46 protein-coding genes and 7 pseudogenes (2 of these 53 only partly in view) are annotated in these 57671 nt (G+C 67.7%); 36 read left to right on the top strand and 17 right to left on the bottom strand.

All coding sequences use genetic code 11. From position 1 onward, the window contains the following. The 5 genes in view from AB0N03_RS12880 to AB0N03_RS12900 are tightly spaced (at most 1 nt apart) and all read left to right on the top strand, a layout consistent with a single transcriptional unit that may run on beyond the window. Positions 1-6630, top strand: the 3' portion of a protein-coding gene (locus AB0N03_RS12880) for an amino acid adenylation domain-containing protein (protein ID WP_364369789.1). It extends 804 nt beyond the left edge of the window; only the last 6630 of its 7434 coding nucleotides appear in the window; its start codon lies beyond the left edge, outside the window; its stop codon occupies positions 6628-6630. Continuing rightward, positions 6614-7870, top strand: a complete 1257-nt coding sequence (locus tag AB0N03_RS12885; RefSeq protein WP_364369792.1) for an MFS transporter — start codon at positions 6614-6616, stop codon at positions 7868-7870. The genes AB0N03_RS12880 and AB0N03_RS12885 overlap by 17 nt, the downstream gene beginning before the upstream one ends. Further along, positions 7867-8823: a pyridoxal-phosphate dependent enzyme gene (locus tag AB0N03_RS12890; protein WP_364369795.1), complete on the top strand. Its 957-nt coding sequence runs from the start codon at positions 7867-7869 to the stop codon at positions 8821-8823. Before AB0N03_RS12885 ends, AB0N03_RS12890 begins: the two co-directional genes overlap by 4 nt. A 1-nt stretch (position 8824) precedes the next feature. After that, positions 8825-14989, top strand: coding sequence for an amino acid adenylation domain-containing protein (locus AB0N03_RS12895; protein WP_364369797.1), 6165 nt, complete (start codon positions 8825-8827; stop codon positions 14987-14989). After that, on the top strand, positions 14986-15231 hold the full coding sequence (locus AB0N03_RS12900) for an MbtH family NRPS accessory protein (protein ID WP_364369800.1): 246 nt from the start codon (positions 14986-14988) through the stop codon (positions 15229-15231). Before AB0N03_RS12895 ends, AB0N03_RS12900 begins: the two co-directional genes overlap by 4 nt. On the opposite strand, the gene AB0N03_RS12905 is transcribed toward AB0N03_RS12900, so the two are convergent. Continuing rightward, positions 15145-15822 (bottom strand): hypothetical protein, encoded by a 678-nt coding sequence (locus AB0N03_RS12905; RefSeq protein WP_364369803.1) that lies wholly within the window; start codon positions 15820-15822, stop codon positions 15145-15147. The genes AB0N03_RS12900 and AB0N03_RS12905 overlap by 87 nt on opposite strands. Positions 15823-16060: 238 nt before the next feature. On the opposite strand from AB0N03_RS12905, the gene AB0N03_RS12910 reads away from it, so the two are divergent. From AB0N03_RS12910 to AB0N03_RS12940, 7 genes and pseudogenes are all read left to right on the top strand, one after another. Then, a complete protein-coding gene (locus AB0N03_RS12910) occupies positions 16061-17815 on the top strand; it encodes a non-ribosomal peptide synthetase (RefSeq protein ID WP_364369806.1) in 1755 nt (584 codons plus the stop codon). Positions 17816-17832: 17 nt separating this feature from the next. Continuing rightward, complete coding sequence (locus tag AB0N03_RS12915) at positions 17833-18045, top strand: MbtH family protein (protein WP_364369809.1); 213 nt, start codon at positions 17833-17835, stop codon at positions 18043-18045. Then, a complete protein-coding gene (hppD, locus tag AB0N03_RS12920; protein ID WP_364369812.1) occupies positions 18045-19100 on the top strand; it encodes a 4-hydroxyphenylpyruvate dioxygenase in 1056 nt (351 codons plus the stop codon). Before AB0N03_RS12915 ends, hppD begins: the two co-directional genes overlap by 1 nt. 352 nt (positions 19101-19452) lie before the next feature. Further along, the gene (locus AB0N03_RS12925) at positions 19453-20859 is read left to right on the top strand and encodes a condensation domain-containing protein (RefSeq protein WP_364369815.1); all 1407 of its coding nucleotides are present in this window, start codon (positions 19453-19455) and stop codon (positions 20857-20859) included. Between the two features lie 56 nt (positions 20860-20915). After that, positions 20916-21095, top strand: a pseudogene (locus AB0N03_RS12930) (transposase); the annotation flags it as partial. Between the two features lie 580 nt (positions 21096-21675). Further along, positions 21676-22008 (top strand): hypothetical protein, encoded by a 333-nt coding sequence (locus AB0N03_RS12935; protein WP_364369818.1) that lies wholly within the window; start codon positions 21676-21678, stop codon positions 22006-22008. Next, the gene (locus AB0N03_RS12940; protein WP_364369821.1) at positions 21978-22640 is read left to right on the top strand and encodes a hypothetical protein; all 663 of its coding nucleotides are present in this window, start codon (positions 21978-21980) and stop codon (positions 22638-22640) included. The genes AB0N03_RS12935 and AB0N03_RS12940 overlap by 31 nt, the downstream gene beginning before the upstream one ends. 1001 nt (positions 22641-23641) lie before the next feature. Here AB0N03_RS12940 and AB0N03_RS12945 read toward each other — a convergent pair. Together AB0N03_RS12945 and AB0N03_RS12950 are read right to left on the bottom strand one after the other, a co-directional pair. Beyond that, complete coding sequence (locus AB0N03_RS12945) at positions 23642-25006, bottom strand: nucleotide disphospho-sugar-binding domain-containing protein (protein ID WP_364369824.1); 1365 nt, start codon at positions 25004-25006, stop codon at positions 23642-23644. Positions 25007-25017: 11 nt separating this feature from the next. After that, positions 25018-25842, bottom strand: coding sequence for an alpha/beta fold hydrolase (locus AB0N03_RS12950; protein WP_364369827.1), 825 nt, complete (start codon positions 25840-25842; stop codon positions 25018-25020). A 121-nt stretch (positions 25843-25963) separates the two neighbouring features. Here AB0N03_RS12950 and AB0N03_RS12955 point away from each other — a divergent pair, with 121 nt between their 5' ends. Next, positions 25964-26218 (top strand): hypothetical protein, encoded by a 255-nt coding sequence (locus AB0N03_RS12955; RefSeq protein ID WP_364369830.1) that lies wholly within the window; start codon positions 25964-25966, stop codon positions 26216-26218. A gap of 17 nt (positions 26219-26235) precedes the next feature. Here the strand turns inward: AB0N03_RS12955 and AB0N03_RS12960 are convergent, their stop codons facing one another. Together AB0N03_RS12960 and AB0N03_RS12965 are read right to left on the bottom strand one after the other, a co-directional pair. Further along, on the bottom strand, positions 26236-27045 hold the full coding sequence (locus tag AB0N03_RS12960) for a class I SAM-dependent methyltransferase (RefSeq protein WP_360677092.1): 810 nt from the start codon (positions 27043-27045) through the stop codon (positions 26236-26238). Continuing rightward, positions 27042-28700: an MFS transporter gene (locus tag AB0N03_RS12965; protein ID WP_364369833.1), complete on the bottom strand. Its 1659-nt coding sequence runs from the start codon at positions 28698-28700 to the stop codon at positions 27042-27044. Before AB0N03_RS12965 ends, AB0N03_RS12960 begins: the two co-directional genes overlap by 4 nt. A 317-nt stretch (positions 28701-29017) precedes the next feature. On the opposite strand from AB0N03_RS12965, the gene AB0N03_RS12970 reads away from it, so the two are divergent. The 12 genes from AB0N03_RS12970 (at position 29018) to AB0N03_RS13025 (ending at position 39641) form a co-directional block, all read left to right on the top strand. After that, on the top strand, positions 29018-30166 hold the full coding sequence (locus AB0N03_RS12970) for a DegT/DnrJ/EryC1/StrS family aminotransferase (RefSeq protein ID WP_364369836.1): 1149 nt from the start codon (positions 29018-29020) through the stop codon (positions 30164-30166). A 36-nt stretch (positions 30167-30202) separates the two neighbouring features. Further along, entirely contained in the window at positions 30203-31312 is a 1110-nt protein-coding gene (locus AB0N03_RS12975) for a DegT/DnrJ/EryC1/StrS family aminotransferase (RefSeq protein ID WP_364369839.1), read from the top strand. 28 nt (positions 31313-31340) lie between these two features. Then, positions 31341-31973, top strand: a complete 633-nt coding sequence (locus tag AB0N03_RS12980; protein ID WP_364369842.1) for a dTDP-4-dehydrorhamnose 3,5-epimerase family protein — start codon at positions 31341-31343, stop codon at positions 31971-31973. Positions 31974-32305: 332 nt separating this feature from the next. Further along, positions 32306-32461, top strand: a complete 156-nt coding sequence (locus AB0N03_RS12985) for a hypothetical protein (protein ID WP_364369845.1) — start codon at positions 32306-32308, stop codon at positions 32459-32461. A gap of 216 nt (positions 32462-32677) precedes the next feature. After that, positions 32678-33679, top strand: coding sequence for an alpha/beta hydrolase (locus tag AB0N03_RS12990; RefSeq protein ID WP_364369848.1), 1002 nt, complete (start codon positions 32678-32680; stop codon positions 33677-33679). A gap of 968 nt (positions 33680-34647) precedes the next feature. Then, on the top strand, positions 34648-35241 hold the full coding sequence (locus AB0N03_RS12995; RefSeq protein ID WP_364369851.1) for a PadR family transcriptional regulator: 594 nt from the start codon (positions 34648-34650) through the stop codon (positions 35239-35241). 98 nt (positions 35242-35339) lie between these two features. Beyond that, positions 35340-35759, top strand: a complete 420-nt coding sequence (locus AB0N03_RS13000) for a DoxX family protein (protein ID WP_364369853.1) — start codon at positions 35340-35342, stop codon at positions 35757-35759. A gap of 30 nt (positions 35760-35789) precedes the next feature. Further along, positions 35790-36407: a PadR family transcriptional regulator gene (locus AB0N03_RS13005; RefSeq protein ID WP_364369856.1), complete on the top strand. Its 618-nt coding sequence runs from the start codon at positions 35790-35792 to the stop codon at positions 36405-36407. Positions 36408-36546: 139 nt separating this feature from the next. Continuing rightward, the gene (locus AB0N03_RS13010; RefSeq protein WP_364369859.1) at positions 36547-37512 is read left to right on the top strand and encodes an ATP-binding cassette domain-containing protein; all 966 of its coding nucleotides are present in this window, start codon (positions 36547-36549) and stop codon (positions 37510-37512) included. Then, positions 37509-38354 carry an ABC transporter permease gene (locus tag AB0N03_RS13015; RefSeq protein WP_364369862.1) on the top strand — a complete coding sequence of 282 codons (846 nt, stop codon included), beginning with the start codon at positions 37509-37511 and terminating at the stop codon, positions 38352-38354. The genes AB0N03_RS13010 and AB0N03_RS13015 overlap by 4 nt, the downstream gene beginning before the upstream one ends. Positions 38355-38455: 101 nt before the next feature. After that, positions 38456-39223: a VOC family protein gene (locus tag AB0N03_RS13020; protein ID WP_364369865.1), complete on the top strand. Its 768-nt coding sequence runs from the start codon at positions 38456-38458 to the stop codon at positions 39221-39223. A 49-nt stretch (positions 39224-39272) separates the two neighbouring features. Next, the gene (locus tag AB0N03_RS13025) at positions 39273-39641 is read left to right on the top strand and encodes a DoxX family protein (protein WP_364369868.1); all 369 of its coding nucleotides are present in this window, start codon (positions 39273-39275) and stop codon (positions 39639-39641) included. A gap of 222 nt (positions 39642-39863) precedes the next feature. Here the strand turns inward: AB0N03_RS13025 and AB0N03_RS13030 are convergent. Next, positions 39864-40049 (bottom strand): annotated as a pseudogene (locus AB0N03_RS13030) (IS21 family transposase); the annotation flags it as partial. Between the two features lie 181 nt (positions 40050-40230). On the opposite strand from AB0N03_RS13030, the gene AB0N03_RS13035 reads away from it, so the two are divergent. Together AB0N03_RS13035 and AB0N03_RS13040 are read left to right on the top strand one after the other, a co-directional pair. Further along, positions 40231-41604 carry an extracellular solute-binding protein gene (locus tag AB0N03_RS13035; RefSeq protein WP_364369870.1) on the top strand — a complete coding sequence of 458 codons (1374 nt, stop codon included), beginning with the start codon at positions 40231-40233 and terminating at the stop codon, positions 41602-41604. A 334-nt stretch (positions 41605-41938) separates the two neighbouring features. Further along, on the top strand, positions 41939-42061 hold the full coding sequence (locus AB0N03_RS13040; RefSeq protein WP_364369873.1) for a hypothetical protein: 123 nt from the start codon (positions 41939-41941) through the stop codon (positions 42059-42061). Positions 42062-42110: 49 nt separating this feature from the next. Here AB0N03_RS13040 and AB0N03_RS13045 read toward each other — a convergent pair whose 3' ends face one another. The 6 genes and pseudogenes from AB0N03_RS13045 to AB0N03_RS13070 form a co-directional block, all read right to left on the bottom strand. Further along, positions 42111-42401, bottom strand: a complete 291-nt coding sequence (locus AB0N03_RS13045; RefSeq protein WP_364369876.1) for a hypothetical protein — start codon at positions 42399-42401, stop codon at positions 42111-42113. After that, a pseudogene (locus AB0N03_RS13050) lies at positions 42388-42714 on the bottom strand (alpha/beta hydrolase); the annotation flags it as partial. The pseudogene AB0N03_RS13050 and the gene AB0N03_RS13045, both read right to left, overlap by 14 nt. Before the next feature lie 157 nt (positions 42715-42871). Continuing rightward, complete coding sequence (locus AB0N03_RS13055; RefSeq protein ID WP_364369879.1) at positions 42872-43228, bottom strand: hypothetical protein; 357 nt, start codon at positions 43226-43228, stop codon at positions 42872-42874. Positions 43229-43230: 2 nt separating this feature from the next. Further along, a complete protein-coding gene (locus tag AB0N03_RS13060) occupies positions 43231-44835 on the bottom strand; it encodes a GMC family oxidoreductase N-terminal domain-containing protein (RefSeq protein ID WP_364369882.1) in 1605 nt (534 codons plus the stop codon). Between the two features lie 16 nt (positions 44836-44851). Then, positions 44852-46033: an acyl-CoA dehydrogenase family protein gene (locus AB0N03_RS13065; RefSeq protein WP_364369885.1), complete on the bottom strand. Its 1182-nt coding sequence runs from the start codon at positions 46031-46033 to the stop codon at positions 44852-44854. Positions 46034-46139: 106 nt separating this feature from the next. After that, positions 46140-46922, bottom strand: a complete 783-nt coding sequence (locus tag AB0N03_RS13070) for a tryptophan 2,3-dioxygenase family protein (protein ID WP_364369888.1) — start codon at positions 46920-46922, stop codon at positions 46140-46142. A gap of 169 nt (positions 46923-47091) precedes the next feature. On the opposite strand from AB0N03_RS13070, the gene AB0N03_RS13075 reads away from it, so the two are divergent. From AB0N03_RS13075 to AB0N03_RS13095, 5 genes are all read left to right on the top strand, one after another. Continuing rightward, positions 47092-47235: an SDR family NAD(P)-dependent oxidoreductase gene (locus AB0N03_RS13075; protein WP_364369891.1), complete on the top strand. Its 144-nt coding sequence runs from the start codon at positions 47092-47094 to the stop codon at positions 47233-47235. Between the two features lie 165 nt (positions 47236-47400). Continuing rightward, the gene (locus AB0N03_RS13080) at positions 47401-47826 is read left to right on the top strand and encodes an SDR family oxidoreductase (protein WP_364369894.1); all 426 of its coding nucleotides are present in this window, start codon (positions 47401-47403) and stop codon (positions 47824-47826) included. Positions 47827-48015: 189 nt separating this feature from the next. Beyond that, a complete protein-coding gene (locus tag AB0N03_RS13085) occupies positions 48016-48213 on the top strand; it encodes a hypothetical protein (RefSeq protein WP_364369897.1) in 198 nt (65 codons plus the stop codon). Positions 48214-48304: 91 nt separating this feature from the next. Next, on the top strand, positions 48305-48628 hold the full coding sequence (locus tag AB0N03_RS13090; RefSeq protein ID WP_364369900.1) for a hypothetical protein: 324 nt from the start codon (positions 48305-48307) through the stop codon (positions 48626-48628). Then, positions 48628-50010, top strand: coding sequence for an NDP-hexose 2,3-dehydratase family protein (locus tag AB0N03_RS13095; RefSeq protein ID WP_364369903.1), 1383 nt, complete (start codon positions 48628-48630; stop codon positions 50008-50010). Before AB0N03_RS13090 ends, AB0N03_RS13095 begins: the two co-directional genes overlap by 1 nt. A gap of 328 nt (positions 50011-50338) precedes the next feature. Here AB0N03_RS13095 and AB0N03_RS13100 read toward each other — a convergent pair. From AB0N03_RS13100 to AB0N03_RS13120, 5 genes and pseudogenes are all read right to left on the bottom strand, one after another. Next, positions 50339-50647: pseudogene (locus AB0N03_RS13100) on the bottom strand (transposase); the annotation flags it as partial. A 215-nt stretch (positions 50648-50862) separates the two neighbouring features. Continuing rightward, positions 50863-51084, bottom strand: a complete 222-nt coding sequence (locus AB0N03_RS13105) for an MbtH family protein (RefSeq protein WP_360677048.1) — start codon at positions 51082-51084, stop codon at positions 50863-50865. Positions 51085-51138: 54 nt separating this feature from the next. Next, positions 51139-51471 (bottom strand): hypothetical protein, encoded by a 333-nt coding sequence (locus AB0N03_RS13110; RefSeq protein WP_364369906.1) that lies wholly within the window; start codon positions 51469-51471, stop codon positions 51139-51141. Positions 51472-51492: 21 nt separating this feature from the next. Beyond that, complete coding sequence (locus AB0N03_RS13115) at positions 51493-53118, bottom strand: aminotransferase class I/II-fold pyridoxal phosphate-dependent enzyme (RefSeq protein ID WP_364369909.1); 1626 nt, start codon at positions 53116-53118, stop codon at positions 51493-51495. A 60-nt stretch (positions 53119-53178) separates the two neighbouring features. Further along, positions 53179-53955 carry an alpha/beta fold hydrolase gene (locus AB0N03_RS13120; RefSeq protein WP_364369912.1) on the bottom strand — a complete coding sequence of 259 codons (777 nt, stop codon included), beginning with the start codon at positions 53953-53955 and terminating at the stop codon, positions 53179-53181. A gap of 187 nt (positions 53956-54142) precedes the next feature. On the opposite strand from AB0N03_RS13120, the gene AB0N03_RS13125 reads away from it, so the two are divergent. The 4 genes and pseudogenes from AB0N03_RS13125 to AB0N03_RS13140 all read left to right on the top strand — a co-directional run. Beyond that, complete coding sequence (locus tag AB0N03_RS13125; protein ID WP_364369915.1) at positions 54143-55339, top strand: cytochrome P450; 1197 nt, start codon at positions 54143-54145, stop codon at positions 55337-55339. Between the two features lie 86 nt (positions 55340-55425). Beyond that, positions 55426-55956 (top strand): annotated as a pseudogene (locus AB0N03_RS13130) (transposase); the annotation flags it as partial. Between the two features lie 156 nt (positions 55957-56112). Then, positions 56113-56984, top strand: a pseudogene (locus AB0N03_RS13135) (IS30 family transposase). Then, positions 56983-57671, top strand: a pseudogene (locus AB0N03_RS13140) (IS256 family transposase); its annotated part runs 81 nt beyond the window's last position; the annotation flags it as partial. The pseudogenes AB0N03_RS13135 and AB0N03_RS13140, both read left to right, overlap by 2 nt.

Below are 57671 nucleotides of genomic sequence, written 5' to 3' on the forward strand. Positions count from 1 at the left end.
TTCCAGACGCTGCTCGCCCGCTACACCGGCAGCCGCGACGTGGTCGCGGGCACGCCCATGGCGGGCCGGGTCCGAGGTGGCACCGAGGATGTGATCGGGTTCTTCGTCAACACGGTGCCCTTGCGGGTCGACGTCGGCGACGCGTCAGTACGGGAGCTGGTGACCCGCTGCCGGGAAGCGACGCTCACCGCCTACGAACACCAGGAACTGCCACTCGAACTGCTCGCCGACCGCGTGCGCGGCACCGGGCACGACACCCTCGTCCGCGCGCTCGTCCAGCTCGACGACGCACCACGCGTGCTCGCGGCGGGTGGCGCGGAGTGGACGCCGGTGGCGGTCACCAACGGCGCCGCCCGCTTCGACCTCGACTTCATGGCGGTCGACGGCGAGGAGCTGACCGGGCGGCTGCGCTACGCCCGTGACCTGTTCACCCGGGCGACCGCGGAGCGCATGGCGGGTCACCTCGGTCTGGTGCTCGCGGCGTTCGCCGAGGACCCCGACCAGCAGGCGCTGGATATTCCACTGTGGACGGACAAGGAGCGGGCGCTGGTCCGCGCCGCCAACGACACCTCGGTGCCGGCACCCGGCGCGTGCCTGCACGAGCTGGTCTCCGCGCAGGTGGCGAGAACTCCGGACCTGATCGCCGTCGCCGACGAGCACACCGAGCTGACCTTCCGCGAGCTCGACCGGCGGGCCAACCGGCTCGCTCACCGGTTGCGCGAGCTCGGTGCCGGACCGGACATCCTGGTCGGGGTCTGCCTCCCGCGATCGACAGAGCTCGTCGTGGCCCTGCTCGCGGTCCTCAAGGCAGGTGCGGGCTACCTGCCGCTCGAACCCGACCTCCCGCCGGTACGGCTCGGACGCATGGTCGCCGATGCGCGCCCGGTCGCGGTCGTGACCGAGGCCGAAGCGACCCGCGCACTGCGGAGCACCGACCTGCCCCCGGTCGTCCTCCTCGACCACGACGACCTCACGAACCTCCCGGACGGAGCACCCGGCACCGGCGTGACACCGGATGCCACCGCATACGTGATCTACACCTCCGGCTCGACCGGGTCGCCGAAGGGAGTCGCGATCCCGCACCGGGCCGTGGTCAACCACCACCTCTGGCTCGCCGGCGAGCTGGGCCTCGACCGCGCCGACGTCGTCCTGCAGAAGACACCGTTCGGGTTCGACGTCTCCGTCTGGGAGCTGTTCCTGCCGCTGATGACGGGAGCGCGCATGGTGCTGGCCCGTCCCGGAGGCCACCGCGACCCGCGCTACCTCGCCGAGCTGATCGACCACGCGGGCGTGACCGCGGCACACTTCGTGCCGTCGATGCTGCGGACCTTCGTCGACGCCACCGGAGTCCCCGCCGGTACGAGCCTGCGCGTGATCATCTGCAGCGGTGAGGCGCTACCCGGTGACCTGCGCGACCGGGTGCTCGCCGAGTTCGACGGCTCCCTGCTCAACCTGTACGGCCCGACCGAGACCACGATCCACAGTACCGGCGCCTGGGCGTCCACAATGGACCACGGCGCGGTCGCGTCGATCGGCCGTCCGATGTGGAACACCACGGCGCACGTGCTCGATCCCGACGGCAGGCAGGCGGGGTTCGGGCTGCCGGGCGAGCTGTACCACGGCGGGACCGCGGTCGGCCGGGGTTACCTGCACAAGCCGGGGCTGACCGCGGAGCGATTCGTGCCCGATCCCACCGTGCTCGGAGGCCGGCGCTACGCGACCGGCGACGTGGTCCGCTGGCGGCCAGACGGCACGCTCGAGTTCCTCGGCCGCACCGACCACCAGGTCAAGGTCAACGGGCAGCGGATCGAACCGGCCGAGATCGCGGCCGCCCTCGCCGCGCACCCGGCGGTGGGCGAGGTCGCGGTGCGCCCGGTCGCCGACCGGGCGGGCACCACCACACTCGCCGCGTACCTCACCGTCGCCGGTCCGACGCCCGGACCGGCGGAGCTGCGTGCCCACCTCCGAGAACACCTGCCGGCAGGCTGGGTGCCGCAGCACTTCGTCGTGCTGGACGCACTGCCGCGCACAGCCAACGGCAAGCTCGACCGGGACGCGCTCCCCGCACCCGAACCGGCACCGGCGAGCAGCACGCCCCTCCGGACCGATGGCGAGCGTGCGCTGGCCGGAATCTGGGCCGAGGTGCTCGGCAGGGCGGACATCGGCGCCGACGCCCGCTTCTTCGACCTCGGCGGCCACTCACTGCAGTTGATCCAGATGGTGGTGCGGCTCGAGCGCGCGACCGGGGTGCGGGTTCCGGTGCAGATCGCGTTCGAGGCGGCCACGCTCGCCGACCTCGCCCAGTACGTCGAGGCACAGGCCGGTGGCGAGAGCACGCCGCCGGTCCGAGTGTCGCGTCGAAGCGGCACCGACGCGCTGTCATACGGCCAGGAACGGCTGTGGTTCCTCGACCGGCTGGTGCCCGGCTCCCCGGCCTACAACGTGCAGCTGGTGCTCGCGCTGCCCGAACTACTGGACGTGCCCGCACTGCGGGCGGCACTCACCGAGGTCGTGCGCCGCCACGAGATCCTCCGCACCGTCTACGACGACACCGGCAGTGGCCCGGCCGGCCGGTTGCTGCCGGCCGAGCCGGTGCCACTTCCGGAGGTGGACCTGACGGCGCACGCGGACCAGGACGGCGCGGTCCGTGCCGCGGCCGACACCCAGGCGCGGCTCCCGTTCGATCTCGCCACCGGACCGTTGCTGCGGGCCGAGTTGCTGCTGCGGGCCGGTCGGCCGGTGCTGGTGCTGACGATGCACCACATCGTCACCGACGGCTGGTCGCTCGGGCTGCTCGTCGACGAGTTGGCCGGGCTGTACCACGGGCGCACGCTCGCCGAGCCCGCGCTCCAGTACGCCGACTACGCCGCGTGGCAGCGGGACTGGATGGCGGGCGAGCGGCTGGACCGCGAGCTCGACCACTGGCGGTCCGTGCTGGACGGGGCACCCGCGATCCTCGACCTGCCGGGCACCAGCGTCCGGCCACCCGTGCCGACCTACCGCGGCGGCATCCGGCGGTTCATGCTCGACGCCGGCCTCACCTCGGCGGTGCGTGCGGTGGCCATGGCGCACGGCGCGACGCCGTTCATGGTGCTGCTGACCGGGTTCACGCTGCTGCTCGCCCGGTTCGGCGGCAAGGACGACCTCGTGGTCGGCACGCCGGTGGCCGGGCGTGCGACCTCGGAACTGGAGGACGTGCCCGGCTTCTTCGTCAACACCGTCGCGCTGCGCGCCGATCTGTCCGGCGCCACGACCTTCGCGGACGCGCTGACGGTCGTGCTAGACGCGGCAGTCGCCGCCTACGAGCACCAGGACGTGCCGTTCGAGAAGGTCGTCGAGGCGGCGGCGCCGCACCGAGACCTCGCCCACCAGCCGTTCCACCAGGTCATGTTCGAGCTGGACGCGCCCCGCCCGGCCGGCGAGACGTGGGCCGAGGTGTTGCCGGTCGGCGTATCCAACGACACGGTCAAGAACGACCTGACCCTGGTCGCCACCGACTCGGGCGACCGGTTCGACTGCGGGCTTCGGTTCGCCACCGACGTGTTCGCCGGTGCGGAGGCGGACGTCCTTGTCGAGGGATGGCGCACCATCCTGGCCGCCATGGTCGCCGACCCGTCCGCACCGCACGCCGACGTGTCGCTGCTGACCGCGGCGGGACAGGCCCTGCTCGACCGCGCGGGCGACACCGCCACACCGGTCCCCGACACCGGAGTGGCCGCGTTGGTCGCCGCGCGGGCGGCGCTGCACCCGGACGCGGACGCGGTGGTGTGCGGGGACGAGGTCGTGACGTACCGGGATCTCGACCGCCGGGCCGCCCGGCTGGCGGGCCGGCTCACGGCATTGGGCGCCGGACCCGAACGGCTCATCGCGGTGCGGCTGCCGCGCGGCGTCGACCTCGTCGTCGCCCTCCTCGCCGTCTGGCGCACCGGAGCGGGCTTCGTCGCATTGGATCCGGAGCTGCCGCCGCGGCGGGCCGCGGACGTGCTCGCCGACGCACGGCCCGACCTCGAGCTCACCGAACTGCCCCCACTCGAGGACGGGCCCGAGCCGCCGCCGCGGCTCGTCCACCCGGACGGCCGCGCGTACGTCGTCTACACCTCCGGTACGACCGGCACCCCGAAGGGCATCTCCGGCACCCATCGCGGAGTCGCCAACTACCTGGCCGATCTGAGCCGGGCCGGTCTCGTCACCGCTGCCGACACGGTGACGGCGTTGACCACCGTGTCCTTCGACGCGTCGCTACGCGACCTGCTGCTCCCGCTCGCCGTCGGCGCACGCGTCGTCCTCGTGCCGGGCGGTGCGGCCGATCTCGACGCGGTTGCCGGCGCCATCGCCGAGACGACGGTCGTGCCCGCCGTCGTGCCGTCGCTGCTGCGCATGCTCACCACACGCGGGAGGCGGTGGCCGGATCTGCGGACCGTGCTGGTCTCCGGTGAGCCGCTGCACCCCGAGGACGTGGCCGCGGTGGCGGCCGTCGCGCCGAATGCGGCCGTCTACAACATGTACGGGCCCAGCGAAACGACCATGACCACCACCCGTCACCGCGTACGGCCCGGCGCGACCAACCGGATCCCGGTGGGCACGGCGATCGGCAACACTCGTGTCGAGGTGCTCGACGAACGGTTGCGCCCGGTGGGGATCGGCATGCCGGGCCGCGTCTTCATCGGTGGCGCGGGCCTCGCACGCGGCTACCACCGGCAGCCGGGGCGCACCGCCGAGCGGTTCGTTCCCCACCCCACCAGGGCCGGGGAACGGTTGTACGACACCGGTGACCGCGCCAGGTACCTGCCTGACGGGACTCTGCAGTACCTCGGGCGCACCGACCACCAGCTCAAGGTCAACGGGGTGCGCATCGACCCGAGCGAGATCGAGGCAGCGCTGTGCGCGCACCCCGCGATCGCCGAGGCCGCGGTGCACGCACCCGGCGGCAGGCTGGTGGCGTGCGTGGTGCCGGCGGGCACTTTGCCCACGCCCCAGCGCATCCGCGCCGATCTGGCCGACCGGCTGCCCACCACCCACCTCCCGGCCGGTTTCGTCCCGCTCGACCGGCTCCCGCGCACCACGACCGGGAAGATCCGCCGCGATGCGCTCCCCGGACCTGCGGCGGAGGCGGTGACCGACCAGCACCCGCGCGACGGTGTCGAGGAGCTGATAGCCCGCGTTTGGTGCGACGTCCTCGACGTGCCGGAAGTCGGGGTGCACCAGGACTTCTTCATCCTCGGCGGACACTCGCTGCTCGCCGCACGGACCGTCGCCGGGCTACGGGAGTCGCTGGGCGTAGTGCTGCCGGTGCGTGCGTTGTTCGAGAGCCCGACTGTCGCGGAGCTCGCGACGCGGGTCCGTGACGCGGAAGCCGACCCGCTGCCCGAGCTCGTGCCGGCTTCGGGCGAGCCGGTGCTGACCGCCGCGCAGCGTCGGTTGTGGTCCCTGGAACGGAGTTCCGGGCGGTATGCGTTCTACAACGTGCCGATTGTCCGGCGGCTGCGCGGCGAGCTCGACCACGACGCGCTGGAGACGGCCCTCTCTGGGCTCGTCGCACGGCACGACGCGCTGCGGACGGTCTTCCCCGCGCACGGCCCGCAGCTCCGGCCGCCCGAGCCGGTGCCGCTCGAGGTGGTCGACGTGGCTCCCGCCGACCTGGCAGGTGCGGTCGCGGCGCGGGCCGGGCAGCCGTTCGACCTGGCGGCCGGGCCATTGCTGCGTGCGACGCTGCTGCGGCAGGGCCCGCGGGATCACGTCCTGTGCGTGGTCATCCATCACCTCGTCGCCGACGGGTGGTCGGTCGGCCTGGTTCTCCGCGACCTCACCGCGCTGTACCAGTCCACTGTGGAGCTTCCGTCGGTCGCGCGGTACGCGGACTTCGCCGCGTGGCAGCGGGCCTATCTCACCCACGAGTTCGTCGCGGCCGAATTCGACCACTGGCGTCGCGAACTCGCCGGGGCCGGCGCGCTGTTCGAGCTACCACCGGACTACCCGCGGCTCACCGGGCCCGACCGGCCGACCCGTGGCAGGGTGACCCGCACCCTCACGGCTGGGCAGAGCGCCCGGGTCCATGAGCTGTGCCGCCAGCTGCGGGCGACACCGTTCATGGTGCTCATGGCGGCGTTCCAGGCCGCGCTCGGCACACGGTTCGGCCGGGACGACTTCACGGTCGCGGTGCCCATGGCCAATCGCGACCGCCCGGAGCTCGACGCGATGGTGGGGTACGTCGCGAACATGGTGGTGCTGCGGGCCGATCTGACCGGCCGGCCGGACTTCGCCACGCTGGTCGACCGCACGCGGGGCCGGGTGCTCGACGCCCATTCCCACCGCCACCTGCCGTTGGAACTCCTGCTCGACGAGTTGGCGCCCGACCAGGCCGCGAGCCACGCGCCGCTCGCGCAGGCGCTGTTCAACATGCAGGACTTCCCGCACCGCGCCGTCGAGGTTGCCGGACTGGAGATCGAGCACACCGGCCTGAACGAGGTCTGGGCCCGCTACCCGATCACGCTGTTCGCGCACGACCGGCCGGGAGGTGTGTTCCTCGACCTGATCTACGACCAGGAGCTGTTCGACCCGGGCCGGGCTGGGTCGCTCCTGGACACGATGGTGACAGCGACCGAGGCGGAGGGCGATGACCTTGCTGCGTAACGGCCCGTTCGTGCGCCTGTGGACGGGGCAGACGATCTCCGAGCTCGGCTATCACCTCTCGCTGGTGGCGTTGCCACTGGTCGCGGTGATCCAGCTCGACGCGACGGCCACCGAGATGGGGCTGTTCGTCGGCGTCGGCATGGCACCCATGGCGTTCGCATGGCCGTTCTTCGGAGTGCTCGCCGACCGGGTCGACCGCCGCCGGATGCTGGTCGCGACCTACACCGGCCGCGCGGTGCTGCTCGGTTCGCTGCCGGTCGCGGCGCTACTCGGCCTGTTCTCCATGCCGTGGCTGATAGTCGTGTACTTCCTGGTCAGCACGCTGCACGTGGCGTTCAGTGTGGTGTCGCCCTCGCTGCTGCCCGCGCTGGTGAGCGGGCGCGAGCTGGTGGACGCCAACAGCAAGCTGGAACTCACCCGTTCCGCCGCGATGATCGTCGGTCCGTCGATCGCCGGGTTCCTGGTGGAGTTGCTCGGCGCCGCCAACACCGTCGCCATCGACGCGGTCTGCTACCTGGCGGCAGCCGGGTTGATCGTCACCCTCACCGTGCCGAAGCGGGCGGGGGCGGCGGAAACGACCGCGGCGCCCCCGGCGGCCTCGGTCTGGCGGGACATCCGCGAAGGCCTCTCGACCGTGTTCGGCGACCGGCTGCTGCGCCCGATGGCGATCTCGTCCGGGATCATGAACGCCTTCTTCTACATCCGCACCCCGATCCTCGCCCTGTTCGTGCTGGAGGACCTCGGTTTCTCGGCCGGGAGTCTCGGGCTGATCCTGGCCGCGGCCGGGCCGGGCGCGCTGGTCGGCTCGTTCGTCGTGCGCAGGGTCAACGACCGAGTCAGCCTCGGCACCACGGTGACCTGGGCGGCGTTCATCGCGGGCGGGCCGGTGCTGATCGTCCCACTGGTGCCGGACAACAGCTTGTGGAGCCTGGGGTTGCTGATCCTGTCGACCTTCACGGTGAGCGCGGGGGTGCAGACCTACAGCATCAGCCTGGTCAGCGCGCGGCAGATCATGACACCCGACCACCTGCTGGGGCGGGTGAACGCGACGTTCCGCTGGGTCGCCTGGGCGGCCACCCCGGTCACCGCGGTGGTGAGCGGGCTGCTCGCGGAGCTCTTCGGGCTGCGTGGGGCGATCGCGGTCGCGGGCGCCGGACTCCTGCTCCCCGCCCTGTTCCTGGCGTTCTCACCAGTTCGCGGCACCCGGATCGTCCCAGGCCTGGCGGGACAGCCGTCATGACGCTCGCCCACGACGACATGATGCCGCCGGCGGAGTACCTGGGCGCCCACCGCACGGCCATCGAGGAGGCGGCCCGGCGGGTGCGGTCCCGCATCCGGCACACGCCGCTGCGCGCGCTGCCCTGCGGGACCTGGCTCAAGCTCGAGTCGATGCAGGTGTCGGGGTCGTTCAAGATGCGCGGTGCGTACAACGCCCTGCTGCGGCTGCCCGGTCACCCCGCGGGTGTGGTCGCCGCCAGCTCTGGCAATCACGCCAAGGCGGTGGCCACCGCCGGGCGGGCGCTGGGCATCGCGGTGACGGTGGTGGCACCGGAGAACGTGCTGCCCACGAAGCTCGCTGCCGTCCGCGACCTCGGCGCCGAGGTGATCACCCACGGCGTCACCTTCGGCAACCGCGACGGGCTGGCCCGCGCGATCGCCGCCGAACGCGGCTGGCCGTTCGTGCACTCCTCCGACGACTGGGACGTCATCCATGGTCAGGCCACAGTCGCCGAGGAGATCATGGCCGCGGTCCGGGATCTCGCGACCGTCGTGGTGCCGGTCGGCGGTGGCGGCCTGCTCGGCGGTACCGCTCTCGCGGTCAAATCCCGCGCCCCGCACGTCGCGGTCATCGGGGTGGAGCCGGAACGGGCCGCGGACGCCGCGGCCAGCCTGCGCACCGGCAGGCTGCACCGGCTCCACGGCGAGGCCGACACCATCGCCGACGGGGCCCGGGTGGCGAACCTCGGCGAACGGCCTTTCGAGGTCATTGTCGGCAGGGGGCTGGTCGACGACATCGTCACCGTCTCCGAGGACAGCATCCGCACCGCGTGGCACGCCATGGCAGACGTGCCGGCCGAACCGACCGCGGCGCTGCCGCTCGCCGCGCTGCTCGACAGAGCGGTTCCCGCCGGCACCGGCACGGTGCTGGTCATCAGCGGCGGCAACGTCAAACGCCCCGCATCGGAGACGTGAGATGGACCTTCGCCCGACCCCGGATCTCATCGAGGAGCAGTGCCACCGCGCCCCGGACGCGACGGCGGTGACGTTCGAAGGCACCCACCTCACCTTTGCCGAGCTCGATGACCGGGCCGCGCGGTTCGCGGCCCGGCTGCGCGAGCTCGGCGTCGGCGCGGAAACGGTGGTCGGCGTGTGCCTGCCGCGCGGCATCGACCTGATCGTCACGCTCGTCGCGATCTGGCAGGCGGGTGGGGCGTACGTGCCGCTCGACCCGGACTACCCGCGGGAGCGGCTGCGGTACATGGTCGCCGACGCCATCCCGGCGGTGCTGATCACCGACACCACCGACCGGGCGGGAGCGCTGCTCGACGACAACGAGCACCGGCCCGAGTTGGTGTGCCTCGACCGGGACCGCGGCACGGTCCTGGCCGGGGCCCGGATCGACCTACGCGTCCGTACCGCGCCGGACAACCTCGCTTACGTCATCTACACGTCGGGCTCGACCGGGCGGCCGAAGGGCACGATGCTCGACCACCGGTCGGTGGCCAACTACCTTGCGTGGACCAGGGATCTGCTGCCGGTCGGCGCCGGCGATGCCGTGCTGCTGCGCACCGCGATCAGCTTCGACCCGTCCGTGTGGGAACTGTTCCTCCCGTTGACCACCGGCGCCCGGCTCGTCGTGCCGAAGCAGGACGGGCACCGCGAGCCCGACTACCTGTCCGCGTTGATCGCCAGGGAACGAGTCACGGTCGCGCAGTTCGTGCCGTCGCTGCTGCACCTGTTCCTCGACGAGGCCGACCCGGCCTCGTGCGCGAGCCTGCGCTGGCTGGTGGCGGGCGGCGAGGCGCTGCCCGCCGCCCTGGCCGACCGGGTGGCGGCGGCGCTCGACGTCGAGTTCTACAACTTCTACGGGCCGACCGAGACCACGATCTCCTCGACGTTCGCCCGGTGCCGGGGCGGCGAGTCACTCGTGCCGATCGGGGTCGCTGTGCCCGGCAACACGCTGCACGTGCTCGACGAGCACCTGCGCCCGGTCCCGCCCGGCACACCGGGTGAGCTGCACATCGGGGGCGTCGCGGTGTGCCGGGGCTACTTCCGCAGACCTGGCCTGACCGCAGACCGGTTCGTGCCCGATCCGACCGTGCCCGGCGGACGCCTGTACCGGACCGGTGACCTGGTCCGCGAGCGTCCGGACGGGCAGCTCGACTACCTCGGGAGGCTGGACAACCAGATCAAGGTCAACGGAGTCCGGGTCGAGGCGGGCGAGATCGAGGCGGTGCTCACCGGCCACCCGGGGGTCGCGGCCGCCGTGGTCCACCAGCGCGACGGACGGCTCGTCGCCTACGTGGTGACCCGTCCCGGCACGCCGGGGCCGGGCGCGCGGGAGCTGCGCGAGCACCTCGCGGACTCGCTGCCCGCCATGGTCGTGCCGCGGTACTACGTGACGTTGTCGCGTTTTCCGCTCAACCCCGCGGGAAAGGTCGACCGAGCCGCGCTCCCCGCGCCCGGCCCGGAGCGGGCCGAGGACCACGTCGCGCCGTCGAACGACCTCGAACGGCGGCTCGCCGGGATCTGGTCGGCGGTACTGGGTGCCGACGGGGTCGGCGTGACCGACCACTTCCTCGACGTCGGCGGGCACTCGCTCGCGGGGATCCGGATCGTCACCAGGATCGCGCGGCAGCTGGGCGTCCGGCTCACGCTCGCCGACCTGTTGCGTGCCGGCACGGTCGCGGGTCTCGCCGACCTGATCTCCACCCGGGGGCGGGACGCGGCGGACGAACCGCGGCCGCTGCCGCGTGACGGACGGCCGCTGCCGCTGTCGTTCGCGCAGGAGCAGCTGTGGTTCGTCGAGCAGGTGGGAGACCAGGCAGGCACCTACAACCTGGCGCTGGCCCTGCACCTGTCCGGGCCCCTCGATGTCGACGTGCTGCGCGAGGCGGTCACCGGGTTGCTCGCCCGCCACGAGACGCTGCGAACGACCTTCCACGCCGAGAACGGTGTGCCGTACGCCCAGGTGCACCCGCCCGGGGCGGCGAGGATGGCGGTCGAGGATGTCGCACCGGACGAGGTGGCCGCCGCGCTGGCCGAGGAGACCGCGCGGCCGTTCGACCTGGCGACGTATCCGCTGGTGCGGGCACGGGTCTTGCGGGTCGGCGCGGACGAGCACGTTCTGGTCGTCGTGGTGCACCACATCGTCGCCGACGGGATGTCGTTGGACGTGCTCGCTCGCGACCTCGGCTCGATCTACGCGGGTGCGGAACTGCCCGTGCCCGCCATGCAGTACGCCGACTTCGCCGCCTGGCAACGAGAGCGGCTCACCGGCGCTCGCCTCGACGCCGGGCTCTCGTACTGGAAGTCCACTTTGGATGGTGCGGAGCTCGTGCTCGACCTGCCGAGTGACCTGGTGCGCCCGGCGGTGCAGGACTTCCGCGGCGGCCGGGTCTCGTTCACCGTCGACGGCATCTTGTGTGCCCGGCTGCGCAAGCTCGCCAGGGCCGGGCAGGCCACGCTGTTCATGGTGCTGCTGGCCGGCTACCAGGCACTGCTCGCCCGGTACACCGGCCGGGACGACGTGCTGGTCGGTTCCCCCGTCTCCGGGCGGGACCACGTCGACCTCGAGCCGCTGGCCGGGCTGTTCGTCAACACGGTCGTGTTTCGTACCTCGGTGTCCGGCAACCCGAGTTTCCGGCAGCTGCTCGATCGGGTGGCCGCGACCGCGCTCGGCGCCTACGCGCACCAGGACGTGCCGTTCGAGCGTCTCGTCGAGGCGCTGGCACCGGACCGCGACCTCACCCGGCATCCCATCGTGCAGGCGCAGTTCGTCGTGGAGAGCGATCCAGCGGCCGGCTTCGCCGTGCCCGACCTTGCCGCGCGCTCGGTGCCGGTCCCGGTGGGCGGGGTCAAGTGTGACTTGCGGCTCGCGGTGACCGAGCACGCCGGCGGCCTGGCCGGGACGCTCGAGTTCGACAGAGACGTCGTCGACCAGGCCTGGGCGGAGACGTTCGTGGCGCACTGGCTGCGGCTGCTCGACCTCGTCGCCGCCGAACCGGACCGCCCGGTAACGCGCGTGCCGCTCACCCCGGCACCGGTCCCGCGACGGGTCACCCCCGCGGTGGCCGACCCGTGGGAGCCGGTGGCCCGGCAGATCGCTGCCCGGCCGGACCGGGTCGCGGTGCGTGCCGCCGGGACCGACGTCACGTACGCCGAGCTCGGCGCCCGCGTCGACCGCCTCGCCACCCGGCTCGTGGCGGCCGGTGCGGGACCGGAGACGCTCGTCGCCGTCCACCTCGGCCGGGACGCGGAGCTGGTCGTCGCCCTGATGGCGGTGTGGCGGGCCGGAGCGGGGTTCGTGCCGCTCGACCCGGAGCACCCGCCTGCTCGGCTGGCCGGAATCCTCGACGACACCCGCCCCGGCGTGTTGCTGACGAAGAAACCTCTGCCGGGGTTCGCGGGCCCGGTGGTCCAGGCGGGCGACATGCCGGTCGACCGGATCGCGGAGTTCCCCCGGGCCGAGCCGGACAGCCTGGCCTACGTCGTGCACACCTCCGGCTCGACCGGGGCGGCCAAGGGGATCGCGGGCACGCGCCGCGGCGTGGCGAACTATCTCGCGGATATGCGGCGGCGCGAGTACGCGGGCCCTGGTGACACCGTGGCGGCGATGACGACCGTCTCGTTCGACGCGAGCCTGCGCGACCTCGTGTTCCCGCTGACGGTCGGCGCGCGGATCGCGCTGCTGACCGACGGGGTGGCCGATCTGGACACGGCCGTCGACGTGCTCGCAGCCGAACCGGTAAGCGTGGTCGCGTCCGTCGTCCCGTCGGTCCTGCGGGTGCTCACCGGCCACCTCGTCCGGCGCAGGGTCACGCTGCCGGCGCTGCGCACCGTCCTGGTCAGCGGCGAGCCGCTGCACGCGGGTGACGTACTCGACCTCACCGTGGTCGCGCCCTCGGCGCGCGTGGTCAACATGTACGGCCCCAGCGAGACGACGATGACGACCACTGCACACGAGGTCCGGGCGCCCGCGGTGCACCGCCACGTGCCCGTCGGCCAGCCGATCGACGGCACGTGGGTCGAGTTGCTCGACGACGAGATGATCCCGGTGGGCACGGGCCTGCCCGGCCACGTCTACGTCGGTGGCGCCGGCCTGGCCCGCGGCTACCACGGCAACCCGACGCTGACCGCGGACCGGTTCGTGCCCCACCCGACGCTGCCGGGGCAACGCCTCTACCGCACCGGCGACCGGGCCAGGCACCTGCCCGACGGCAACCTGCAGTACCTCGGGCGGTCCGACGACCAGCTCAAGGTCAACGGCGTCCGCTTCGACCCGGCTGACGTGGAGGCGGCGCTGCGGGCGCACCCGACCGTCGGCCGGGCGGCCGTCGCGGTGCACGGGGTGCTGGTGGCGTACGTGGTCGCGGACCCCGCCGTGGCGGCGGTCGCGGAACCGGTCGTGCTGCGCGCGTTCCTCGCCGAGTCGCTGCCGCACGCGCTCGTGCCGTCGGCATACGTGCCGCTGACCGAGCTGCCCACGACACCGACGGGGAAGCTCGCCCGGCGCGCGCTGCCGGCCCCACCGGAGCCCGCGATGGCAGGCGGGCGGGCGCCGGAAACGGAGGCGGAACGGGTCCTGGCGGCCGTCTGGGCGCAGGTGCTCGACGTGCCGGCACCGGCGGCGGACGCCAACTACTTCGCGCTCGGCGGCGACTCGATCCGCGCCATCCAGATCGTCGCGCGGGCGGTGAGCGCCGGGCTGCACCTGACCCCGCGGCAGTTCTTCGCCCACCAGACGATCGCCGAGCTCGCCGCGGTCGCCACACCGGTCGAGGCACCGGTCGCCACACCGGTCGAGGCACCGGTCGCCACACCGCCGGAGTGGGCCGCCCGGCGTGCGGCGATACTGCGCCGCGACCCGGCCGCAGCGGACGCGTACCCGCTGGCACCGACCCAGGAAGGCATGCTCTTCCACGTACTCGCCGAACCGGGCAGCGGTCTGTACGTCAGCCAGACGGTGTGGCCGCAGGAGGGTCTCGACCCGGACACGTGCACCGCGGCGTGGGCGGAGCTGGCGCGCCGCCACCCGGTGCTGCGCACCCGTTTCCTGCTCGACGACCGGCAAGAACCGTGGCAGGTGGTGGACCGGCACGCCACATCGGCCGCCGACGTCGTCCTCGGCACCGCCTGGCCGCCGGACACCCACCGCAAACGGCTCGAGGAGCTGTTGATGACCGACCGCATCCGGGGCTTCGACCTGTTCGAGGCGCCGCTGGTCCGGCTGACCATGGTCGACCTCGCAGACGGGGACTGGGTGGTCGCGTTGACCAGCCATCACCTCATGCTGGACGGCTGGAGCCTCGTCGCGCTGGTCGACGAGTACCTCACCGTGTACGACGCGCTCCGCGCCGGCGCACCGCCACCGCACGACCCGGCGCCGTCCTGGTCGGCGCACATCGCGTGGCTCCGTGCGCAGGACCACGAGCGGGCCCGCCCGTTCTGGCAGCGGTACCTGGCGGGCTTCCGCGAGCCGACCCCACTGCCGTCGCACGCGTCCGGCGGGTCGGGGCACGCGCAGTGCGAGCGCCTGCTCGACCTCGGTGACCGGCTGACCGGGTTCACGAGGACACACCGGGTCACCGCGAACACGGTGCTGCAGGCGGCGTGGGGTCTGGTGTTGTCCCGGTACGCGGGCACCCCGGATGTCGTCTTCGGCGTGACGCGCAGCGGCCGGTCAACGGAACCGGACAACACCCGCATGCTCGGGATGTTCATCAACACGCTGCCGGTGCGGGTCACCATCCCGGCGGACGGGGACCTGGTGACGTGGCTGCAAGACAACCAGCGCCACCAGGCGGAGCTGCCGTCGGACCACACACCGCTGGTGCGGGTGCACGGCTGGAGCGAGGTGCCGGGCAATGTGCCGCTGTTCGAGACCATCCTGGTGGTCGAGAACTATCCGGTGCGCGAGTCGGTCCGCGAACGACTCGCGCCGGCGGGCGCCACCGCGGTATCCGCGAAGACGTGGACGAACTACCCGTTCACCCTGGTGGTCACACCGGGCGACCGGATGCGCCTCGAAGCCGTGTTCGACCGAGGGCGGTACGACGACCGCTTCGTGGCGCACGTGCTCGCCAACTTCGAAGCCGTGCTGGACAACATCATCACCGACACCGAGGAGCCGCAGTGACGTACCGGGTGGTCGTCAACGACGAGGAGCAGTACTCGATCTGGCCGGCGGACCGCGAAGGCCCGCCCGGCTGGACCGCGACCGGGTTCACCGGCACGAAGGAGGAGTGCCTGTCCCACATCGACGAGGTATGGACCGACATGCGCCCGGCAAGCCTACGTCGCGCCATGTCTGCTTCGGACGGACCGGTCACGGGACAACGTGTCTCGAAGCACCCGGGCCAGCTGGACAGCTGGGTGTAGTCGCGGATTCAGCCAATGCTCGGGGCGCAGGAGGATGCGGACGTGTCCCTCCAGGAACGCCTCCTGCCCGCAGGAGGCGAACACCCGGTGCACCGCCTTGCCGGAGAACGACAACCGGAAGGTGAACAGACAACAGCAGGTGGACCGGCCGGCCAGCCGCACCCAGGCCTCGCCGAAGTCGACCTCGGCGTCCGCGCCCGGCCGATGAGTCTGCGGGATGAACACCTCGGCCGGCTCCCGGCCCGCCTCGCGCCGGACCTCGGCGCGGCGCCAGCCCACGTAGTCCGACACCGTCGCATACGAGATGCCTTCCATCTCGTGCTCAGCGACCAGCCGATCGAAGATCCGCCTCGCGGTATGCCGCTGCTTGCGAGGAGCGTCCAGATCCGCACGCAACATCGCGTCAACCGCCGGCTTGAACGGATCCAGCCGAGACCGACGCGGCGGCTGCTTCTTCCGCGGCTTCGGAAACGCCGAGGTCAACGCTTCGCGCACCGTCCGGCGATGCACCTCATACTTGCGCGCCAGAGCCCGAACCGACAAGCCCTCGATCCTCGAGTCCCGCCGGATCGCCGCGAACAACTCGACCATGCTCCGTTGCACGCTGCGCCTCCACGGTCAACAGCGACGGCATCCTCCTCCGATGACCTTGGTGGGGCCAGAACTCACCCTTCAAACCACGCTGGGTGTGTTGGCCTGGTCGCAATATCGAAGACGCAGCCTTCGTTGGCGGCTGGAAGACTCAGAGGGTAGGGCAGGCCGGAGCGGCATGGACTTGTGCAGACCGGCAGTCCTGCCGCGCCGGAAATATTCCGATGGGAGCTTCGATATGGCCTCTACACTGGCAGAGACCTTTCTGAATCAGGTTCGCCGGCGGCCCGAAGCGGTTGCCGTGCGGTCAGCCGACGGGTTTCTGACCTTCGATGACCTGAACCGCCGGGCCAATCGCTTAGCCAACCTTCTGATCGAGCGTGGAGTGGAAGCAGAGCAGCCCGTAGCGGTGTGTTCCGGCCGGTCCTTCGACCTGGTCGTTGCGACACTCGCGGTGATCAAGGCGGGCGCCACGTATGTGCCCCTGGCCACAACGATGCCGACGGAGCGACTGCGGTCCATCAGCGACCAACTCAAGGTGCGGATGGTAATCACCGACGGTTCGACGCCCGCGGCCACGCTGTCCAGCTTCGGCGAGGTGATCACGGCCAGTGACGCTGAACAAACTCAAGAGTCCGAACCGGCGGTTTCGGTAGCTGAGGACCAGCTTGCCTACGTTCTCTTCACTTCAGGATCGGGTGGCGCGCCTAAAGGTGTCGGAGTTTCTCACCGCAGTGTGATCGGGCTCATCGAAGACCAGACCTGGAACGATTCGGTGTTCAGTCGGATTCTCATGATCGCGCCGTATGCGTTCGGAATGTCAACGTTTGAATTGTGGGCACCGTTATTGCGCGGTGGACAAATTGTCCTGGCACACCCGGGCGAGTTCGACATCGATGCGCTGCGCGACGATCTTAAGCGGGGCGACGCGACCGCAGTTCACTTGACATCGGGGCTCTTCAGGCTCGTTGCCGAGGAGGATCCTGCCTGTCTTTCATCCGTGCGTGAAGTCATGACCGGTGGTGACGTCGTCTCGCCAGAGGCGGTGCGTCGGATCCTTTCCGCAAATCCGGATATCCGGGTCAGAGTGATGTACGGACAGACTGAGACCACTCTGTTCGCCACCCAGTTGCCGTTGACGCAGCTCGCGCAGGTCGGTGCTTTCGTCCCGCTCGGTCAGGCTCTCGATGACAAGCGACTTGACGTGCTCGATGAGAGCTTGAACCGAGTAGCCGAAGGTGGGGTCGGCGAACTGTACGTTGCGGGCGGCTGCCTGGCGCGGGGGTATGTCGGCCGCCCTGATCTCACTGCGGAGCGGTTCGTTGCGGACCCGTTCGGCGCTCCGGGCGAGCGGATGTTTCGTACCGGTGATCTGGTCCGGCAGACCGCCGGCGGCTCGCTCGAGTTCGTCGGGCGGGCTGACCAGCAGATCAAGATCCGTGGCTTCCGGGTCGAGCTGGGAGAGGTCGAGGCCGCACTTCGAACGCATCCGGCCGTGGCGGATGCGGTGGTCGTCGGCACCTCGAGCGACGAGGATCAGCGGTTGGCCGCCTACGTCGTCCCCAGTGCGGGCGGCGTCGACTTCGGCGGGCTGCGCACCCACCTGGCCAGGGCTCTGCCCGATTACATGGTGCCCGCCGCGTTCACCGCCATCGACGCGATCCCGGTGACCGTCAACGGGAAGGTGGATCGGGATACTCTGCCGGAGCCGGAGTTCGACCGGGCCAAGCAACATCGTGCGCCGCTCAGCCCACGTCAGGAAACGCTGTGCGCGATCTTCGGCAAGACCTTGAATGTCGACCAAGTCGGCCTCGACGACAGCTTCTTCGATCTGGGCGGTCAATCGCTCCAGGCGGCGCGACTCGTGTTGCGCATCGAGGCTGAGCTGGGCGTGAAGCTCAGCGTAGTGGAGATATTCGATATCCCCACCGTCGCGCTCATTGACCAGCACATCACCGCGATTGACGGCGACCAGGTCGCCAGGGTGAGCTAACAGGAAGGACTCCGGATATGTCGAATCCGTTCGACCGCGAGGACGGCCAGTTCACCGTGCTGGTCAACGAAGCCGGTCAACACTCCCTCTGGCCCGAGTTCGTGGTGGCGCCCGCGGGCTGGCGGGTGGCCCTCGCTGCGACAGATCGCACGTCCTGTCTGCGTTACGTCGCGACGAACTGGACCGACCTCCGCCCTCGTGGTGCTGGCCGCAACCAGGGTGCGGCGTGATGGCACTCGAGCAGAACTCTGTCTACACGGGCATGAGGGTCGACCACGTTCGGTTCTTCGTCCAGGATTCCGCATCAGCGGCGGACCTGTGGACCCGAGGCTATGCCTTGTCGGAGTTCCAGCGAATCGAAGACGGCCGAAGCCGCACCGTCGGAGTTGGGCGCGGTGACATCCGGTTGCTGCTCACCGAGCCGCGTGTACCTGACCATCAGGCTGCTATCTACCTCTCCCGACACGGAGACGGAGTCGCCGACATCGGGCTCGGCGTGGCCGACGCTCGGACTGCGTTCCACGAGGCGGTAAGTCGCGGCGCTGTACCGCTACACGGGCCAACCGAAGATGACGGGGTAGTGACGGCGCGCATCTTGGCCTTTGCGGATGTCGCCCATACCTTCGTGCAGCGCGCCGCGAGCGGACCGCTTCCCCTGGTCGGTTCGCCTTCCGCGCGTGACATCGGCGATGCTGCTATCGACCATTTCGCTGTCTGCCTGCCCGGCGGGCAGCTCGATTCGACCGTGGCGTTCTACGAAGAGGTACTCGACTTCCGCGTCGTGTACCAGGAGAAGATAGTCGTTGGTAGACAATCTATGAATTCCAAGGTTGTGCAAAGTACCTCCGGCGCCGTCACCTTCACTCTGATCGAGCCGGACTTGGTCAAGTCGCCAGGCCAGATAGACGCCTTCCTGCGCGACCACGCCGGTGCGGGGATCCAGCATGTGGCGCTCCGGGTGCCGGACATTGTGCGGGCGGTCGACCAGGTCCAGGCGGCTGGTGTTCAGTTCCTTTCAACGCCCGGACGGTACTACGACCGCTTGGATGAGCGGATTGACCTGGAAAGGCATTCGATAGAAGATCTGCGCGTACGTGGCATTCTGGCTGATGAGGACCATGACGGGCAGCTGTTCCAGATCTTCGCCAAGCCGGTCGGCCCGCGCAATACCTTCTTCGTCGAGCTGATCGAACGCCTTGGCGCGACAACCTTCGGGAGCGGAAACATCAAGGCGCTCTATGAGGCGGTCATGCAAAACCACGATGCAATCGAGGGCGCAGCATGAGCGATGACACGTTTCCGCTTTCGCACACTCAGTCGCTGGTCGTGGTTGACCCGACAACGCGATCAGCAGCGCCGCGCCACCGGCATTGAGGTCGACCGCCCAGGTCGGCCCAAAGCTCGGGCACGGTCACTTCCGCATTCGGCTGGGTCATGGTCCCAGCAGACGACCTCGCCGACGTGTCCTTACACAGCGATCAGCTCGCACAACCCAATCAGCGGTCGAGTCTTCGCGGGGCGCCGGGCGGCCAATCCTCCTGGGCCATCAGCGGCAGAGGCATGAAAGTCATACCCGGCACCCCTGCGTGCCGCGAACCCTACGACCGGCCCGAAACACCTGCAGAAGGTAAGAAACCATGACGACCATGGACACTTCGACTGGCGCCGGCGAGCGGTGGCCGCTGTCAGCGAATCAAGAGTTTCTATGTGCCCTCGATCAGGGCGACGCCGAGGGGCCGTTTGGTCCTCGTCACCATATCGTCCACGGGTGGCGCATCCATGGACAGGTCGACGTGCAGGCGTTGCAGTGCGCGCTCGATGACATCATCGTGCGCCACGATGCGTTGCGCTCTGTGATCATCCGTGATCCGGAAGCGCGGTGCCAGGTCGTCCATCAGCCGACTCCCGCGGAACTGACCGTTCGGGATCTTCCAGGGATCGAGCCGGAAGAGCGGGGACGCCGAATCGACGCCTTGCTTGTCGAGGAGGAGACTGCCGACTTCGACGCATCCTCGGTACCGAAACTTCGCGCGGTCCTCAACCGGTTCGACGACCACGACGCCCTGCTCGTGCTCGTCGTGCACCATGCGGCCGCGGACGGGTGGTCCGTGCAGGTCATCTTTCGCGATATCGCGGCCCGATATGCGACCCGGACCGGACACGAGGGCCATGAGCTCGCAGAGCCGCAGCAGTATCGCGACTTCACGACGTGGCAGCTTGCAAGATTGGGCGGTCCCGCCGAGAATTCGTCTCGTCGTTACTGGCAGGATAAGCTGCGAGGTGGGGAAACCCTGACCATGCCTGCGGACCGGCCGCGATCGAGGGGCTTGCCGCAGACAACAGCCATGTACCGGTTCGAAGTGGACGCTGAGCTGATGGCCGGCGTGTCCGCGCTGGCCAGGGAAGTGCGTGGGTCCTCCTTTATGGTGCTCCTCGCCGCTTTCACGATCGTGGTCAACCGGATGTCCGGAGCGACGGACATCGCCACCCCGACATTGACGCCTGGCCGTGGTTATGGCCGTTTCGACGAGGCGGTCGGTCTATTCTTTAATTTCGTACCGATCCGCATGGATGTCACGGCATGCGCCAAGTATCGGGACGTGCTGCAGCTCACTCGAAACACCTGTCTGGAGGCATACGTCCACGACATTCCGGCGATCCCGGGCGAAGCACCCGAGTTCATGCGACCGATGATGGTGGACAATGAGGTTCCGATCATCTTCCAAGTCTTTCCCTTTCCATTTCCTCTCGACGGCACCCGAGTGGGGGACCTGGAGTACAGCGAGATTCGGCAGCGGCTCGGCTCGCAATCACGCACGTCGGATATCCCGGACGGCGTATTGTGGACACTCACCGTTGACACGACGGGCGAGCTTATCGGTAACATCGCGTACAAGGACGGGCTCGTTGACCGAAGCTCTATCGCGCAGTGGGTTAGCCGATTCCGTGCTGAACTGAAGAACTTGGTGACCGGCCCCGACGACGTGGTGCTGCTTCTGCGAAGTGCGTCGCGTGATTTGGGCGAGCGATTGGAGCAGCGGTGACGACCCCATTCGACGACAAGTGGGATTTTATGATCTTGTGTCCATGATCTTGGGTCGTGGTTGATCGGTTGTCGATGCGGTTGGTGCCGGACGAGTTGTGGGTGCTGGTGGAGCCGTTGGTTCCGGAGTTCCGGGCTCGTCGGCAGGGTGGCGGGACGGCGCCGTTGCCGGCTCGTGCGGTGTTCACCGCGATTGTGTACGTGTTGATCAGTGGGTGTTCGTGGCGGGATCTGCCGCCGTCGTTCGGGGTACCGTTTCAGGTCGACTGGTCCCGCGGCATCGGTGCGTGCGAAAAGGGGGATCGCTGACCGGGCCGAGTCCGGTCGACCGCGGCAAGCCCCGTTCGACGATCCACGTCATGTCCGAACGCGGTGGGGTGCCGCTTGTCGTTGGTGTCTCGACCGCGAACACTAACGACTCCTACGCGCTCAAGCCCTGGTGAAGGCGATCCCCGCGATCCGATCCCGCCGTGGCCCACGTCGCCGCAAGCCTGGCAAGACGTAGTGCGACCGACATCAACGTCAGCCAGTACGCCACCTGCGTCGCAGTGCGGACGCCACCAGCGGGGCTGAACTTTGTGTAGATCTCACCATTTGAGCATGGGCAGGTAGCTCGTGCGTTTAATTGTTGCACGTTCAACGCTAGGAACCTCCCGATAGCGGTCATCGTTGCTGCAAATTCAGCGTCCAACCGGGTGCGGGAGCACGCCGAGCTGGTTGAGCCGCAGCACGCCTCAGCGAGGGCTCGATCATCGCGATCGAGGACTCCGTCACCGTCGAGCAACGCTGGGCCTCGCCAGCCGCTACCTCGGCCCCGATGGCGCCGACGCCCACATCGAAAGCGCCCCTGCCGCCACCGAACGACACGTGCACGCCTTCAGCGTGCCTGGGCGGGATTCCGACCGGCAAGGTCCGCTACGACAACCTGCGCTCGGCGGTGCGCCAGGTCCTGGGGTTCTCCCGCGCCCGGGTGGAGAACGAACGGTGGCTCGCGTTCCGCTCCCACTTCGGCCTGGACACCTTCTACTGCCAGCCCGGCATCAAGGGCGCGCATGAGAAGGGTGGTGTGGAGGGGGAGATCGGCGCTTCCGCCGCAACCACCTGGTCCCGGTCCCGGAGGTGGACTCGCTCGCCGAGCTCAACGCCCTGATCGACGAGTGGGACGCCGCCGACGATGCCCGCCGGATCGGGTCTCGCCCGCATAGCGTCGGCGAGCACTTCGCCATCGAACGGCCGCTGCCGGCCCGGTTGCCGACTGAGCCGTTCGAGACCGGCCGGTTGTTCACCCCGCGGATGGACCGCTTCAGCCAGGTCACCGTGCGACAGAACCAGTACTCGGTGCCGATCCGGCTGATCGGCCGCACGGTCCGGGTGCTGCTGCACGCTTCCAAGCTGGTGATCTTCGATGGCCGACGGGAAGTCGCCCGCCACTGCGCTGGTGCGGAAGCCGGGTGCGCTGCCCGGCTCGACCGTGCTGGAACAGGCCCGCGCCGTCGGCAAGTTCACCCCGTGCACGACGCCTGGTGGGCGGCGGTGCGCAAGATCCGCGGTGACGCCGAGGGCACCCGCGCGCTGATCCAGGTCCTGCTGCTGCACCGCGGCATGGCCCACGAGCACGTCGTGGCCGGCATCGCCACCGCCCTGGCGGCCGGCGCGCTCACCCCGGACGCGGTCGCGGTCGAGGCCGCAAAGCTGCCCAAGCCGACCAGATCACGGTCGACAGCCGGACATCCATCCCATCCCCGCCATCGTCTGGGCCGCCCGCGGGAGTGCGGTCGCTGACCGAACGGCGGTTGAGCTCGCCGCTGCCCACCGACACTCGACCGCTGCCGTCGGTGGCCGCTTACGACCAGTTGCTGCGCCACCCCAGCCGCAACCCACGCTGAGTCCACGCTGACTGACCCGAGGAGCGAACATGACCGCTCAACGACATCGGGGTCTGACCGAGCAGGCCGCCGAGGCCGCCATCGACACCGCCTGCCGCGCCCTGCGGCTGCCCACTATCCGGGCTCAGTTCACCGCGGCCGCCGACCGCGCCGCGCCTACGACATCAGCCAGCTGCGAACCGACCTCGACCGGTTCGTCTTCCTGCTCAGCGGTGATCACACCGGGCACCTGTTCGACCCGCCGCAGCAATAACCGACCCTTACCACGAGCCAGCCGGTTCGACCGCCCCCCGTGACCCCAGACTCAAGATCCAGAAGTGGGGCCAACACTCACACGCACAATCACCCAGCGCCTATCCGTTGGATCGCGCAAAGCGCGACAAGTCTCCCCGGAAATGATCGCGCCCTATCCTCTACGAGTAAACTTCGATTATCACAACGCTGTTCGCGGCACCACGTGGGTCGGGCGGGGCAAGCCGTCCGGCCTGCCCCGCCCATGTCGGTAAGCACTACCCTCAGGTACGTGCCGCCCCAAGGACCGGGGTTTCGGCGTCCGGCTCCGCACCCGACTCGCCCTCACCCTTGGGCGAGCCAACCCCTGGCGGTGACTCTGGCTTGAAGTTCTCCATCAACAACAGGCTGGGCAGACCGCCGATGGCCAGAAGCACTGCGCAGATGACGATCGCCAGTGAGTAGCCGTTCGTCGGGCAACCGGCGGCGCAATGCCGGCGGCCACGTCACTTTGCACTGATCGGACGGCCAGAGTGACCAGCAGCGCCAGTCCGAATGCGCCGCCGAGATGCCCTTGCGTTTCAGTCGAATCGTTGCCTGAAGAACTCCGATTCTCCCGCCCCGCAGACACCGATGTCTACTCACTCCGGGAGTCGAGATCCACAATCAGCCTTCCTGGGCGAGTTTCTCGAGCCACGGCACGAGTTGTGCGGGAGTCGGTGTCGACGCCCACTCCTCCTCCCGAAGTCGGAGCGCAGCGTCGCGCACTTCGGGGTCCTCGACGACGCGACGCAGCATCGAGCGGATCTCGGAGATTGACTGCTTCTGGTGGTCGAGTCGGCCCCCCGCACCCCGGTCGGCCAGGTAGTTCGCTGTGAGGGTCGAGTAGCCTTGTTTGGGCGACGTTCGATCCCACTCGATGCCGTCCGGGGTCGCGCGGCCGAAGTACCTCGTCGGCTCGTCGGTGTCGCACACTATCTGCGGTACGGCATGGGCGAGACCAGCTATGACGGTCCCGAAGCTCCCGTGGTTGACCAGCGCGGAGCAGGTCGGCAGCAGCTGTGACAAGGGGACGTAGTCCATGGCGCGAACGTTGTCCGGCAGCGTCTCGACCTGGTCGGAGAGCTGGTCCTTGTTGAGGGTTGCGATTACCTCAACGTCCAGCCCGTCGACCGCCTCGAGCAGCGCCGGGATCCGGCCCGTGCTGTCGCCCTTGTCGACGGCCCGGGCGGAGACCCCGAGACTAATCGCCATTCGCGGTCGCGTTGGTTCGGCCCGCAACCAGCGCTCGGACACGCTCCCGCCACTGTAGGGCAGGTACCGGACGGGAACGGTGGGAGTCCGGGTGGGTAGCCGCATGCCCGCGGGGATCGGATCGAGCGTCGCCTGCCCCAGCAACAGCTCGTCGTCGACCGTCACGCCGTGGTGCTCGGCCAGCGGTTGCATCGCCTCCGCCAGCATGCTCGGCAGTCCCTTGCTCACGAACCGCTCGTGAGCCCACGCTGTGTAGTCGGGAGAGATGAGGGTACGGACATGGGCCGCTCCGCTCGCCTTGGCTGCGACCGCGCCGCAGGGGAACCACGGCTCCCACAGCACGAGATCCGGGCGCCAGTCTTTCGCGAAAGCGACGATCTCGTCGATGTCTTCGCGCGGCCGCGGCGGTTGGTAGTTCCGGATGGCGAGGATCGCGTAGTGGTAGAAGACGTCCCACATGTCACGCTCGACGCGCTCGTGCACGGATAACGCCCGCACGTATCGCTCGGTCTCCTCTGGGTTCGGGAGCACGTCGGCGAAGCCCGAGTCGTCGCAATCGTGTACCGCCAGCGGTGTCGGCGGCCCACAGGGCACAGCGACGATGCCGGACTCGGTTACGCGCTGCGCGAAGTCCGTGGATATGATGCCGGTGGGGGAGGGGAACCCGGACGGCGCCACCACACGCACGTCGTGACCCGCGCTCTGCAACGCCCACGCGTAGGGTACGAGCGGCCAGAAGTGAGCGGGCGCCGGAAAGCACGTGATCATGACACGCATGGACTCTCCATTCACATGGTTGTGCGGGCAGGGGACTCGTCGAGCAGGAAGTCGCCGATCGGGCCCTTCAGCCTCTCGGCGTCGATGACGTGCGGTCCTTCGGCGACGACGCCGCGCTGTGCCGAGGGGACACAGGCGGCGACGGCGTCGGCCGCCTCACCAAAGAAGTTCGGTCGGAGCTCGCTCATTGTTGGGTGGTCCTGCGACGCGCTGCCGTTGAGCACGAGCGTGGGCACGCCGATCCGTGAGAATCGCTCGGCCGGTGGCTGATTGGTGGTCCCCATGCAGGCGGCGTCGTAAGGTAGCGTATGAGCCAGACTGATCAGGTGTGACCACTTCGGATGCTTCCTTGCTCGCCGCACCGACTCCTCCGGCGAGCCCCAAGCGCGCATCGAGAGCTCGAATGCCTCGGCCCGCCGGCCCTCGTCGAGCAGGGCTCGTACGCGCTGTATGTACCGACTATGCTGAACCGCCGCGTCCGCACCCATGTCGTAGGGCAAGTCGTAGACGACCAGCCTGTTCATCGCGACACCAGCCGCCGCTGCCTCCAACGCCAGCGCACCACCTGAGCACGCCCCGAAGACATGGGTCGACCCGCCGGCTTCGTCGATCACCGCGGCCAAGTCCTCGATCTCGCGGCGAACGGCGTACGGTGCGACGTCCCCGCTGTCGCCTCGGCCGCGCCGCGCGTAGTTGTAAACGGTGAACCGCGACGCGAGTTCGAGACCGAGCGGAGCGTTCTCGGTGCCGTCGTCCATCGCCCCACACACGAGCACCACGGCGGGACCACTGCCGAAGCGCTCGTACGCGATCTGCGTCCCGTCCAGGGAGCGCACTGAACCGAAGGTACTGATAGGACTACCTTCTTTCATGGCTGGAACCTCCGGGGAACGCTCTCGGTGCTTGTCCCGCGAGGACTGACATGAGACAGCGTCCTCGGAGGTTTTGGCTGGAGGCTTGACGTCTCGGAGGTGTCGTCCCGATGAGGACACCCGCCGCTCCGGCCGCAGCGAATTCGTCATCGCCCGCCGCCTGGCGCACAACCACTACCTGGGCACCGCCGTGCACCAGTGGACCTTCTGCAGCCTGACCCGCAGCATCTGGGCGCGCCAGTTCTACGACGGGAAAATCGCGGCGGGCAAGAGCCACCACACGGCCCTGCGCACCCTGGCCAACCGCCGCCAGGCCCTGCAGCCGCCTTCGGCGGCCTGAGGTTGACAGAGGGTGTCTCATGACGGCTCCCCCTCGCCTTGGCGCGAGGCCTGAGTGCGCGACGGCTCCGGGCTCGCTCCACCGTCCCGGCTCCGCACGGGGCGGGTTTCGGTGCTGGAACCCTTAACTCCGACGAAGATGCCCCGCCCGTTGATGCCTTCGGCGTAGTACGTTGCGGGGCAGCCGGCTTCATCGAAGGCCTGCATGTACTCATCCCGGGTGAAGAGCATGAGTTCGTGGACCTGGGTGACCTCCCGGATCCCTTCGGCGCGGGCGATCAGGTACCGGGACTCGAGCCGCGAGTGACGACCTTGACTCGAGGTGTGCGATACCCGAGCGATTGCACTCCCCTCGACATGCGCCGCGTCGGCGGCGAGGTACCCGTCGAGGAAATTTTCGGGGAACCACCAGGGCTCGATGACGAGCACGCCGCCGAGAACCAAGTGTTGGGCCATCGCCTGGATCGCCGCATGGAGTTCCTCGCGGCTCTCAACGTACCCAATGGCATGGAACAGGCAGGTGACGGCGTCGAACCGGCGCGGCAGCCGGAAGTTGCGCATGTCGCCGCGGTGCACCCGGGACGGGAAGCGGTCCCATGCGCGCCGCAACATCGGCTCGGAGAGCTCGAGCCCCTCGACGTCACCCACCAGCTGTGCGAACGTCTCCAGGTGGGCTGCTGTCCCGCAGGCCACGTCGAGCAACGATCCGGCTTGCGGATACCGCTCGCGCACGAGCGCGACGACCGCCTCGGCCTCACGCACCCAGTCCTTGCCACGGGCCTCGTAGACCGTCTCGTAGATCTCGACGAAATCGGCTCCGTACGTCATCGGCTCGTCCGCGAATGCCCGGTGTCTTCAGCGCCGTTGATGCCCTGCTCGTCCACGAGGTCGCGAATAGTGCCGCGGTCGTCGGTCGACGCATCCGTATCCGTGGGCGAGGCGGTGCTGGCGTCGTCGGCCCCATCCTTGCCGTCCCCGTGGGCTGGGACGTGGCGCAGCGAGATGCCCGCGACGACTGCGAGAACGAGCGCGACTACACCCCCGAAGGCGGCGGCCACGTTGAGCCCATCGGTGAATGCCTCGGCCGCCCTACGCGCCAGCTCCTCGCCGGCCGGCCCTGGAATACCCTGGGCCACCGACATCGCGCCGGCGACGCTCTCCCGTGCGGTCGATGCGGCGTCGACGCCCGGAACAGGGTCACTGAAGGCGCTGCGGTAAATGGCCGCGGCGATGCTGCCTGTCAAGGCAATGCCGAGGGAGACACCGAAGTCGCCACTGGTCTCTGAGACAGCAGCCGCCGAGCCCGCCTTCTCCTGCGGAGCCGAAGTCATGATGAGCCCGGCTCCCAATGCGCCCGCCGGACCGGCTCCCAGCGACGCCACCACGAACCCGGACATGAGCAGGGCCACGCCGCTCTCCGGGCCAACCTGGGTCACTGCGACGAGCCCGAGCACCGAGATGATCATGCCCGAAACGATCACTTTGCCCGGCGGGATGCGGCGCGTGAACGCCGGGGCCAGCATGGACCCGACCATGCCTGCGAACGTGGGGGCGATCAGCCACAAGCCCGTCGTGAGCGGGGAGTAACCGGCCACCGATTGGAGGTACAGCGCGACGAGGAAGGCGTACCCGGACATGATCCCCATCAGCAACATGAGGGTCGCTGCCGAGGCAAAGACCCGGTTGCGGAACAGCGAGACGTCGAGTAGCGGCTCGGCGAGACGACTCTGCCGCCGCACGAATATTACGCCCGCGAGTACCCCAACGACGAGGGCAAGGACGGCGACGCCCGTGAGGCCATTCTTGGCGATCTCCTTCACGCCGTAGACGAACGGGAGGATCGCGACGAGCGAGAGTACGACGCTGCGCAGGTCAATGCGGCCGCGGATCTCGCCGCCCCGCGCCTCGGGCAGCAGGAAAGGAGCGGCCACCACCAGTAGGACCATCACAGGTACTGGGAGGAGGAGCGTTGAGCCCCACCAGAAGTGTTCGAGCAGTACGCCGCCGACGACCGGGCCGAGCGCGATACCGCCCATGAAGCAGCTCATATAGGCGCCGATGGCCATGGCATGGTGCCGCTTGTCAGTGAACAGGCTGTTGAGGAGCGCCAGCGTCGAAGGCATGAGAGTCGCTCCGGCGACACCGAGTACACCACGCGCCGCGATCAGCACCTCAATGCTCGGCGAGTACGCGGCCACCGCCGACAACACGGCGAACGCGCTCGCCCCAATCAGAAGCAGGCGCCGACGTCCGATGCGATCACCGAGATTCCCCATGGTGATCAGGAGTGCGGCGACCACGAAACCGTAGAGGTCCAGAGCCCACAACTGCTCCGTCGAGTTTGCACCGAGATCTACCGACAGAGCCGGAACCGCCACGTACAGAATGCTGAGATCCATGGCCATCATCAGCGTCGGCAGCGCCAGGATGACGAGCCCGATTACCGCTCGTTTCCCGTGCTCGCTTGGGGTTACTTCGTCCACGAGTACTCCTCCGATAGCTCACCTTGTTTGTGCGAGTTTGTGCGAGGCGTCAAGTCGGACGTTGGTCGATTCGCATCGTGCCACGTCGAAAGGCTGTTCCCTCAAATAATTATTAAAAAGAGTATCACGGTCCATCGGACGGCGAAACGGATGAATCCACGGATCGAACCTGGACCGATCCCACCGGTTTCGTGAGATTCTCATAGTCGGCGAGTGCACGGCAGCCTGGTCACGGGCAACGGTGATCTGCATACTCATTCTTCACAGACGAAAAGGACCAGCCACCGGCTGGAGACGTCGGAGTGCAGGAGGCCTTGGTGATCAGAATCTTCCAGCCGACAGTGGGCGAGGACGAACTTGCCGCGCTCGCAGAGGTCTTCGACTCGTCCTGGTTAGGCAAGGGTCCTCGGGCGGATGCTTTCGAGCAGGCGTTCGCTGGGCACCTCGGTGTCGACGCCGAACAGGTGACCTCGATCAGTTCGTGCACGGCAGGCCTGTTCATGGCTGCGAAGCTCGCCGACCTCGGCCCGGACTGTGAGGCAGTGCTGCCGACCGTCAGCTACGTCGCCGCGGGCAATGCAGTGGCCGCGACGGGTGCGCGTCCTGTCTTCTGCGATGTCGACGAGCGGACTCTGAACCCGACCGTGGACGACGTCGAGGCAGCACTGACCAAGCGGACCCGGGCAGTGGTCCTTCTCCATTACGGAGGCTACCCGGGCGATGTCGTCGAGATCGCCCGTCTGTGCCGGGAGCGCGGCGTCCTGCTCATCGAGGATTCGGCCTGCTCGGTCGCGTCGCGCGTAGGCGAGCAGGCGTGTGGAACCGTGGGCGATATCGGGCTGTGGAGCTTCGACAGCATGAAGATTCTGGTCACCGGCGACGGTGGCATGCTGTGGGCCCGCGACCCCGAGATGGTCGCGCGCGGCAGGAAGCTGGCGTACCTGGGGCTGGAACAGTTCAGCGGGCTGTCGCAAGCCCCCCTGGTCGAGTCGCGCTGGTGGGAGTTCGAGGTCTCGTCGTTCTCCGGCCGCTCGGTCATGAATGACATGCAGGCGGCGATGGGGCTGGTGCAGCTCCCCAAGGTGGAGGCATTCATCAAGCGCCGCAGGGCGGTCGCCGAATTCTACGACCGCGAACTCGTCGACTTGACCGGTGTTCGCACTCCCCCGCCGCTCCCCGTCGACCACAGGTCGTCCTATTACTTGTATTGGGTCCAGATGGAGCCCGAGGTGCGCGACCGGGTGGCGCGAACGCTCCTCGAACGCGGAATCTACACCACATTCCGCTACCCGGCACTGCACCGTGTCCGGGCTTACGGATCGGCGGCGAGCCTGCCCCGCGCCGAGCGCGCTGTCGACCGGACGCTCTGCCTGCCCCTGCACCAGGCGCTGACCGACGCTGACGTAGAACGCATTGCCGCGGAGTTCCGCAATGCGGTGTCGTCGGCCTCCGGGAACTCGCGATAAGACGACCCGCGACCGAAAGCAGAAATGGAGTTGACGATGACGGTCCACGTATGGGGCTATCTCGACGAGTACCAGCGGGAGCGCGAGGAGATACTCGAGTGTGTCGACACGGTCTTCAGCGCCGGAAAGCTCATCCTCGGCAAGAGCGTGCACATGTTCGAGCAGGAGTTCGCCGGTTACCATCGCGTCGCACACTGCGTAGGCGTCGACAACGGCACGAACGCCATCAAGCTTGCGCTGGAGGCGTTGGGCATCGGTCCGGGAGACGAAGTCATCACCGTGTCCAATACCGCGGCTCCCACCGTTGTCGCAATCGTGTCGACGGGTGCGACACCGGTCTTCGTCGACGTCCGCGAGGATGACTTCCTGATGGACACGACCCTCGTCAGTGCTGCGATCACGGCTCGGACCAAGGCGATCGTCCCGGTCCATCTATACGGTCAGTGCGTCGACATGGCCGCTGTGAGCGCGATCGCCCGTGAGCACGGACTGGTCGTGGTCGAGGACTGCGCCCAGGCCCACGGCGCCCGCCAGCATGGACATGTTGCCGGTACTTGGGGGGATGCCTCCAGCTTCTCGTTCTACCCGACCAAGGTTCTCGGTGCGTACGGCGACGGCGGTGCGGTGCTGACGCCGCACGAGGAGACCGACCGTGCACTGCGCCGCTTGCGCTTCTACGGCATGGAGTCCGACTACCACACCGTCGCGACGCCGGCGCACAACAGTCGACTCGACGAAGTGCACGCCGAGATTTTGCGGAAGAAGCTCACCCGGCTGGATCGCTACATCGACCAACGACGCGCGGTCGCAGCGCGCTACGGGCGCGATCTTGGCGATACCGCGCTGACGCTGCCGTCGACCGTGAAGGGAAACGAGCACGTCTACTACGTCTACGTGGTGAGGCACCCGGAACGCGATTCGATCATCGCGGCGATGCGGGAGCATGGTGTTCAGCTGAACGTCAGCTACCGGTGGCCGGTTCACCTGATGACGGGGTTCGCCCATCTCGGGTACCGAGAGGGCTCGCTACCGGTAACGGAGAAACTCGCGGGCGAGATCTTTTCCCTGCCGATGTTTGCTTCGCTGCGGCGCGACGACCAGGACCGCACCGTCGACGCCCTTTGTGACGTGCTGGGCAGAATCTGAGACGGCTCGACGAAAGAGGAGTAGACACGTGGAGATCCGAGAACTGGCTGTCGAGGGTGCGCTCGAGTTCACGCCCTCGGCGTACCCCGACGAGCGGGGGCTCTTCGTGGCACCGTTCCAGGGACCCGCACTCGCCCAGGCGCGGGGCCAGCACACGTTTCCCGTGCGACAGGCCAACCAGAGCCGGTCCCGGCGCGGGGCGCTCCGCGGGATCCACTACACCCGAACGCCGCCCGGAGTCGCGAAGTATGTGAGCTGCGCCCACGGTAGCGCCCTGGACATTGTCGTCGATCTGCGCGTGGGCTCACCGACCTACGGACGGTGGGAGTGCGTCGAGATGAACCAGGAATCGTTCCGGTCGGTGTACTTCCCTGTGGGGGTCGGACACGCCTTCTTCGCCCTCGAGGACGATACGGTGATGTCCTACATGCTGAATGGCAGCTACGTCCCCGAGAACGAACTCGCAGTCTCGGCGCTGGACCCTCGATTGGCGCTGCCGATCCCGGACGGGGTGGAGATGATCCTCTCGCCCCGGGACCGGGACGCCATCTCGCTCGAGGACGCCGCCCGGCAGGGACTGTTGCCCGAGTACGACCGGTGCGTCCAGCTCGACGCCGAGCTGCGGCGAGAGGACGACAGCGAGGATCTCAAGTCCGCCTGAGCATCAGCGCGCCCGCACCTGGGGGTGAGCTCTGCATTCAGGTCGCTCGGCGATAAATCAGATCAAGGTCGGTTTCCCAGGTCTCACCATCGGTGGCCTTCTCCCAGCGACCTGTGATCGTGTTGCCATCCGGGCTGATCGTCGCCGTAAAGCGCTGCGGGTACGGGTCAGCGAGAGGTGGTGTTCCCGGCGGTGACCGGCGGCGAGACGACGTCACGAGAGTTGGTACACGAGTTCAAAACCAAGGGCGCGGTGTATCGGCGCACCGTGCGGACCACGCTGCGCGCCTCCTACCCGGGCACTGCCGACGCGGGCTGGTCCTGCTGCTGGATATGCTGGAGTTTCGCAGCAACAACACCGTGCACCGGCCGGTGATCGAGGCGTTGGCGCTGATCCGCCGGTACGCGACAGCGGGGAACCTGACCTACTACCCGTTCAGGGAGACGGTGCCGGAGCACCGCGGCACATCTGGTGACTGGTCAGCCTGATCTATCGCACGGACACCCGGGGACGGGAACGGGAACGGGCGGCCCGGACGGTGTACGAGGTTGCCACGTTCCAGGCGCTGCGGGAACTGTTGCGGCGCAAGGAGATCTAGGTGGCCGGCGCTGAGGCGTGGCGCAACCCCGAACAGGCTCTGCCGGCCGACTGATGGTGTCCGCGCAAAAAGATCACTACGCGCTGCCTAATCCAAGGAGAGTCGAGTGTTTCGAAAAACCAGCGCTTTTCGGCGTGCGAGCCGAAGCGTCTACGCCGCCCTGGCCGCGGTCGTCCTCTTGGCCGGTTCGGCCGCCAGTGCCGAGCCGCCGGTGGCCGACCGGTCGGGGTCCGGGGATCTCCCGGGTTTCAGCCACGGAACCGTTGCCGTGGAGGGCACCACGCTGTACTACGTCCGCGGCGGGTCCGGACCGCCGTTGGTGCTGTTGCACGGCTGGCCCCAGACCTGGCGCTCGTGGGCGAAGGTCATGCCGTCCCTCGCCCAGAACCACACCGTCATCGCGTTCGACCTGCCTGGACTGGGCGACTCGAAAATTCCGGCAGGCGGCTATGACAAGGTGACCACCGCCAAGCGCATTCGCGAGGGTGTCCACAAGCTGGGCTTCAGTCAGGTTTCCCTTCTCGCCCACGACGTCGGTTCGCTCGTGGCCTACCCGTACGCCCGCGACTATCCGACCGAGGTCGTCCGGATGGCCGCGCTGTCGACACCGCTGTCCGGGTTCGGCCTCGAAGAACTCTACGGGGTCAGCTTCCACCTCGGCCTGAACCAGACCGCCGCTCCGGTCCCGGAGAGGCTGATCGACAACGACGACGTGTCGACGTACCTCGGCTTCCTCTTCAGCAGCGCACGGCATCCCGACCGCATCGACCAGGCGGCCTCCTTCGCGGCCTACGCGAGTCCGGCGCGCCGGACCGCGGGCTACGGGTACTACCGGGCGTTCGCGGGCGACGCCGCGGACAACCGTGCCAACGCACACAAGCGCCTGCGGATGCCGGTACTGGCGATGGGCGCGGAGTTCTCCTTCGGCGTGGTCGTCGCCAACTCGTTCAGGCAGGTGGGCGACGACGTTCGCGGCGTCGTCGCGCCGGACAGCGGACACTGGATCGCCGAGGAGAACACGGCGTTCCTGAGCGCCTGCGCCAAGCTGTTCTTCGGGCCGCAGGGGGTTCCCGCGTCGAGTCCCGAGCTGGCGAACTGCGTGGCCTGACGGCACATTCGCGCATCACTTCTGTCCCGCGCGTTCAGATCGCGCGGGACAGAAGGCCGCCTCACGCCGCTCGCAGTCGCGGAAAGAGGCGTTCCGCGTTGTGGGTCGTCAGGGCACGCCAGGTGGTTGCGGCTGTCTGAGACGCCGAGTCGATCGAGGGGCGAGGTCTAGACCCGGCAAGCACGGCAGTGACGACCAGACGACGTTTCGACATCCCCCAGCCTGGTCACAGCCACCTATTCCGATGTCGTGCGACACCCCATTCCGATGTCCTGAGTTACCACACCCCTCCGGACACGACCAATACGCACACGGACTCCGCTCAGCACGAGCTGATGGTGTCCGGTTGGGGGTGGGCTACTGCAACAAGTCGATCATGCTCGGTCGTGGACCAGCGCCAGGCGTTGAGCTGCGGGGGCTATCCAAGTGGTGCGTCGTCGTCTCGGCGATGAGTTCCGCGAGCCCGCGGAGGCTGAACTGTCGGCCGGCGTAACCTCGCCACCGGTGTCCGGGGTCCGCGGACTGCCGCTCACCCCCGACGACTTCCTGCGCTGACGGCGGTATCCGGGAGTTCGGCGTCGGTGACCCGGACCAGGTGAAACGGGGCCCGGCGACACGGGATCCGGCGGCCCGGGGTCCTGTGGCGCCGGATACCGCACGGCTGCGGGAAAGCAGCGCAGCAGTGCAGCGAGCCGCGCGGTATCGCCCGCCACCTCGGTGTCTGCCCGCTCGACGGCGTTGTGCAGCGCCGCACCGGCGAACACCAGATCGCGCGATGTCGCCGCCTCCGGCACGGTCAGCCCGCATCGGGTTCGGCGTGCTCACCGCGGTCAGTACCGGGATGCTCATATGCTAGAGCCTGCAAGTGAGTGAACCGAGCGCGGGCAGCGCTTGCGCTGGCTGCCGAGGCGATTGAACTTGTTGAGCAGCGCGGAGCGAGTCCGAGCAGATTGAGCGGAGGTGGGCGCATGTCGGCGACGAAGCTCCTGGTACTCGGTATCGTGCACCTCTCCGGCGGCGCGCATGGTTACCAGGTGCGGTCCGAACTGCAGAGCTGGCGTGCGGAGACTTGGGCCAAGATCAAGCCCGGCTCGGTTTATCACGCGCTGAAGAAGGCGGCGGCTGATGGTCTCCTCACCGAACACGCCGAGCCAGGCAACTCCGGGCCGGAGCGCGTTCTGTACCGCGCGACAGCTCGGGGACGTGACGAGATAGTCGAACTGGTCCGCGACGGTCTGCGGCGCACCCACGACCTGGACATGCTCAACGCGTCCATCGCCATGTTGCCCATGCTGACCAGGACAGATGCCATCGCGCACGTCAACGAGCGGGTCGCACACCTGGAAGCGGAGCTCGCAGGGCAGGCCAAGGGGTGGGAGAACCCGAACCCCGACATTCCCGAACACGTCCGCGAGCAGGCCGAACTGTGGGCGGGACACGCACGCACCGAACTGGAGTGGGCGAAGAGCCTGAGCAAACGACTGTCTGAGGGCGCCTACACCATGGCCGATGATCCGGGTTCGTGGCGAACGGTCCACGATCCCCTCAAGATGCCCTTCTAATCAAACTTGACTAGGCGTCCCTCCTCGTGGCACTCTGATCAAGTACTCAAACTTGACTAGCTCGACCAATCCGTTCGCAAATGGAAGGAGACAGTGCGATGAGCACCACAGTGCACACCAACGCTCCGGCGAACACCCGCAAGCCTGGCCGCGCAACCAACGTCGGGTTGTGGGTGCTGCAGGCAGGCCTGGCCCTCCAGTTCGCCGGGGGCGGCATCATGAAGGTCACCGGCGCACCCGTCATGGTTGAAATGTTCACCGAGATCGGAGCGGGTCAGTGGCTGCGCTACGTGGTCGGCGTCCTGGAGATCGCCGGCGCGGTCGGGCTGCTGATCCCGCTGCTCTCGAGCCTCGCCGCTCTCGGGCTGGCCGCCGTGCTGGTCGGCGCGGCCATCACCAACGTGTTCATTCTGGAGCAGAGCCCGTGGCTGCCACTGGCCCTCCTGGTCGGGGCCGCGGTGATCGCCTGGGCTCGCAGATCCAGTACCTCAAGCCTGGTCGACATGCTCCGACGGTGACGAACACGCATCGAGAAGTGGAGCGAAGCCATGAACGAGATGACACTCCGCGTGACGTCCGCCGACGGCACATTCAGCGGAGGTGGGCGCATGTCGGCGACGAAGCTCCTGGTACTCGGTATCGTGCACCTCTCCGGCGGCGCGCATGGTTACCAGGTGCGGTCCGAACTGCAGAGCTGGCGTGCGGAGACTTGGGCCAAGATCAAGCCCGGCTCGGTTTATCACGCGCTGAAGAAGGCGGCGGCTGATGGTCTCCTCACCGAACACGCCGAGCCAGGCAACTCCGGGCCGGAGCGCGTTCTGTACCGCGCGACAGCTCGGGGACGTGACGAGATAGTCGAACTGGTCCGCGACGGTCTGCGGCACACCCAGGACCCGACCATGCTCAACGCGTCCATCGCCATGTTGCCCATGCTGACCAGGACAGATGCCATCGCGCACGTCAACGAGCGGGTCGCACACCTGGAAGCGGAGCTCGCAGGGCAGGCCAAGGGGTGGGAGAACCCGAACCCCGACATTCCCGAACACGTCCGCGAGCAGGCCGAACTGTGGGCGGGACACGCACGCATCGAACTGGAGTGGGCGAAGAGCCTGAGCAAACGGCTCTCCGACGGCGCCTACACCATGGCCGATGATCCGGGTCCGTGACGAACGGTCCACGATCCCCTCAAGATGCCCTTCTAATCAAACTTGACTAGACGTCCCTCCTCGTGGCACTCTGACCAAGTACTCAAACTTGACTAGCTCAACCAATCCGTTCGCAACACCGAGAGAAAGAATCGAACCCATGGGAAAGCTCGCGATCGAGACGAGAGGGTTGAAGAAGAGCTTCGGCAAGACCCACGCGGTCGCCGGTGTCGACCTGGCCGTGAGCGCCGGGGGCGTGTACGGCCTGCTCGGTCCGAACGGGGCGGGCAAAACCACCACGATCCGCATGCTGGCCACGCTCCTGCACCCCGACGCCGGAGAGGCGCAAGTGCTCGGCTACGACGTCGTGCGTGACGCCCAGGCGGTGCAAAGCAGGGTGAGCCTCACCGGGCAGTTCGCGTCGGTCGACGAGGACCTCACCGGGGCAGAGAACCTGTTGCTGCTCGCCAGGCTGCTCGGCTTCTCACGCCGCCAAGGCAGGGAGCGGGCGGCCGACCTGCTCGACGCGTTCGGCCTTGCCGAGGCGGCCGACCGGCCGGTGAAGAAGTACTCCGGCGGGATGCGCCGGCGCATCGACATCGCGGCGAGCCTGGTCGTCACCCCCGAACTGATCTTCCTCGACGAGCCCACGACCGGGCTCGACCCGCGCAGCAGGAACCAGGTCTGGGAGATCGTCAGGAGCATGGTCGCCGAGGGCACCACCGTGTTGCTGACCACGCAGTACCTCGACGAGGCCGACCAGCTGGCCGACCGCATCGCGGTGATCGACCACGGAAAGGTGATCGCCGAGGGCTCAAGCGGCGAGCTCAAGGCATCGGTCGGCGCCGGCTCGCTGCACGTACGCCTCCGTAGTCCCGAGCAGCGGGTCGAGGCCGAACGGGTCCTCGCCGGCGTCCTCGACGTGCCGGCCGAGCCCTCCGCCGACCCGGCCGCGCTGTCCGCAAGGATCTCCGACCCCGAGCGGGTCGCCCGTTCCCTCGCCGAACTATCCCGCAGCGGCATCGACGTCACCGAGTTCGCGCTCGGTCAGCCGAGCCTGGACGAGGTGTTCCTCACCCTGACCGGACACGCCGCCGAGCAGACCCCCAAGGAGGATGCCGCATGACCACCACATCCGCAGAACAGGCGTCGGCACCAGTCACCGAGGACGCGCTGCGCAGTGTGCTGTTGGCCGGTGAGCGGCCGGCCCGACCCGGCCCGGTGCGCACCTCGTTGACATTCGGCTGGCGCGCTCTGCTGAAGATCAAACACCTCCCGGAGCAGCTCGTCGACGTGACCATGTTCCCCATCATGTTCACACTGATGTTCACCTACCTATTCGGCGGCGCGCTCGCCGGGTCGACACAGGAGTACCTGCAGTTCCTGCTGCCCGGCATCCTGGTGCAGGCGAACGTCATGATCACCATGAACACTGGCATCACGCTGAACACCGACATCCAGAAGGGGGTGTTCGACAGGTTCAGGTCACTTCCGGTGTGGCGACCATCCCCGCTGGTCGGCGCCCTGCTCGGCGATCTGGTGCGCTACTCGATCGGGTCGACGATCGTCATCGCGCTCGGCCTGGTCCTCGGGTTCCGGCCGGAGGGTGGCGCCGCCGGCGTGGTGCTCTCGGTGGCGCTACTGCTGGTGTTCTCGTTCTGCCTGTCGTGGCTGTGGACGATGCTCAGCCTGATCCTGAGCACGCCGAACTCGGTGGCGGGGGTCAGCATGATGGTGATGTTCCCGCTGACGTTCGTGAGCAACATCTTCGTGGACCCGAAGACGATGCCCGGGTGGATGCAGGCGGTCATCGACGTCAACCCGATCAGCCACCTGGCGACCGTGGTACGCGGCCTGATGCACGGCTCGGTCCCCGCCGGGGAAATCGGCTGGGTGCTCGTCTCGTCCATACTTCTCGTCGCGGTCTTCGGCCCCCTCACCATGGTCCTCTACCGCAACAAGAAGTAGATGCCGCTACCGCGAGCACTGGTCGAAATCAACTCCGACAACCCGGCCCACTCGGCCAACGCCATCACCGGTACCAGGCCCGGACACGACAAGGAGAGACGATGAGCGAGCTGACCACCACGCAGCCCGCTGGCACACCGACCTGGATCGACCTGGGCATCCCGGATCTCGACCGCGCGATGACCTTCTACGGCGCGTTGTTCGGTTGGGAGTTCGATGTGGGACCGGCGGAGTTCGGCCACTACACCCAGTGCTTGCTACGGGGCAGACCCGTCGCGGCCATCAGGCCGAACCCCGATCCCGACGCCACGGACTTCTGGTGGAACGTCTACTTCGCGACGGATGACTGTGACGCCGCGGCCGCCCGAGCGCGGGACGCGGGCGGCTCGATCATCACCGGCCCGATGGACGTGCTGGACCAGGGCCGGACAGCGATCATCAAGGACACCACCGGTGCGCAGTGTGGACTGTGGCAGGCCGATGCCCACATCGGCTGCGAGATCGTCAACGAGCCGAACACCCTGCTCCGCAACGACCTGGTCACCGCGGAATCCGGGCCCGCGCGCGACTTCTACGTCGCGGTCTTCGGCTACACGTTGGATGCCAACCCGGACATGCCCGAGCTCGACTTCACGTTCCTGCGCAGACCGGATGGCCACGAGATCGGCGGCATCGCCGGTGACCCAAAGGCCACGAAGTCCCGTTGGGGGACCTTGTTCCAGGTGGACGACGCCGATGCGGCGGCGCGGCGAGCGGTCGACGCGGGTGGGACCTCGGCCGAGCCCTACGACATGATCTACGGGCGGGTCGCGAACATCACGGACCCGTTCGGCACGGAGTTCGATGTCGGTGCGGCGATGACGAGCTGAACCGGCGGTCAGCTACTTTCTTGAAGCATCAAGTTCGAGAGGAATCGCAATGAACATCGCACTGTGGATCGTGGCCGGACTGCTCGCGTTGGCCTTCCTGGGGGCGGGAGTCAGCAAGCTCGTCACACCGAAGAAGAAGCTGTACGACAAGGGCATGACATACGTCGAGGACTTCTCCGACGCCCAGATCAAGACCATCGGCACGCTCGAAATCCTTGGCGCGATCGGCCTCATTGCGCCCGCGTTCATCTCGTCGGCTACCTGGCTCGTCCCAACCGCCGCAACAGGCCTGGTCCTGACGATGATCGGCGCGATAGTCGTGCACATCCGGCGCAAGGAACAGTTCGTTTCGCCGCTCGTGCTCGGGTTGCTCGCGGCGTTCGTTGCTGTCGGCCGGTTCTGGATAGAGACCCTCTAGGAGGTCGTCACGCGGCAGCTTCGCTCCGGAGCTGCCGCGTCCACTCAGGAATCACCCCATCGCGTCCACAATCGCCTTGGTGGTTTCAGCGATGGCCTGCTCTGAGTCCGAGCAAACGGGTATGACGAGCGATGTGGTCGCGGCGCACGCGACGATGAAGTGGCGAAGGTTCATACCCACCATTGACCTTGCTGTCCAGCATCGATCGCAAAGTCGAATCACAGGGTTTGGCAGCCGTGTTTGTTCTTCCGCGAGCGCTTCGACGGGGCGGCGGTTCGTCTCGCGGTGCGGCCGGTCGTTGACCTGCTCGCAGAACTCGCGGCAGGCGGCCTCCAGGTCGCCGAAGCTGTGGTAGGCCTCGAGCAGGTTCGTGTCGGTAGGGACCAGGTCCGCCTTCGCGATCCGCACACAGCGGCGCGAAGACACAGCCAGGGGGCGTCTTCTGCATTGCCGTATGCCTCGACCCAAGGCAAGTCACGTCGCACTTGAGAAGACGCCGGATCCGTCCGGCCGCCGAAACAATAGCGGCGCATCCTCGCGCAGGCGGCGTCTGGACTGGCAGTTCACGTAGGCGAGAACGGAGAAGGATATGACCGGGGCAGGCGTGACCGAAATTACCGCGTGGATCATCGAACATCAATTCACTCCGCCCGGTGGCGAAGCTCGCCCGTCCGGAACCTACGACGGTGAAGAATACCTCCAACCGATTCTGGAAATGGCCCGCGAGTTCGAGCGGGCCCACCCAGAGTACGCGGTGCGCGTCGAGGGTCACGATCCCTGGACGATGGCGGAAGAAGTCGCGCGCGCCGCCGAGCGCGGGGAGGCACCGGACATCGCCGAGTACTACGCCACCGCGACCCAACTCGCCTACGATACCTACACGCCAGACGGTAAGCCGGTGTTTACGTCCATCGAGAGGGCTCTCGGCGGCCGCAAGGAAGTGCTGGGCGAGCGTGTGCTGATCGACGACATCGAACCGCTCTCACGGAACTTCTACACGTATCAGGGCGACCAGTTCTCCGTGCCCATGACGGCCACCACTCCCCTGCTGTACTCGAACATGACGATCCTGCGCAAGGCCGGGATCGACACTCCCCCCAAGACCTGGGATGAGCTCGTTACGGCGTGCGAGGCGGTCGCGCGGCTCGACGAAGCTCCAGCCTACGGGGCGGCCTGGCCCAACAACGGCTGGATCTTCCAGCAGGCACTGGCGCAGCAGGGCGGTCTCATCGCAGACAACGGCAACGGCAGGGAAGCCAGAGCTACCGTGGTCGACCTGGCCTCCAAGGAAATGATCTCGTGGGTCGAGTGGGTGCGGGACTTGCATGCGGCCGGTCACTACGTCTACTCAGAGGGTGCCTTTTGGAGCGCGTTCGAGACATTCGCCCGGCAGGATGCGGTGTTCGCGCTGAGCTCGTCGAAGCAGGCCGAGGAGTTCGTCCGTTCCGGCGAGGAGAACGGCTTCGAGGTGACTGCGAGCCCGATGCCGTTCAACTCGTCGGTGCCCTACGTGGGGAGCCTGGTGTCGGGGTACTCCCTGTTCCTGCGGGACGGTCTCGACGAAGCCAAGCGGGACGGCGCGCTCGCGTTCATCCAGCACCTGATCAAGCCGTCGAGCATCATTCGATGGCACCGGGCGCACGGATTCCTCCCGATCACCAACGAGGCTTACGACACGCTGGAGAGCGAGGGCTGGTTCGCAGCCAATCCACATCATCGAGCGGCCAGTGACCAGCTCCGCACGTCGGCGCAGTGCGCCGCGACGTCCGGTGCGTTGTTGGGTGACTTCGCGGGCGTCCAGCACGCCATGACCAGGGCAATGAAGGACGTTTTGTTGTCAGGCGCGGACCCCGGTCCGAGGTTCGAGCAGGCGACCGAGGAGGCACAGCGTCTCCTGGATGAGCACAACGCCGCCTGCCTGCGGCCGGTCCCCTCGACCCCAGCGCGGCTCGACGTGTACTGACGTGGAGGACCTGACATGACGACGATCGAGGATGTCAGTGGATCGCCACTTCGGGCCCGCCATCACATCGTGCACGGCTGGCACGTCCGCTGATCGTCCGCGACCCGACCAGCGCATGCGCCGTCTCAGGTGGTGCCTGAAGGCGCGAGACCTGCGCGATGTCTCCTCGGACGACCGAGCCGACGGATAGTCGGTGCGATCATGCCGTCCCACGATTTCTGGCGGGACAAGGTGCGCGGAGCGGAGACGCTCGCGATGCCGGCAGACCGACCAAGGTCGGCGGGTCTTCCGCTGCCTCGGCTCGCTCAACTAAGGTTGGCGGGTCTACGACCGCGTGAATGACAGCGGCCTGTCCGCACGCCACATCATCGCTTCGTGCGAAGATTCGTTGCGCCGGCTGCGGACCGATTGGATCGACGTGTTCCACATGCGCAACCCGGATCCGACCGTCACGTGAGACGAGATCAGGCAGGCGATGGAACGCTGGTGACGCAGGGAATGATCCGCTATGCCGGGTCATCCAAGTTCGCGGGATGGCACATCGCGGCTGCGCGGGATAGCGCGGCTCGACGCCACTTCCTCGCGCTCGGCCCGCGCACGGCCGCAACGAGCGCGTCGGCGGCGTCGTCGAAGAACCCGGACGCCAGCCCGGCCATCGCGCTGTCGATCGTCTTCCCGGTCAGGACCAGCACCGGCTGCTTGATCGTGGCGAGCCGGTCCTTCGGCGGCCCGCCACCGTCGTGCAGGCAGGCGGCGTCGTAGGCCAGGATCGGGCGTTGGCGATCAGTCCCCGCCACGCGGCGAGCTGGGCGCCTGAGCGATCATCTCCTCCGGCGTGCCCACCAGCCGCATGAACAGCTCGAACGCCGCTTCCCAGCGATCCTCGGCAAGCAGCGCGCCCAGTTCCTTGCAGTAGGTGCTGTGCCGCTCCTGCGCGCCGGGATAAACGTCGTAGAGAACCTCGAACGCGCCGACCTTGGTGACGGGCAGTCCCGCGGCCGCGGCCTCCAGGGCGAGCGCGCCGCAGGAGGAGACCCCGTACAGGCACGCCGACCCGCCCGCGTCCTCGATCAGCGCGGCAATGTCCTCGAACTCGCGCTCGATCGCGTACGGCGCGGTGTCGCCGCTCTCGCCTCGACCGCGGCGGTCGTAGCTGTAAACGGTGAAGTGGTTGACAGTTCCGCAGCAAGCGGCGCGTTCTCACTGCGGGTCACCGCACCACCACCGCCGACCAGAATGACCGCGGGTCCGGTTCCGGCGCGGTCGATTAAGTCGGCCGGGACCCGATGACGAAACCGGAACCAGCTGCCGCCGTGCTCGGCACGAACTCGGCATGCGGGCCCGCCCGGCCGAGCGCCTCGGTGTACTCCGGGTACTCCGTGGACACCCGGTGCGGCGACAGCACCACGACGACCACGCCACCTACCGAACCCCTCGACGTGCTCGAACTCGCCGGCCAGCCGTCGCAGCAGCGTGCCGGTGCCGCACCCACCTGGAGCAGGCTCCGTGCCGCGGGGATCCTGGCGCGGACCGGGCCGGCGCGGTCCGCGCCGGCCACGGCTTTCGCGGTGACCACCTCGTTCCCGGCTGCCCGTTCGGCCAGGCCCGGAGTAGCTTGGCGCACGGTCAGCGACCCCGGTCGGCGGCGGCCAGCGCCCTCGCCTCCGGCAACTCCGCCGCTTCCGGGGCGGGGATGCCGCGGATCAGGTCGGCCGCCTTCTCCGCGACGACGATCGCCGTTGCATTGGGAATCCCGCGGCCGACCTCCGGCATGACGGACACATCGACCACCCGCAGCCCATCGACGCCCCGCACGCGCAGGTCGGCGTCGACCACCGAGCCCATCGCACAGGTACTCGTCGGGTGGAAGATCGACTGCGTGTACTTCCTGGCGTAGGACTTCAGGTCCGCGTCCGATTCCGATTCCGGGTAACGGAACGCGCCCTCGTTGTAGAGCCGCATAGCCGGCCGCCTACCGATGTCCATCGCCATGCGCAGCCCGATCAGGGTGCGCTCCAGGTCCGAAGGATCGGCGTAGTAGTCGTGCACGATTCTGGGCTTGGCCGTGGGATCGGCGGACGCCAGTGCCACCCGGCCGCGGCTGCGCGGTGTGGCGACCGCGGGGCCGAACGAGATCGCGTGCGCGGTCGGCGGCCCGAGACCACTGTCGGCCAGCATGCCCGGCGCTGCGAAGAACTGCAGATCGGGCGCGGGCAGGTCGCTGTCGGTGCGCACGAAGCCGCCCGCCTCGGGCCCGTTGGACGCGAGCGGCCCGCGGCCCTCGCGCTCGTACAGCTCGACATTGGCGGGCTCGCCGGCGGCCAGCAGGCTGATCGGCTGGGAATGCGTGAGGATGAGCGGCACCAGCGCGTGGTCCTGCAGGTTCGCGCCGACCTCCTCGTTGTCGGCGACCACCGGGATGCCGAGTTTCCGCAGCGTGTCCGCGGGGCCGACACCGGAGAGCATGAGCAGCTGCGGGGAGTTGTACACGCCGCCGCAGAGCAGCACCTCACGTTCGGCGCGCAGGACGATCTCGTCCTCCAGCCGCTGCCCGACGACGCCGGTCGCCCGGCCGTCCTCGATGAGCACCCGATGCACCTGGAGGTTGGTCTCGACGGTGAGGTTGGGCCGGTCGATCACCGGGTGCAGGAACGCCGCCGCCGTGCTGCAGCGACGCCCGTTGCGCTGGGTGACCTGGTAGAAGCCGAAACCGTCCTGCTCCGGGCCGTTGAAGTCGTCGTTGGCCGCGAACCCGGCCTCCGTCGCCGCCGCGATGAACGCCGCCGTGCTGGGGTTCTTGGACCGGTTCTCCGACACCGACAGCGGCCCGCCCGCGCCGTGGTAGGCCGACGCGCCACGCTCGTTGTCCTCGGACCGCTTGAAGTACGGCAGCAGGTCCGCGTAGGCCCAGCCCGGCTGGTTCCACGAGTCGTAGTCGTACGGGTTGCCCCGCGCGTAGGCCATCGCGTTCATCGAGCTGGTCCCGCCGAGCACCCGGCCACGGGGCAGGAACACCCGCCTGCGGTTCAGCTGGGCCTCGTCGTGCGTGTCGTAGTCCCAGTCGACCTGGGTCCGGAACAGCTTGGCGAACGCGGCGGGCACCTGGATGTTCGGATGGCTGTCCGTCGGGCCCGCCTCGACCAGGCAGACCCGGATGTCCGGGTCCTCCGTCAACCGCGCCGCCAGGACGCAGCCTGCCGATCCCGCACCGACGATGATGTAGTCGTACATATCGCTCCTTGGCTGATCAGAAGAACTGCGTGTTCGGGGCGAGGCCGCACAGCACCCGGCCGTAGATCTCGTAGAGGATGTGCGGCGTGTTCAGGGCGTGCTGGGTGAGCGCGTGCAGGTCGCGCCAGGTGCGCTGGATGGGCACGCTGGAGAAGATCGCCGAGCCGCCGCTGCCGACGTAGAGCGTGTCGACCGCCTCCAGCGCGCGCTTGCAGGTGGCGCCCATGGCGATCCGGGCCAGGGCCCGGTCCTCGGTGGACCACTCGCTGTGGTCGGCGACCTTCGCGTCGACGAGGTCGGCGACCCGGTAGGCGTGGAAGGCGGCCTCGTCGATCGCGACCTTGGCCTCCGCCACCTGCAGGTGCGTCATCGTGGCTTCGCGCTGGTCGGTGTAGTCGGTGTAGGTGATCTTGCGGCCCGGCATCCGGTCGGTGAAGCAGTCCCACGCCGCACGGGCCATGCCGACCACGTTGCCGACCGAACACGCGGAGGCCAGTGCGGCGAGCGGGGCGCGGTACATGTCGATGTCCGCGTTGAGGACCGAGGCGGACTGGTTGGTCAGCAACGCCATCAGCGGCAGCGTGCGCTCCGCGGGGACGAAGACGTCTTCGGCGACCGTGGTGACACTGCCGGAGCCGCGCAGGCCGGTGGTGTTCCAGTCGTCCACGATTCCCAGGTCTGCCATCGGGATCAGGGCGACGATCGGTTCCATCTCGCCGCTCGCGTTCGGGGTCACCGCGATCGCGATCTGCCAGTGGCTGTGCAGCGCGCCGCTGATGAACCCCCACTGTCCGTTGACGACATAACCGCCGGGCGCCTTCGCGGCCATGGCGGTGGGGCTGAGCGTCCCGCAGACCCGGACGTTCTCGGTGGTGTAGACCTCGTCCTGGACGGCGTCGGGGAACATGCCCACCATCCACCCGGGGATCCACCACACCGAAGCGATCCAGCCGACGGCGCCGTCACCGCGGCCGAGTTCGGCCGCGACGTCGACCACGGTGCGGGTGTCGCACTCGTAACCGCCGTAGCGGGCCGGGATCCGCATCTTGAAGACACCCGCGCCGGCGAGGGCCTCGATCGTCTCCTCGTGCAGGCGCCGGTTCTCGTCGGTCCACTGGGCGTGATCGCGGAGCAGTGGAACGAGTTTCGTCGCCCGATCGACGAGTTCGTCGTGGGTGGGGGGCTGGAGCGTCACCATGGCCTCCTCGGTGGCCTCGGCCTGGACAGGATCGAAGGGCGCCTTGCGTCAAGGCATCGTTTCCCGGGGCGTTCCGGGATGGCGTCTCCCGCATTGCGAACGGCCGTCACAGCTCGCTGCGCATCGCCCACAGGTCGGGGAACATCTGGTGGAACAAGGTCGAACGCAGGTACGGGATTCCCGACGATCCGCCGGTGCCGGTCTTGTCGCCGATGATCGCCGCGACGAACTTCACGTGCTGGTAGCGCCACTGCTGGAAGCACTGGTCGACCTCGATGAGCGCGTCGCAGATCTGCGCTATCACGCCGTCTTCGAGGTAGGCCTTCCGGAGGGCCTGCTGCACGTCCTCGGACGGAGCAGGTGGCTTGGACACGTCGCGGTCCAGCAGGGAGTCCGGCATGGGATACCCGCGGTCGGCGAGGAAACGGGCGAGCGAGTCGAAGACGGTCGGTCGACGTAGAACCTGCTCGAGCTCGGCGCGCTCACCAGCACCGACCCGGTAGTACTCGAACATCTGCGGATCTCGCCTGCCGAGCACGGCTTCGATACGCCTGAACTGTGTGGACTGCGCCCCGCTCCCGCCGCCGAGTGCGTGCCGGAAGCTGTTGAACTGGCGCGGCGTCAACGTCGCCATCACGTCGGCGTTGGCGACCACGGTACGAACCAGCGCCACGGTGCGCTGCAGCGTGCGCAGGGCGGCGCCGTCGGCGCCGTCGGCCAGGTGGTCCTGGAGCCTGGCGAGTTCGTGGAGGATCAGTTTGAACCAAAGTTCGTGGACCTGGTGCGTCACGAGAAAGAGCAGCTCGTCGCGCTCGCCCGTCCGCGTACGCTGGATCGACAGTAGTTCGTCGAGTGCCAGGTAGGCGTGATACTCCGTTGTCTCTTCCACGATTCAAGGTTAGACACGCCGGGACGATTCGCGACAGCACGGCGAACAACGAGAGCAATGGTGAAGCAATCCGGTCCACCGAGGCGTGGAACTCAGGCAAACCGCAAGAAGATCCGCCACGGGCCGTGTGGGACTTTGTACTCGTCGATCGTCGTGCATGGGAGCGCCGATGGCACCACGGAACATCCTCGTCACCGGCGGCTCAAGTGGTATAGGCCGAGCGACCGTCAAGCGGTTCGCACGGGCAGGCGACCAGGTTTGGATGACATACCATCGGGCCGGGACCGCGCGAACGAGGTCGTCGCCGAAGTGAGCGACGACCACGCCGCGACGACGCCGGTGGCACTCGAATTCGCGCAGGGAGATTGGCGTAGTCACCAACGACTGCTGGCGGCGCTACCCGGGCCGGTCGATGTCCTGGTGAACAATGCCGCTGTCGGCACGAAGACCGTAGAACGCGATACGGACGGCGCCCTTCATGGGGCAAGACGAGGCATTTCTTCGGGTGAACAGCGTCGGCGGCGGCGTGTCGCAGTTTCCCGCGTTCCACGTCGCGGACGGGATGAGTAAGGCTGCGCTGGCGTACCTCACCCGGCACGTCGCGGCAGAGCTGGCGCATGAGTCGGTGGACGTGTTCGCGCTGTGTCCTGGCGCTGTGGAGACAAGCATGCTCGAGGAGAGCACGCTCGACGGCCTCACGACGACGCAGCGTCGAGCACTGGAAGCCAGCCTGCCGAAAGGGCGGCTGATCGCTCCCGAGGAGATAGTGGCCCTGGTGTGGTGGGTCTGTGGAGACGAGGCGGGCGCTGCACGGCGCGGTCATCGACGCCTCCCATGCCTCGGGGTGCATCCGGGGCTGATCACCGGCCCGCAGCACGACGAGGCGGCCAGGGCTGCTGCCTAATGGTTTTGTCAAGCAGATTGAGAGGTGTTCGGGACATGGCCCGTGATGTACGGCCGTCGTGTCCGGAGTATTGCGTGCAGGACGTTGACGCGTCGTCAGGCGAGCGCGATCTGCACCTTGCCGGACTGTTGAAGTGCCGGCGCAAGCCCAGAGGCGGCCGCGAGAGCATCGCCGGTGGGGAAACGCTCCATGTATTCGCGCCTGGCCAGGGACCGCGATCTTCTGGCGCCCGGCGGCGTCCACGGCCGCAGCGGCAAGGTTGTTCGCACCGGGGTCGCGGTCACCGAAGTGGCGGTTCCCGGCCACGACCACTTCGATCTGCCGTTCGGATTGGGCGACCCGCGACATCCGCTCGGCGCGGCCGTCGAGCGGATGATGCGACGATGACCATGTGCGGCTCGGGTCACGCGACGCATTCGGGAAGACGACTTTGCCAAACGCCCGAGCGCACACTCTGGGCACCGGATCGACTGGCTCCGTGCTCAGGGAGGCGCACAGCGTGATCAATATCCTCCAGCCGACATTGCGTGCGGACGAACTTGCCGCAGTCGGCGACGTTTTCGCCTCTTCGTGGGTCGACCGGGAGCGGATGACCTCGGCCGGCTCCTGTTCGGAAGGCGTCTTCGTGTCGATGCAACTCGTCGGCGCCGGTCCGCAGACCGAGGTGGTGCTGCCGACCGAGCAGGAGTACCTTGACGCCTTCGCCAGCGTCGGCTCCCCCGCGTGGCACATCGCCAGCCCGCTGAGCAAGCGCGCGCTGTACGCCGGCGTGCGGGAGCGCACCGACGGTCGGGAGCGGTGATGGCGAGCCCGCTGGAGCAGGAGGGATCGGAGGCCGACATCGTCGCGGACCTCGCCGTGTCGGCGGCCACGACGCGTGGATTCCACCTGTCCACTGTCGAGTTCGACGCCTGGCTGGCAGAACGTTGTGTGGCCTACGATTTCGAGGTCTCGCGTGTCCCGTTCGACGAACTCGACCACTGGACGTTCGCCGACGACAGTGGAAATCTGACCCACCGCAGCGGCCGGTTCTTCACGGTCGAAGGGTTGCGGGTGGGGGCGACGGACGGAGCGGTGCCGGAGTGGCATCAGCCGATCATCAACCAGCCGGAGATCGGCATCCTTGGCATCGTCGCTAAGAGGTTCGGCGGCGTCCTGCACTTCCTCATGCAGGCGAAAATGGAACCGGGGAACGTCAACCTCGTGCAACTGTCGCCGACGGTGCAGGCCACGAAGAGCAATTACCGCAGGGCGCACGGCGGCAACGAGGTGGCCTACCTGCACCACTTCATCGGCCCGCGACGCGGCAAGGTGATCGTCGACGTGCTTCAGTCCGAGCACGGTTCGTGGTTCTACCGCAAGCGCAATCGCAACATGGTTGTCGAGGTAGCTGAGCACGTCGAGGTCGGACGCGACTTCTGCTGGCTGACTCTCGGCCAGATCAACGAACTTCTGGCTCGCGACTACGTCGTCAACATGGACTCGCGGACGGTGCTGTCCTGCCTGCCGGCGAGTTCGGTGCCCGCGTGGTCGCGTGACGCCGCCCTGCCCGGCGCGCACCGAAGCACGCACGCGTTGCTGAGGTGGCTCACCGAACGGCAGGTCGACAGCGAACTCGACGCACAACGGGTGCGCCTGACCAACCTCCCCGAGTGGATCCGCACCGACTGGGAAATCTCGCGAGGTGACGGCAGGTTCTTCAGTGTCGTGGGGGTGTCGGTTCGCGCGGGTACCCGCGAGGTGTCGAGCTGGCACCAACCGCTGATCGAGCAGCACGGTTACGGGATCGTGGCTTTCGTCGTCAAGGAGTTCCGCAGCGTCCTGCACGTTCTGGTCCGCGCGACGATGGAGGCAGGCTTCCTCGGCGCCATCGAGCTCGGCCCAACCGTGCAATGCGTTCCCGCCAACTACGCTCCGGGCAACGCACCGTTTCTGTTGGACTACGTCATGGCAGCCGGCCCTGAGCGGATTCGCTACGCCGCCTTCCATTCGGAAGAAGGTGGCCGGTTCCGGAACGCGGCGAGCCAGTACATGATAATCGAGGCGGACGAGACGCTCCCCAAGCTACTGCCTGCCGACTACACCTGGGTCGCCGCGGGCCAGCTCGCCGAACTGCTGAGGCACAGCCATTACGTCAACGTTCAGGCCCGTAGCCTGGTGGCCTTCTTGAAGACGCTACCGTAAAGTGGTCGTCCGCCGGATCATGGCCGACCTGTGGGACAAGACCACGCTACGACAAGTACGCCCTGACCTACCTCGGCGGTCTCCTACTCGCAAGCACGATCATGTAGTTGCGGCCGAGGTGGTTCAGCAGTTCTCGCACCTGCCAGGTCCCGTGGTCGCACCAGGACTGTAGGACGATGCCGATCCTGGCCCGCCACCGCTCGTCCGCGTGTGCAGGGTCGACGCCCAGGACCTTGACCTCGCCAGCCGAACGCAGACGGAAGCCTTCGAGAATCTCGATCGTCGACGTCTTCCCGCCCCGTTCGGACCGAGCAGCGCCAGCACTTCACCCCGCCTGCACCTGAAGGTCGATGCCACCGAGCACGTCCTTCGACCCGTGAAGTCGACGCGACAACCCAGCCTTGGTCCACTGGTCGAAACGTCGGTGCGCGGTCTGAAACGGTACCCCGAACGACGGCGGCAGATCCCGCCACGAACACCCACTGATCAACACGTACACGATCGCGGTGAACACCGCACGAGCCGGCAACGGCGCCGTCCCGCCACCCTGCCGACGAGCCCGGCACTCCGGAACCAACGGCTCCACCAGCACCCACAACTCGTCCGGCACCAACCGCATCGACAACCGATCAACCACGACCCAAGATCACGGACACAAGATCATAAAATCCACGTGAGACACGGTCTAAGCCAGGACCTACTGGTCAACTGACATGGTCCTCTTCATCCTATCGCCATCCTGCGATAGGTCCCTCGTCCATGTCCGAGCCGGACGGCAGCACACTTCTACGGATCTGACCGGTATACGCATCCAATCCTGGACGGTCCGGAGCAGCGCGGCTGCTCGCCGCGTTACGCCTTGTCGGCCGCCATCGCTTCCTGCAGACTTCGCGGCCGCATGTCGGTCCAGTTCTCATCGACATAGGCGAGGCTCTCGGCTCGCGCCGCCGGACCGAACTTGACCTGCCAGCCGGCCGGAACGTCGGCGAACGTCGGCCACAGTGAGTGCTGGCCCTCGTCATTGACCAGTACGAAGAACTCACCGTTGTCGTCATCGAAAGGGTTCACAGTCATGAGTCAGCTCCCGAGTTGAGGTTGGTCAACAGCCCGTTGACAATGCGACTGATCTCAGCCGCATTGTCGGGCCAGTACATTTCTTTCTTCAACGCGCTGCTCGATCGCAGACCCCGGAGAAGCGGCAGGACCGATCCGCTTCACCGGATCGGCCACGATCTGCCCGACGACCCTGGCGAAGCATGCCGCGATCGCCTCCACGGTCGACCTGTCGAAGAGGTCGGTCGCGTATTCGACGCCGCCGACAACCGACCGGCCGGTCTCGTCTGGCGATAGGTTGAAGAACAGGTCGAACTTCGCGGTCCCCGTCGACACCGGCTCCACCACCACGTCCAGACCCGGCAGATCCAGCTCAGGCCGCACGTTGTTCTGCCACGCGAACATCACCTGGAACAGCAGCTCATGAAGTCACCGCGCCTTCCGCTCGTCAACGAAGGCAAGAAGTTCATCCACACCCGACTTGAGAACCTCTGGATTCACGCAGAAGGCGATCCGCACAAGGTTGTCCGCATGGGAATCAGTGTCCATCGCTACCAGAGCGCCTCGGTCATCAAGCTGCGGACGTAACCCGAACCCCGAGCCGGGAACAACGGCCACACTACGTTCCGCGAGCAACTGCGCTGAGAAGGCCTCTGCTCCCAGACCGGTGCTACTGATATCCACCATCGTGTACCACCCGCCGGGTGGTAGCTCGCGGATCAGGCCAGCGTCTCGAAGTGCGGGTAACACGGTGTCTCTGTTCTGCTGTACCAACTTGCGGTTCGACGCTGCAACATCGGGCATCTGCAGCGCCGCGATTCCGCCGTACTGCACTGGCGTCGGCGGAGCGATGATGCCAGCCTCTTGCACCACCCTCATCCCGGCGGCTGCCTCGTCCGTCGCCGGCACGACGTAGCCGAGCCGGTAGCCCGTCATCGCCAGGCTCTTGGAGAACGTGAAGACGCTGTGCACAATCCGCTTCTCCACGGGCAGTTGGCGTTCACTTGCCGCCAGGGACAGATGGTCGCCCTCGTACACGAAGTGCTCGTATGCCTCGTCGCTGATCACCTGCCATCCACGATCGCGCGCGAGTGTGAGCAGACCCTCTATCCGGTCCGCGTCCAGTACCGCGCCGGTGGGATTAGCTGGCGAGTTCACCAGAAGGATCCGGCTGTTGGGTCCCGACCTCTCGGCGATCGATTCGAGGTCCGGGAAGTACCTGTCGTCGAGTGAGTAGAACACCGGGCGCAGACCCGCGAGCAGGCTCTGCTGCACATGGATCGGCCAGTGCAGCTCAGGAAGCAGGATCTCGGTCCCCGGTTCGGCCAGCGACAGCAACAGCGCCTGCAGTCCTTGACAGGAGCCCGGCGTAACGAAGATCCGCGAGATCGACGCGTCGATGCCGTTCTCCCGTTCCAGCTTCGCAGTCAACGCGCGGCGCAGTTCCGGAAGACCTTCGACATCGGTGTACGACGTCCGGCCAGCCCGCTGAGCTTCCGCGATCGCCTCGGCGACCTCGGGAGGGGATGTGAAGTACGGCTCTCCGACGTGAAGTCTGGTCACCGGTGACCCGGTGGCCAGCGCGCGGGCGTCGGCGGCACGAAAGATCTCGTGCAGCGACGACGACGGAATCGCTGTGGCAATAGGTGGATGGCTCATCGTTTCGGTCCCCAATTCATGGTCAGCTGCGCGGTCACTGTCAGGTCGAGACACTGCTGCTAGGCGGATAAAGTCGTGCGGCCACGCACCACGGGTAGCTGCACCGATGATCCAGCCGGCGAAGTCCGGGTCGAGTAGGCGGGCCACTCCGTCGTCTTCGCGAACCGGCCCATAGGAGGTACCGGTGAGCAGGTCGGCGCGTGACGTCCCGGGCTGCTCCTCGTCCGACGCACCCACGTCTTGCCACATGGGTGCGTCGACCGGGCCCGGCAGGACGGCGTTGACCCGCTCGTCTGGCACAAGCTCGCGTGCCAGCGAACGGGTGAGACTGTTCGTCGCCGCCTTTGCCTGCGCCGCAGTAGTAGCGGCCGGCCATCGAGAGGTTGACCAGGCCATCTAGCCGGCCGAACCGTTCGATGGGGGCGGCAACGATGATGACGGAGCGCTCGGCGATGCTCACGACACCGCCCGTCGCCGCAGACCATCGATCGCTACGTCGGCGAAGACGTCCTCGAGCAGGTCACCGACTGCTGAGAAGACGTGGAAGTGCCCACCCGAGCGACGACGTACGGAGAATGACCCAGTGGTGACTTCGCCCCACTCAACCAGCTCGGACTCGTTCACGAGTGGATCGCCGATGCCGTGGTAACAGATCACCGGACAGTCGAGCGAGGGTGGGTTCACCTGCGGTTCGTAGAGCTCGTTGGCCCTGATATCCGAGCGCAGAATCGGCAGCAGAACCCCACGCAAGTCGGCGTCGGCGGCAATCTCCGGCTCAACTCCACCGTAGCCGCAAACGATCGACCACAGTTCGTCGTCGTCATGGAGATGGGTTTCCCCCCCACCGGCCAGCCGCGGCGGAGGCGACGCCGAGATAACGAGTTGCACCGGGCGTACTCCGCTGCGCTGCAACGCGAGCGCGGTCTCGTAGGTCACTAAAGCGCCGAAACTGTGCCCGAACAACAGCAGCGGGGCGTGGGGCTCGAGAGTCAGGAGTTCCGCGCTCACGGACGACGCCATCCGCCGGACATCCTCCACGGCGGATTCGGCGAACCTGTCGCCACGACCCGGGTACTGGACCACCACCAGTTCGGCCTGGGCGGGCAGCTCGTTTGCAAAGCCAGCATAGCTCGCGGCCGCACCACCGGCGTGCGGAAAGCAGACGAGTCGGATCGCCGGCCGCGGGATGACGTTCGACCACCGTAGCCAACCTCGGTCCCCGGTAGGAGTCATGACCTCCACCTAACGCTCAAGCAGACATGCTCAATCGGAGTCTTGCACCTCTGCGGGTGGCCAGGCTTGAATCTTTCGGCTCTCAGTCACCGGTGAAGGAACTACGCAAGACATTCCGGACTCGACGAATCGCCTAGTCACGCTGGCAATTGCTGTCCGCACGAAGGTCCGGCTGAAGGAGTCGCAGGTGAGTGCTGGCGAGTTTCTCGATCTCACGGATCCGGCGACGTTTGTTCGGCACGAACCCCGTGACTACTGGCAGGTGATTCGGTCGCAGCATCCCATCTACTGGCACGACTCCCCCGGCGATCTGCCGGGATTCTGGGTAGTCACCAGGTTCAGCGACATACAGACGGCGTACCGCAACGCCAAATTCCTGAGCTCGGCGCGCGGCACCGTGCTCGACGTACTACTGCACGGCAACGACTCCGCAAGCGACAAGATGCTCGCCGTCACCGATCGCCCCCGCCACCAGCAGTTGCGGAACCTGATGCTGCGGGCGTTCTCCCCCAAGGTCCTCGGACCGGTGGTCGAGCGGGTCGAACAACGCACCCGGAGTCTGGTCGGTAGCGTGGTTGGGGTGGGCACGTTCGACTTCGCCGCCGAGGTCGCCGAGCACATCCCGATGACGACGATCTGCGATCTCCTGTCAATCCCCGACGGCGACCGCGCCGAGCTGCTCAGGTGGAACAAGCTGGCCCTGTCCGCGGACAGCGAGGAGGTTGACGACCTCGACTCGCTGATCGCCCGCAACGACATCGTTTCCTACTTCATGGATCTCGCCAAGCATCGCCGGGAGAACCCAGGCGATGACGTCATCACCATGATCGCGAGCACGCAGGTCGACGGCGAGCTGCTCAGTGACGAGGAGGTCGCCCTGAACTGCTACAGCCTCATCCTGGGCGGCGATGAATCGTCCCGGATGTCAGCGATCGGAGGGGTCAAAGCGCTGGCCGAGAACCCTGGGCAGTGGGCCGCGCTGCGGGCCGGCGTCGCCTCCCTCGACGACGCGGTCGAGGAGGTACTGCGCTGGGTCACGCCCGCTATGCACTTTGCCCGGACCGCGCTCATCGACCTGGAGATCGCCGGTCAGACGATCCGGGCCGGGGACATCGTCACTTTGTGGAACACCTCGGCTAACGACGATGAGGCAGTGTTTCCCGATCCGCGAACCTTGGACCTGGCACGCAAGCCCAACAAGCACCTCACCTTCGGCCACGGGCCCCACTTCTGTGTCGGTGCGTTTCTGGGCCGGGCGGAACTGCGCGCTCTGTTATCCTCGCTCGCAGAGTCGGTGCGTTCAATCGAGCTGGATGGCACGCCCTCACGGATCTACTCGAACTTCTTGTTCGGCTACAGTAGTTTGCCCATCAACTTTCGGTGAGCGGACCGTCTCAGTCGTCGGTGAGAGGGACTGTAAAACGAGCGGTGTAACTCCCGATCATGGAAGTGCACCTGATGACCCACATGATGTCCGGCGTGGAGAACACTGAGGACTCGATGCCCGAGAGCGGCCTGGACGGCTTGGACGAGCAGCTCGTCGCAGAGCTGATGAGCCGTGTGAAGGCTGGTGGGCTGGCGCTGACCGGTGAGGGTGGGGTGCTGGCGCAGCTGACCAAGCGGCTGCTGGAGTCGGCGCTCGAGGGCGAGATTACCGATCACCTCGGCTATGACAAGCACGACCCGGCCGGCCGCGGGACCGGCAACTCGCGCAACGGCACCCGCGCCAAGATCGTGCTCACCGATGTCGACCCGGTCCAGATCGACGTGCCGCGGGACCGGGACGCCAGCTTCGAGCCCAAGATCGTGGCCAAGCGGCAGAAACGCCTGGGCGGCGTGGACGAGATGATGATCTCCCTGGCCGCGAAGGGCCTCACGACCGGCGAGATCTCCGCGCACCTGGCCGAGGTCTATGGCGCTGAGGTGTCCCGGCAAACTATCTGCACCATCACTGACAAGGTCATCGAGGGCATGGTCGAGTGGCAGAACCGTCCACTCGACCCCGGCTTGATTTCTAGTGGTCGTTGCGAATCCTGATGAGATGGGATTCGCATGCCGAGGTACGCGCCGAACAAGATGCCGGTTGCGGTCAAGCGCCGCTACTTTCAGCTGATCCGGACGGGGATGTCGGGTGCGGCGGCCGCCGAGCGGGTGGGTGTGTCGCTCAGCTGCGGGTCGTTGTGGTTCATCGACGCTGGCCGGGTGACCTTCGTGGAGAAGCCGATCAGCCCGCGGTTCTTGAGCCAGGATGACCGGATCGAGATTGCTGACGGGCTGCTGCGGGGCGAGGCGGTCAAGGTGATCGCCGCTCGGATCGGCAAGAGCTACCAGAGCGTGTATCGGGAGATCAAGAGAAACCGCAAGCCCGACGGCCGCTACCAGCCGTGGTACGCGCACAACCAGGCCCACCTGCGACGCCGGCGCCCCAAACCCCGCAGGTGCGTCGCGCACACCGGATTGCGTGAGGCGGTGGCGGGCAAGCTGACCAAGCATTGGTCACCCGCGCAGATCAGCAGGTGGCTGCGCCGCCAATACCCGCGCCGGCCGGGATGGCACCTCTGCACCGAAACGATCTACGAAGCGATCTATCGCGGCTTGATCGTCCCCGCCGGCCAGGCGGCGCTGCGCACTAGGCGGACCTACCGGCACCGTCGCGGCCGGGGCCGGACCCGCGACGGTGCCCTGGCGATCACAGCGCCCGGTCGGTCGGCGACGCCCTGATCCGCACCTTCACCCGCCTCCCGCTTGGGTTGTGCCGCACGCTGACCTGGGATCAGGGCAACGAGATGTTCCACCACCGTCGGATCGAGGTCGCGACCGGCCTGAAGATCTATTTCTGTGACCCGCACGCTCCCTGGCAGCGTGGCACCAACGAAAACACCAACGGCCTGCTCCGCCAGTACTTCCCCAAGGGCACCGCCGAGCTCAACGACCGGCCCCGAGCCTGTCTTCAGGACAAGAGCCCGCACCAGCTCATGCAACAATGGGAACATCGACTGATCACCACGATCATTCGCAACGATCGATAGAAACCGCCCGGTCTATCCGGTGATCTTCATCGACGCGATCCACGTCAAGATCCGCGACGGGCAGGTCACCAACCGGCCGATCTACGTCGCGCTCGCGGTGACCTGCGAGGGCCGCCGGGACATCCTCGGCTTGTGGGCCGGCGACGGCGGCGAGGGCGCCAAGTATTGGCTGCACGTACTCTCCGAACTCAAGAACCGCGGAGTCGCCGACGTGCTCATGGTCGTCTGCGACGGCCTGACCGGCCTGCCGGACGCGATCACCACCGTCTGGCCGGCCACGATCACCCAAAATGTGCGTCGTGCACCTGCTGCGCAACAGCTTCCGCTATGCCGGCCGTCAGCACTGGGACGCGATCGCCAAGGCGCCCGAACCCGTCTACACCGCAGCGACCGAGGCCACGGCCCGGGAGCGGTTCACCGAGTTCACGCAGGAGTAGGGAGCCCGGTATCCGGCGATCGTGCGGTTGTGGGACAACGCCTGGGCAGAGTTCGTGCCGTTCCTGGCCCTCGATCCGGAGATCCGGCGGGTGATCTGCTCGACCAACGCGATCGAGAGCGTCAACGCCCGCATCCGCCGCGCGGTGAAGGCCCGCGGGCACTTCCCCAACGAGCAGGCCGCGCTCAAGTGCGTCTACATGGCGATCATGAGCCTCGACCCGACCGGCACCGGCCGCAAACGCTGGACCA

This window comes from Amycolatopsis sp. NPDC051061 (assembly GCF_040682935.1).
Taxonomy (GTDB): domain Bacteria; phylum Actinomycetota; class Actinomycetes; order Mycobacteriales; family Pseudonocardiaceae; genus Amycolatopsis.

Bases quoted from the DNA above. Each gene is read 5' to 3' on its own strand.
- AB0N03_RS12975 (WP_364369839.1), top strand. From the start codon at position 30,203: ATGACGGTCCACGTATGGGGCTATCTCGACGAGTACCAGCGGGAGCGC.
- AB0N03_RS12925 (WP_364369815.1), top strand. From the start codon at position 19,453: ATGACGACCATGGACACTTCGACTGGCGCCGGCGAGCGGTGGCCGCTG.
- AB0N03_RS13085 (WP_364369897.1), top strand. From the start codon at position 48,016: ATGTATTCGCGCCTGGCCAGGGACCGCGATCTTCTGGCGCCCGGCGGC.
- AB0N03_RS12935 (WP_364369818.1), top strand. From the start codon at position 21,676: ATGGCGCCGACGCCCACATCGAAAGCGCCCCTGCCGCCACCGAACGAC.
- AB0N03_RS13015 (WP_364369862.1), top strand. From the start codon at position 37,509: ATGACCACCACATCCGCAGAACAGGCGTCGGCACCAGTCACCGAGGAC.
- AB0N03_RS13105 (WP_360677048.1), bottom strand. From the start codon at position 51,084: ATGACTGTGAACCCTTTCGATGACGACAACGGTGAGTTCTTCGTACTG.
- AB0N03_RS13115 (WP_364369909.1), bottom strand. From the start codon at position 53,118: ATGGCCTGGTCAACCTCTCGATGGCCGGCCGCTACTACTGCGGCGCAG.
- AB0N03_RS12910 (WP_364369806.1), top strand. From the start codon at position 16,061: ATGGCCTCTACACTGGCAGAGACCTTTCTGAATCAGGTTCGCCGGCGG.
- AB0N03_RS13060 (WP_364369882.1), bottom strand. From the start codon at position 44,835: ATGTACGACTACATCATCGTCGGTGCGGGATCGGCAGGCTGCGTCCTG.
- AB0N03_RS12960 (WP_360677092.1), bottom strand. From the start codon at position 27,045: ATGACGTACGGAGCCGATTTCGTCGAGATCTACGAGACGGTCTACGAG.
- AB0N03_RS13095 (WP_364369903.1), top strand. From the start codon at position 48,628: ATGGCGAGCCCGCTGGAGCAGGAGGGATCGGAGGCCGACATCGTCGCG.
- AB0N03_RS12905 (WP_364369803.1), bottom strand. From the start codon at position 15,822: ATGGTCGAGTTGTTCGCGGCGATCCGGCGGGACTCGAGGATCGAGGGC.
- AB0N03_RS12995 (WP_364369851.1), top strand. From the start codon at position 34,648: ATGTCGGCGACGAAGCTCCTGGTACTCGGTATCGTGCACCTCTCCGGC.
- AB0N03_RS13005 (WP_364369856.1), top strand. From the start codon at position 35,790: ATGAACGAGATGACACTCCGCGTGACGTCCGCCGACGGCACATTCAGC.
- AB0N03_RS13065 (WP_364369885.1), bottom strand. From the start codon at position 46,033: ATGGTGACGCTCCAGCCCCCCACCCACGACGAACTCGTCGATCGGGCG.
- AB0N03_RS13075 (WP_364369891.1), top strand. From the start codon at position 47,092: ATGGCACCACGGAACATCCTCGTCACCGGCGGCTCAAGTGGTATAGGC.
- AB0N03_RS13000 (WP_364369853.1), top strand. From the start codon at position 35,340: ATGAGCACCACAGTGCACACCAACGCTCCGGCGAACACCCGCAAGCCT.
- AB0N03_RS13120 (WP_364369912.1), bottom strand. From the start codon at position 53,955: ATGACTCCTACCGGGGACCGAGGTTGGCTACGGTGGTCGAACGTCATC.
- AB0N03_RS12885 (WP_364369792.1), top strand. From the start codon at position 6,614: ATGACCTTGCTGCGTAACGGCCCGTTCGTGCGCCTGTGGACGGGGCAG.
- hppD (WP_364369812.1), top strand. From the start codon at position 18,045: ATGGCACTCGAGCAGAACTCTGTCTACACGGGCATGAGGGTCGACCAC.
- AB0N03_RS13025 (WP_364369868.1), top strand. From the start codon at position 39,273: ATGAACATCGCACTGTGGATCGTGGCCGGACTGCTCGCGTTGGCCTTC.
- AB0N03_RS12890 (WP_364369795.1), top strand. From the start codon at position 7,867: ATGACGCTCGCCCACGACGACATGATGCCGCCGGCGGAGTACCTGGGC.
- AB0N03_RS12985 (WP_364369845.1), top strand. From the start codon at position 32,306: ATGCTGGAGTTTCGCAGCAACAACACCGTGCACCGGCCGGTGATCGAG.
- AB0N03_RS13035 (WP_364369870.1), top strand. From the start codon at position 40,231: ATGACCGGGGCAGGCGTGACCGAAATTACCGCGTGGATCATCGAACAT.
- AB0N03_RS12915 (WP_364369809.1), top strand. From the start codon at position 17,833: ATGTCGAATCCGTTCGACCGCGAGGACGGCCAGTTCACCGTGCTGGTC.
- AB0N03_RS12945 (WP_364369824.1), bottom strand. From the start codon at position 25,006: ATGCGTGTCATGATCACGTGCTTTCCGGCGCCCGCTCACTTCTGGCCG.
- AB0N03_RS12895 (WP_364369797.1), top strand. From the start codon at position 8,825: ATGGACCTTCGCCCGACCCCGGATCTCATCGAGGAGCAGTGCCACCGC.
- AB0N03_RS13080 (WP_364369894.1), top strand. From the start codon at position 47,401: ATGGGGCAAGACGAGGCATTTCTTCGGGTGAACAGCGTCGGCGGCGGC.
- AB0N03_RS13020 (WP_364369865.1), top strand. From the start codon at position 38,456: ATGAGCGAGCTGACCACCACGCAGCCCGCTGGCACACCGACCTGGATC.
- AB0N03_RS13010 (WP_364369859.1), top strand. From the start codon at position 36,547: ATGGGAAAGCTCGCGATCGAGACGAGAGGGTTGAAGAAGAGCTTCGGC.